The sequence below is a fragment of the Lacticaseibacillus sp. 53-4 genome (assembly GCF_016861805.1).
Lineage (GTDB): Bacteria > Bacillota > Bacilli > Lactobacillales > Lactobacillaceae > Lacticaseibacillus.
The window spans coordinates 1-54,706 of sequence record NZ_BOLT01000005.1; the positions used below are offsets into that span (position 1 = coordinate 1).

Here is a 54,706-nt window from a genome sequence, read left to right on the forward strand (position 1 = left end):
GTATACCTGTATTTTTTTGAGATTTCGAGTAGGTGTATTTGGTGTACTCAAAATCAAGTTCTGTTTCATATAAAAAGTGATGATCGCGGGATCATCACTTTTGGCTTTAAGCGTTTAAAAAGGCGAGGTAGTGCGTGACACATTCGTCTAGAAACTCGATCGTGGCCTGATTGGTCAGCGCCCCGGCCGCATCAAACTGGTCGTGCGCCTTACTCAGCAGGAATTCATTGCCAGGCAGCACCTGGGCGGCCAGCCCGGGCGAGTCCAGGATCTGGCGCAGGTGACCCTGGGCGCGAACGGTACCCATCGGGCCCAGCGCGGAGCCGACGATCATGACTTTTTTGCCAGTCAGCGGATGTTCAACGCGTGAGCACCAGTCTAGGGCGTTTTTCAGCACCGCGGGGATGCTGTGGTTGTGCTCCGGGGTGGCAATGATCACGCCATCTGCGGCCGCGATGGCGTGGCGGAAGTGTTGCACCGCCTCAGTGGGGTGGGTTTCGTCGTCTTGGGAAAACAGTGGCAGTTGGCCGGTTTCCAGCAGCGTCAGGGAGAATTGCGCCGCATACCGGGTCTTCATGAACTGGAGCAGCTGGCGATTGGTCGAGCCCGACCAGTTGTTGCCGAAAATTCCGACAAGGTTTAGCATGTTTGCGCCTCATTTCGAAGTTAATGTCTCCATTATCAAGGCGCAGGCGGATTGTTGCAAGTTTAGGCTTGCGGTAATTCACTGTCAGCAATCTGGGCCAGGGTGTCCTGGGACGGAATGAAGAAGACCTCGCCGGTTTCGGGCGTGGAAAAATCCAGCAGGCGGTCGGATTTTTCGAACATGTTCTGAAGCATGCGCTTGGTGACGGTCCAGTGGCGGGCGTAGCCGATAAAGTAGGTGCCCTTGACGTCCTTTGCGGCGGTGGCGAACGGGACATTCATGCGCACAATTTTATGTTCGACCCCGCCTTCGTTATCCTGCGAGGCGATGTTGTGAGCGTTCGGCAGTTTCTCGTGCTCTTCAAGTTCGATATCGTTGAACTTCTTGCGCCCGATGGCCTGCTCCTGCTGTTCGACCTTGAGTTTCTCCCAGGCGGCCAGGTCGTGGCGGTACTTCTGGGCAAAGGCGTAGGAGCCGTTGATAAAGTCGGAATCTTCATCACCAATCACGGCGTACTCTGGCGTTTGCAGGGCGTTGGGATTTTCGGTGCCGTCGACGAACCCAATGATGGCGCGACCCTCAAAGTAGCGGAAACCGTGGGTCTCATCCAGGGTGGTGACGTTGGCTTCGATGCGCGTCATGATTTCTGACAGCAGTTCGTACGGCACGGCGGAGTTGCGCGCCCGCAGGTGGAAAAACAGGTCGGCTGGGGTCGCGACGGCGGTGTGCTTGGGACCGTGGATCGCTTGGAACTCCTCGAGCTCAGCCGGGCGCTTCGCCGTCGGGAAAAGGTAATCCCAAGCGCTGCGGGAGAAGCCGAACGCAACGGCCAAGCCGGCATCAGGGTAGCGGATGTTCATACTGTTGATAAAAGCCGGCAGGTGCTCGGCAAGATCTTGCACCGCCGCCAGATCGCTGGCCTGGTCCTGACGGTTGAGGTTCATCGTGACAAAAATAATGCTGTCGCCGGCGTCCTTGTAGACGTCTTGAACGCGAGTCAAATCGATTGGCATGGTGATCCCCTCCAAATGAGTATGCTTTCAAAATCCAGAATAGCATAGCGAAGTTGTAAGCGGCACCAATTAAGCATAGAAAATTTTGCACAATCTAAATGAGCAAAAATAAACCAGCCGCCACGGGCTGGTTCAGGGGTTACCGAAACGGATTGTAGAAGCGGCCACCGTTGACTTTGAAGAGCCAGGCACCGACCAAAATGATCGCCGCAGTGCCGGCCAAACTCAGCCAATCCTGCCAAGCGAAGGGGTGGTCCATGTACCAGGTCCGGTGCTTCTTGCGGCCAAACCGGCGCAGCTCCATCGCCTGACTGACGGTATCGATGCGGTCCAGCGAGGAAAAAATCAGCGGCATCAGGATCTGTGCGGACCCCTTCAGGCGCTGGGAGAACTTGGCCTTTTTCGACAGCTCATAGCCGCGGGCCTGCTGGGACAGCGAGATCTGGTGGTAGACGTTTTGAATGTCTGGGATGTAGCGCAGCGCTAAGGCAACCGAGTAGGAGACCTTGTAGGACAGGTGAATTTTATTCAGACTGGCCGCAAACTCCGACGGGTTGGTCGTGATCAGGAAAATCAGCGCCAGCGGCACCGTGACGATGTACTTGCTGAGCAGATTCAGCTCGTAAAACAGCTGCTCCGAAGTCACCGTCAGGTAGCCGCTGCCCAGCAGCAGGTGCCGCGTGCCGTACAGCTGCACGCCGTACTCAGGAGAAAACAAGTACACGGTGATCAGGTTCAGCAGCGAAAAGGCGGTGATGATCTTCACGACTAGGCTGACCTGCGACCACTTGATCTTGGCTTGGTAAAAGAGGATCAGGGACATGACCATGATTGCTACGGTGAAGCGGAGGTCGTAGCTGGCCATCGCGATGATCGAAATGCCGACAAAGGCCAGCATTTTAGTTGCGCCGCTGAGGTGGTGCAGCCAGGTGTCGCCGCCATCAAAACCGAATAAGTTAGACATGACGTTCCTGCCTTTCGTGTGCGATCACGGCGGCGGTGAAGGCGAATGGATCCATGTCCATCCGCTTAGCCAGCGTGTACAGCGAGGTTTCCGCCAGCCGGGCCTGCTTGATGATGGCCGGCTCCGTCAGCACCTTCGCGGGCTCGGCGTCAAGCAAAATGCCGGAGTGGCCAAGTACCACGGTGCGCGTCGCGTATTCAAGCATCAGGTGCATGTCGTGGGTAATCAGCAGCATGGTGATGCCGGAGTCGCGGTTCAGCTTTTCCAAAAAGCGCATCATTGCGGTGTAGTGGCGCCAGTCCTGGCCGGCAGTCGGCTCATCGAGAATCAACAGCTGCGGGGACAGCGTCAGGATGGACGCAATCGTGACCCGCTTTTTTTGCCCAAAACTGAGCGCGGAAATCGGCCAATTGCGGAACGGGTACAGGCCGCAGATCCTGAGCGCGTCTTCGACCTTGGCCTTGATGGTGGCCTCATCGACGCCGCGCAGGCTCAGGCCCAAGGCAACCTCGTCAAAAATTTTGATCTTCGAGATCATCTGGTTGGGGTCCTGCATGATGTAGCCGATCTGGTCAGCGCGCTCCTTGACGGACTGGGTGGCCAGGTCAGTGCCGGCGAAGGTCATTGTGCCAGCGTCCGGCTTGACGAAGCCGGTGATCAGCTGGCTGAGCGTCGTTTTGCCCACACCGTTTTCGCCGACCAGGGCCAGCATGTCGCCGCGGTTAATGGTCAGATCAAAGTGGTCGAACAGCTTGGGTCCTTTGGGATAGCCAAAGGTGAGGTCCTTGATGGTCAGCAGAGGCTTCAGGCCCGCCGGTTTTTGGTGCGCCGGTTCGCCGGTCAGCCAATCACTCAGCTTCTGCTTCAAATTGGGCGCCTCGATGGTGTTCACCGAGGTGATGCCGTTGGTGTCGTTGAAGTCGATGCCCGCCAGATCCAGCGCCTCGAGGTAGAGCGGTTCGCGCAGGCCGATTTCTCGCAGCAGCGGGGTTTTGAGCAGCGCTTCGGGCGTTTCGTTGGCGATGATTCGGCCGTCTTGCATGACGATGACGCGGTCGACCGGTTGCGCGAGGACTTCCTCGAGCCGGTGCTCAATGATCACCACGGTGACGCCTAGGCGGCGGTGGAGGTCGTCGATCAGTTCGATCGATTGCTTGCCAGTGGCCGGATCGAGTGCGGCCAGCGGCTCGTCGAACAGCAGGACATCGCCTTCGTCAACCAGGACGCCAGCCATGGCTGTGCGCTGCTTTTGCCCGCCGGACAGCGCCTGCGGGGACTGGCCGAGCTGGTCTTTAATGCCCAGAGTCGTTGCCCATTGCTTGACGCGGGTCTTCATTTCGGCCTGCGGTGTCGCGTCGTTTTCCATCGCAAAGGCAATGTCCTCGGCCGCGGTCAGGCCGACGAACTGACTGTCCGGATCCTGGAGCACAGTGCCGACGTGCAGAGACAGGTCAAACAGACTTGAGCTTTCGACATCCTGGCCCATCACGGTTACCTTACCGGTGATCTTGCCGGGGATGGCGTGCGGAATCAGGCCGTTGATCAGATTGCCCAGCGTCGACTTACCGGAGCCGCTGGGACCGATGATCAGCACTTTTTCGCCCTGGTTGATGGTTAAGTTGATGTCGTGCAGCGTCGGCTCGGCCTGGCTGTCGTACTGGTAGGTGACGTGATCGAAAATGATCGCAGGTTTGCTCATGGGTATCCTTTCTCACAATAACTGCGGCGCCAAGCGGGTTCGCCTGGCGCCGCAGTGGGTAATTGGCGTAGTTTTTATTGTGTTTAGCTAATCGTTGAAGCGGAGATTAGTCTTCCTTCTTCAAGCTCCCACTACGCGTCCGCGAAGCTGCATACGCCGCCAGCAGAATGGAGCCAATGACCGCGGCAGAAATGATGTTGGACACAGCGGAGATCAGACCCTGGATGTAAACCTTGTTCGCCGGTTCAGAGTAAACCAGCACGTCAAGCGTTGGCGCAATGGCCGCCCACGCGATCAGGTTGGTCAATCCAGACACTACATTGTAACCGATGAGCTTCTTTTTGCCAAAGTCGCCTTTGGACACGTCGAGCCGTTTCCAAAACAACCCAATCACGCCGCCGACCAAGCCCGTGGTGAAGACCCAGGTCCACCACGGGGTGCCGTACTGGGTGAAGTCGTTCAGCGCGTGGCCGAGAAAGCCCATGATGAAGCCGGCAACCGGGCCGAAGAGGACACTCATGAAGCCTAAGAAGCCGTATGAGGTGTCGATGTTCGTGTTCGGGAAACCGGTCGGAATCGAGACCCAGCGCTTGAGAATGAAGATGATCGCCGTGCCGATGCCGATCGCGACCACGGTTCGCACACTGAATAACTCATTAGATGATTGCTTGTTTTTTGCCATAAGGCATTTCCCCCTAAGAAAATAATTAATGTACGCCGGCCCAAACTGGGCGAGCGGGTGAACGGCCAACCCCATCGTCAATCAAAAAACGCCGTCCTAAGCAATTGCTTAGGACGACGCTGCGCGGTACCACCTAAGTTGCCGCACTTGCGACCACTCGAAGCGCTTAAGGCGCGCGGCACCACCTGCTGAGAGCCATTCTTGCAGACTTTTCGATGATCCTTGCACCAATTGGATCACTCTCTTTGCGGAAAGGAGACTGCCTTACTATTTCTCAGTACCGACTGACGATGTCAATAGCTTAGCAGTCTAAGCGAAAAATGTCAAAACAATAAGCGAACAATAAGAACGCTATCATGCGATTAATTCGTTATTCCATGCCAAAGCCGGCCGTTGATAAACCTGCGGCCATTTGGTATGATTGTGCGAACGTATTGCATCTATAGAAGAAAAGCGAGGTAGCGAAGTGCTAACTGTTTCCAACGTCTCGATGACTTTTTCCGATCGGACCCTGTATTCTGACGTTAATTTGAAGTTCACCCCGGGCAACTGTTACGGCATTATTGGGGCCAATGGGGCCGGCAAGTCCACCTTCCTGCGCATACTGGAAGGCCAACTGACGCCGACCACTGGCACCGTGGCGCTGGATCCCAATGAGCGGATGAGTTCGCTGAAGCAGGACCACTTTGCCTTTGATGACCAAACCGTCCTGAACACCGTGCTGCAGGGCTACACGCACTTATATGAAGTGATGACGGAAAAGGATGCGCTATACCAAAAAGCCGACTTCACCGAGGCCGATGGCAACCGCGCCGCTGAGCTCGAAGGCGAGTTCGCCGAGATGGACGGCTGGAACGCCGAATCCGATGCGAGCCAGCTGCTGCAAAGCCTGGGGATCCCAGAGGCGCAGCACCAGACGCTAATGGCCGAGCTGCCGGAAGGCGAAAAAGTCAAGGTGCTGCTGGCGCAGGCCCTGTTCGGCAAGCCAGACGTGCTGCTGTTGGACGAGCCGACCAACGGGCTGGACCCGCAGACCATCGCCTGGCTGGAAGATTTTCTCGCCGACTACCAAAACACGGTCCTGGTCGTCAGCCATGACCGGCATTTTCTCAACGCCGTTTGCACGGAGATGTGTGATGTCGATTTCGGTAAGATCGAGCTGTTTGTTGGGAACTATGACTTCTGGCTGGAAAGTTCCAAACTGGCCCAACAGCTGCGCTCCCAGCAAAACGCCAAGAAGGAAGAACAGATCAAGCAGCTGCAGGACTTCATTGCACGGTTTTCCGCCAACGCCTCTAAGTCCAAGCAGGCGACTTCGCGCAAGAAGCAGCTGGACAAGATCACGCTTGACGACATCAAGCCGTCAAGCCGCAAGTATCCGTACATCAAGTTCACGCCGGAGCGCGAGATCGGCAACGACCTAGTGCGGGTGGAAAATGTGGCCAAAACCATCGACGGCGAGCAGATTCTCAGCAACGTGTCGTTCATTCTGCGGCCTGGCGATAAAACCGCGCTAATCTCGCGCTCCGATGTCACGGCCAGCGTGCTGATGCAGATTCTGGCCGGGACCATGCAGCCGGACACGGGCAGCGTGACCTGGGGCGTGACCACCAGCCGCGCCTCGATGCCGCGCGACCTGAACCCCGAATTCGCCGACGAGCGCCTGGACATTCTCGAATGGCTGCGGCAGTTCGCCAGCAAGGAGGAGTCCGATAACACTTTCCTGCGCGGGTTTCTCGGGCAGATGCTGTTCCGCGGGGATGACGTCCTGAAAAAGACGCCGGTGATGTCCGGGGGCGAAAAAGTCCGCGCCTACTTGGCCAAAATGATGCTGAGTAAGGCGAACGTGCTGCTGTTCGACGATCCAACCAACCATTTGGATCTGGAAAGCATCACTGCGCTGAACGATGCGCTGATCGATTTTCCGGGCTCGTTGGTCTTCACCAGCCACGACCATCAGTTTATCCAGACCATCGCCGACCACATCATCGAGGTCGGCCCGAAAGGCATTGTCGACCGTGCCGACACCAGCTATGACGAATTCATGGCCCACGAAGTTGCGCAGGCGCAAGTCGAAGGTATCTATTAAGCAATCGCGCCGCACCTTTGCCGCCCCTTTCATCAATGGGCGGCGAACGTGCGGCGCGTTTTTATATCAGTTCGAGCAGGTCGCTGGGGGCGGTCAGGCGGTAGGCAATTGGCTCAAACGCTGAGGTCGGTTCAGGCGTGGTCCAGCCCGCCAGGCCGAACGCGACGTCGGCGTCATGCGCCGCCTGCGCGTCGACTACGGTGTCACCGACATATAATAGGTCGTTCAGGTCGGCTGAGAGCCGCTTGGCCGCCAGCACGATTGGGTCGCCTGCGGGCTTGTCCCGCTTGGCCTGCCCGGCGGTGACCCAGGTATCGATGTAGCGGCGGTAGTGGTAGCGGGCGTCATCCAGTGCGAATTCGTGCGCGCTTTTGGCCGTGACAATGCCGAGCTTGGCGCCGGCCTGCCGCAGCTGAGTCAACACCTCGGGAAAGCCTGGAATCCAGCCCGATAAATCGGCAAACTGCATCGAGTCGTTGATCCACTCTTCAATTGCCGCCGCGTTCGCGCTGGGGTCGGTAAAGCCCAGGCGAGTCATGGTATCGACGGACGAGACGCCGTTTGAAAATGTTAGGTCTGCCAGCGCGTAATCTTTGCCGTGGCGCCGCATGGTTTGCTGCAGGCCATGCAGGTACATGTTGGGCGAATCGATCAGGGTGCCATCGATGTCGAAGATGAAAGTTTTCATGTTTTTCCTCCTGGGTCAAGTATACCGAAAAAGCGCTGCCAAGTTCGGGAAAATACGTTGACAGCGGGGCGAACAACTGTTTGAATTGAACTTAGAAATGGGGGCCTTCACATGCGCATTATGCACACTGCCGATTGGCATATTGGGAAGAATCTGGCCGGGTTTGACTTGGCAGAAGATCAGGACGCGGTGTTCGAGAAGCTGGTCGAGACCGCCAAAAAGGAACACGTGGACGCAATCATCATCGCGGGTGATCTGTACGATCGGGCCAATCCGAGTGAGGACTCGGTCGACCGCGTTAACCGCATGCTGTATCGCCTCAACCGTGAGGAAGGCTTTCCCCTCTTGGTCGTCTCAGGCAACCATGATTCTGGCGTCCGGCTGGGCACGGGGCAGCAATGGTATGAGTCCACTAATCTATACATGCGCACTGAACTCAAGGACGCCTTCACCCCCATTGAGCTCGAAGACACCCAGTTTTTCCTGCTGCCTTATTTTGAGCCGTTCGCTGCACGCGACTACTTTAAAGATGACAGCCTGACGAACATCAACAAGGCGATGCCACCGGTCGTTGAAAAAATGCAGAAACAGTTTGCACCGGACAAGCGGCACATTCTGGTCGGGCACTTTTTTGCGGCGGGGAGCAAACACTCGGATTCCGAGACGTTGGTCAACGTCGGGGGCCTGGATGCGGTTGCCGTGTCCGATTTGCAAGCCTTTGATTATGTGGCCCTGGGCCATCTGCACAATCGCCATGCGCTTGATGATCCTAAGGTGCAGTATTCTGGCTCACTTTTGAAATTTTCCGTGTCCGAAGCCGTCCAAGAAAAAGGCGTTTACATCATCGACACGGACACCATGCAGCGCCGGTTTGTCAGCTTGGCACCGCTGCATGACCTGCAGCAGGTGACTGGTAGTTTTGCGCGCTTCGCCGATCCGACTAACTTTTCGGCTGAGGAACTCGACGCCTACACGGCAGTGAAGCTGACTGATGTTGAGGTGATTCCTAATGTCATGGCGAAGCTGCGTCAAGTTTTTCCTCGGCTGATTGAGCTGAAACGGGAGACCCATGTGGATCTCGGTGAGGTTGCCCACACGGACGTGAAGCTGGCGCCGACGAAGCTGCTTGGCGACTTTTTCCAGCAGGTGACCGGCAGTGAGCTGAGCGAGCAACAGATGGAATGGGCCAAAGCCGCGCTGGCGAATGCGGGGGAGGAAAAGAAATGAAGCTGCAGACTTTGCGGATGGAATACTTTGGGCCGTATCGAGACGCGACGGTCGATTTTGACAGCTTTGCCGATACGCCTCTGTTTCTGATCAGCGGCAACACCGGAAGCGGCAAAACGACGATTTTCGACGCCCTGGTCTTTGCGCTGTACGGCGACACGTCTGGCGACCAGCGCAGTGGGGATGAGATGCGCGCCAACTTTGCCACCCCGGCACAAAAAACGCGCGTGACACTGCGTTTTCACCACGGCGACAAGGACTACGAGATTTGGCGCGAGCCGGCGCAGACTTTGGCCAAAAAGCAGGGCGGGGTCACGAACAAACCGATGAACGTGTGCCTCACAGTGTTTAAAGACGGTCAGGAAGCCGGTCAGTGGACCAAAAAGCGGGACATCGCCCCGCGCATCAACGACTTACTGCACCTGGACGCGAATCAGTTTCGGCAGATCATTTTGCTGCCCCAGGGCCAGTTCCGACAGTTTCTCGACGCTAATTCCGATGACAAGGGCAAGCTGCTCGAGCGCCTTTTTCGCACCGACTTGTTCGCGCGCTGGCAGGACGCGATGAACCAGCAGGCCAAGGACGCTTCGGCCAAGGTCAAGCAAGCCGCAGACCGTCTGACCACACTGGCCGGTCAGTTCACGTATGCGGCGGACACAAAGCCCGACGATGGTGCCTCGTTGACCGACCAAATTGCCGCGATGAAGATGACCCTGGCAGCACTGACTGCCCAACAAGAAGACCAGCAGGCGGCACTGAAGCAGGCAACGGCCGAGTACGAGCAGGCCAATACGGCGTACCAAAATGGACAGCAGCTGCAGCAGGCGTTTGAGCAGGCACAAACGGCTCAGGCGGCCCTGGCCCAGCTTGCAGCCGATGCGCCGGCCCGCGCCGAAAAGGCAAAGCTGCTGACTAAGCTCGAGTGGGTCGCCGCCCACACCGGCGATGCGGATCGCCTCACCGCCCAGCAGACCGAGTTAACGCAGCTGGAAGCGGCGCTAGCGCACACTGCAGACGCACTGAAGCAGGCTGAACAGGCGGTGGCTTCGGCTGAGCAAATCAAGCAGGCGCTTGATGCGCAAGCGGACGAGATGGCGGCGGCAAGTAAGCGTGAAACCGAGCTGAGCAGCATCCGGCCGCAACTGGAGCGAGTGGCCGACCTCACGAAGGCGCTAGATAAGGCCAAAGCGCAGCGTGCGCAGGCGCTGGCCCGTCAGCAGACAACGCAGACCGCGGTCGCCGCGGCGAAGGCAGCGCTGGTAGAAAATGCTGAGGCCATCGCCAAGCTGACGCAAGACGATCAGACGGCCGCGCTTCAGACGCAGGCGCAACGACTGGCTTCGCTGAAGCCCGTGCATGACCAGTGGCGCCATGTCGGCAAGGAGTTGAAGGAAGCACAGAACGAGGTGAAGGACGCCCAAGACTGGGTGGCCACCACCACGAGCGCGGCAGAAGCGGCCCAGGCGGCCTACACGCAGCTGCATGACGCGCAGCTGCAATCGCAAATCGCGAGTTTGGCGGCGCAGTTGTCGCCCGGGGCGGCCTGCCCGGTTTGCGGCAGCCTCGACCATCCGCACCCCGCGGCTGCCGCTGCGACGGCAATCGTGAGCGACGACGAAGTGGACGCCGCTGATTACGCCCGGCAAAAGGCGCAATCAGACTTGGCTAAAAGTAAGGCGGATCTCGAGCAGGCGCAAACCAATGTGGCCAAGCTCGTCGATCAGGAGCAGGCGCTGGCAGCCCAACTTTCGTCAGACGATAATCCAGAGCAGGCGTTCCAGCAGCTCGCAGATCAGGTCCAGAACTTGCAGGAAAAAGCCGACGATCAAAAACGGCAGTTAACTCAGCTGCAGCAGCAGGCGGACCAGCTGAAAGCCGATCAGGAAAGTGCCGAGGCAACTCTCAAGCAGGCCGATGATGCCTTTCACCTGGCTGATGCGGCGCTGACTGGTGCCGATTCTGCTTTGAAGACGGCCCAGCAGGCGCTGCCAAAAGACGCCCCGGCGCTATCTGCGCTCACGTCAGAGCAAGCCAGACTGCAAACCAAGCTGAAGACATTTGCGGATGATCAAACCAAAAACGAAACGGCCTTGAGCGCAGCTAACCAGGCAGTGGCGAGCGCCAAGGCGACCCAGGCCGCGCAGGCCAGCCAGCAGGCGCAAACCAAGACCTCTTTGGCGACGGCGCAGGCGGCGTTTGAAGAGGCAGTGGCAGCCAACCTTGATGGCGCCACCCCGGCTGTGTTTGCCGAGCTGCGACACCAGGTCGCTCAAATCACGCCGATCAAGGCGGCTCTGGAGGCGGCCAAGACAGCAACCACGACGCAAAATGCCTTGCTGAAGCAGGCAAAGCAGCAGATTGGGGAGGCCCAAGCCCCTGACCTGACCGCTTTGGGTCAGGCGCGCGACGCCGCCAGTGCGGCGCAGAGCCAGGCTCAAGCGGATCTGGCCACGGCCCAAAGTGCCTTGGACCAGGACCAGCACCTGCTGGCACAAATCGACTCAGCATACACACAAAACCAAGCGGCGCAAACCCAGGCGGACTCGCTGAGCGCCTTAGCTGCGGTCATGAACGGGAACAACGAGCGCAAGTTATCGCTGGAACGGTTTGTCCTGCGGGCGTACCTGCAGGAGGTGCTGACCGAGGCCAACGGGCGGCTGAGCAACCTGACAGACGGGCGGTACCAATTCCAGCTGCACCAAGAGCCTGGCAGCCACCGCAACGATTCCGGCCTTGAGATTGATGTCTTTGACGATCAAGTCGGGGCGACGCGCTCCGTTCACACGCTATCTGGCGGTGAAAGCTTCATTGCGGCACTGAGTCTAGCGCTGGCGCTTGGCGAAGTGATCCAGCACGATGCCGGCGGAGTGTCGATTGACGCGCTGTTTGTGGACGAGGGCTTTGGGTCGCTCGATCAGGCCAGCCTGCACACGGCCATCGAGGCGCTGCGGACCATCGAAGGGAAGGTGCGCATGGTCGGTATCATCAGTCACGTGGCTGAGCTGCGAGCGAGTGTACCCGATCAGCTGCAGGTCAAAGCCTCTGGAACTGGGGAAAGCACGCTGAAGGCGATCCATGCAAGCGACCATTAGCAACTGACGCGTTCGGGTGCTAATTATACCCAAAAGTGGTACACTGAACGTGTTGAGAAGTTAAATTCTCAGCTCTATGCCACTGTAAAAGAGGCGAGAATAATGGCAGGAAAGCTTAGTAAACAGGAGCGCAAAGCGCTGATCGAAGAAGTTGAAAAGAAGCGTGCCGAGCACCCAGTGAAGAAGACTGAGTCAGGGTTTGCCACAATCGACAAAGAAGCCGAGAAGCTCGAGGATGACAAGTAATTTTAAAACTCTTTGTAGTCGCCAGTAATGGCGGCTATTTTTTATGCCTGGCGTGACCTGAGGCTGCCAGATAGTTGACAATGGCAATCAGCTTAATTATAAGTAGGTGTAATGTTTATTATTTGTCCTTTGAACAGGAGATGGAGGAGTTAGGATGAGTAAAACAAAGCATTGGGGAATCGTCGGGGTGGCGCTGTTGAGCCTAATGGTCATGGCAGGGTGCGGGCAGCAGGCCAAAAAGTCGGATGCGACTGAGCCGGCCAAAAGTGCCAAGGTCAAATCCAGCAGCCAGAAAAGTGCGAAGGCCAAGTCGGGCAGTAAGACTAGCGGCAAGGCCAAAGCCGGCAAGCAGAGCAGCAGTGCCAGCAGTAAGGCCTCAGCAAGCAGCTCACAGCCGGCGACGCCTTGGGACGGCACCAAGGATGCGGCGCTGGCCAGCTTTATCGCCTCTTGGGAGAAAACCATGGGTCAGTCTTATACTAAATTCGATGGCATTCATCCGCTGCAAACATCGGTGGGAATCGCGTACCCCACGGCGTTTTCAGAAGAACTCGTTAATGGCACACCAAATCAGCTCGCCTGGCGTCCGGATGGCACCGGCGACAGCAGTTACAACGTGGTCGCGATTTATAACTACAATGGCACTGAGCCGCCACTGCCGAATCGCATCACCTATTTCTTTGCGTTCCACAACGGTCAGCCGGTGGTGCTGGTGGACCAAAGCCGCGATGGTGCGCCTTCTGCCGGCGAAACGCAGAACACCGCACTGCGCACCAACTTTCAGCGCATTGCGACAGGGCAAAGTGCGCAATAGGCGCAATCAGGTACTTCAGGCCAGCGCTTACCGCTGGCCTTTTTGCTGAGCGCGGATTACTGGTGCTAAACAGATTGAATCATTCCTGTCCAATTTGTTGAGCAGTAGGCGTCAGGGGTATAATCGACTCAGTTAAACGGAGGCAGCGATGACAGACGAACAGACGCGACACCAAGAGCTGGTGGCGCGGATCAACCGAATTTTTCTTCGTAATGGCTTGACGGGCCAGTCGATGGCCGCGCTGGCCAAAGCCGTCGGGGTCAGCCGCGGCAAGCTTTATCTCTACTTTTCCAGTCGCGATGCGGTTGTTTCAGCCGTGGTCGATCAGTTCGTGGCGCTGGCCAATGCGCAGGGCCAGGCGCCGGCCGCCGCGTGGACCGTGCAGGCGCTGCCGCATTGGCTGCTGACCGAGCTGATGCTGCTGGGGTCAAATAGCCCGGTATTTTTGGCCGACCTCGCGCACGCCTATCCGGAGCAGCAGCGCCGCGTCGAGGCCGCCTTGCACGCGTGGGAGGAGCGGCTGGCCGCCTACCTGAACGAAGGAATGGCGCGCGGCGTGTTTCACACGATCGATGTCGCCTTGTTTCTGGCGATGATCCGCAAAACGGCGGACGGGCTGAACCGCCCGGCGCAAATCGGGGCCAATGGGGCCAAGCCGGTCCTGAAGCACCTGCTGCGGATTTTGACGCTGGCGCTGCTGGACGAGGCGCCAGCAAAAAAGCTTTTGACCCAAGCGGTCACCCAGCGGGCGGTCACGGCGCTGGCCGGGGAGCTGACCGTGCTTTATCAGCAGTAAAAAAGCCAGCCTTTGGGGGGGGGCTGACTGGTCAGTTATTGCAGTGCGTACTGGCGGATTACTTCGCCCAGGCCGCCTTCATCGTTGGTGCCGGCGATCACCTTGGCGTGGGCCTTGGCCTCGGCGCTGCCGTTGCCCATGGCGACTGGCAGGCCCGCGACGTCGAACATGGCAATGTCGTTGCCTTCATCGCCCACAGCCATGACCTCGGCGAGGCTCAGGTCGAGGACCTGAGCCAAGTCGCGCAGCGCCTGCCCTTTGTTCACCTGCGGGTCCATGACCTCGAGAAAATTGCGACCGGCGCGCACGACGTAGAAGCGCTCACCCAGCGCCTGGCGCACAGCCGGATCGGCCTGGTCCAGGAGCGTCTGCTCGCCGACATAGGCGCCTTTGGCAATGGCAAAATCGGGCGGCAGTTCATCGGGGTCGCGGATCTTCAGCCCGGCCTGGTTTTCGGCCGCCTGCTCGACGATCCACCAGTCAACGTCACGGTCGGCGGTGTAAATCGTGGAGTGCTCGTCCAGCACGTTGGTCGGCAGGTGAAGCTTTTGCCCCAGGGCGGTGATTTCGCGGTAGGCGGCATTGTCGAGCAGGTGCTTGGCAACCACGCGGCCGGTAAGCGACTCGATCACAGCGCCGTTATACGTAATGACGTATTGGTCGTCGCCGGCAAGTTCAAGCTGATCGAGAAACGGCTGCACGCCGGCAAGCGGGCGGCCGGTGCACAGCACCACCTTGATGCCGCGCGCAACCGCGTCTTGGACCGCCGATTTAGTGCTGGGCAGGATCTGGTGGGTCGAGGTCAAAAGTGTGTCGTCGATATCCAGCGCGATCATGCGAATTGTCATAAGCGTTCCCCCGTTTCGTTAGTAGTTTCATTATAGCAAAGCATGAGACCGCTTGCATAAGGGACCGGTACGTTAAACTAGCTTTGAGGTGAATTCATGGCACTGAATTGGTCAGAAGAAAAAATCGCGGCCTTCCGCAAGGCGCTGCTGAACTGGTACGATCAGGAAAAGCGGGACCTGCCATGGCGGCGGGACCACGATCCGTACCACATATTGCTCTCGGAAACGATGCTGCAGCAGACGCAAGTGGCCACGGTGATTCCGTACTACAATCATTTCTTGCAGCTGTTCCCGACCGTCGCAGCCTTGGCACAGGCGCCAGAGGACCAGGTGATGAAGGCCTGGGAGGGCCTGGGTTATTACTCGCGCGCCCGGCGCCTGCAGCAGGCGGCCAAGCAGGTCCTGCAAGAATACGGCGGCGAGTTTCCGCACACTGCCGCCGAGCTCCGGCAGCTGTCAGGCATTGGGCCGTACACGGCTGGCGCCATCGCCAGCATCGCCTTCAACCAGCCCGAGCCGGCGATTGACGGCAACGCGTTTCGCGTCTTTGCCCGGCTGTTCAAGATTGATGCGGACATCGCCAGACCCCAGACCCGTCAGGTGTTTGATCAGCTGATCCGCCAGCTGATCGACCCGCAGCGGCCAGGGGATTTTAACCAGGCCATCATGGACCTGGGCAGCAGCTACATGCGCGCGAAGGATCCGGACCCGGCGCACTCGCCGCTGGCCGCCTTCGACCAGAGCTACCTGAGCGACACTGTCCTGGACTACCCGGTCAAAAGTAAAAAGAAAAAGCCGGTTGTGATCCCTTACTTTGCGCTGGTGATCCACTCGCCGCGAGGGTACCTGCTGGTGCGGCGGCCGCGCACGGGGATGCTGGCAGACCTGTGGATGTTTCCGCTGATCGACCGCAGCGGCCTGGATGCGGCGCTGGCAGTTGATCAGCTGACAGAGGCGGCCGCCCAGTTCGCGGCGCTGTCCGGGGTCGCGCTGAACTTTACCGAGACCGGAGCCAAGCCGGTGCGGCACACATTTACTCACCAGCAGTGGCAGCTGACGCTGGTTGAAGCGGAAAGTCCCACCTTCGACTTGGCGGTGCTGCCGGCCAAATGGGTGAAGGCGGCAGACTTTGAAAAGCTCGCGCTGCCGACCGTGCAGAAAAAGTTAGTGGCGGCGCTGAAAGCAGGAGGTGCCTTGTGAACACATTGATCATTGTTAGCCATCCAACCATTGCGGATTCGCCGACACAGCAGTTTTTAAAGGCTAGTGCGGCCGGCGTCAAAGGGGTCACCTGGCATCACCTGGACGCAATCAGCTCGCTGGATGTTGCCGCCGAGCAGGCGTTGATTCAGGCGGCGGACCGGCTGATTTTCGAGTTTCCGCTGTACTGGTATCAGGCCCCGGCCAGCTTGCACCAGTGGCTTGCGGCCGTATGGACGCGCGGCTTTACGTACGACGAAACCGGCGGCAAGCTCACTGGCAAAACGCTTGGGCTGGTGGTGTCATACAGCCAGCCTAAGCAGGCCTACCAAATTGGCGGCAGTGAGGGAATTTCGATGTCCACCCTGCTAAGCCCGTACCAGGCGCTGGCACGCAAAACTGGGTTGACACTGCTGGCGCCGCTTGAGATCGCCCAGTTCGGTTACCTGACCGAAATTTCGCGGGCGCAGCTTTTCGCCCGTTACCAGCAGTACCTGACGGTGCCGCAACCCGCCCGCTTTGCGGATCAGGCGGCCTGGTTTTTGGCTGAGCTAACGGCCAGGGGGCAAGCAGATTCAACGGTTGCGCTGATGGCGACCACGCTGGCGGACCGGCAAGAGCAGCTGACCAGCTTGCGGCAGACCATCGCCGAGTTGCGCGAAGGGGAGGCGGACTGATGGACGAAACCACAAAATGGCTGCTCGAGCAAGCCAAGCACCAGGCAGAACAGGCTAAAAATTACGAAGACCGGGCCTTTTTCACGGCGCTTGAGACGTTTATCCAGGAGCAGGCCACCCGCTTGGCTCAGGCCCAAGGCGAGGTCGACGGGCGCTTTTGGGACCACCGGCGCTGGTAAATCCAACCTAGGGCTGATGGGCCAAGGACTTCAAGGTGTTAGGCTTGAGTTAAAGAGAGGTTGATGGCGATGCGAAATACCGTTGAAAAATTGACGCGTTACGCCTGGCTGAGAGCGTTGATCTTGGCCCTGGTCGGCGTCTGGTTCCTGCTGGCGCCGACTTCGGTGTACCACGTGGTGAAGTATGTGCTGTTAGGCGGCATGTTGCTGCTCGCCCTTGGCGCCTTCATCGATGCGGTGCGCGCCCAGCGAGGGACGCTGGAAAGTCAAAGTGCGCTGTGGCGCGGCGGCGGTTTGCTGATCGGCGCGATGGTCGTGGCCGTCCTGCTGCGGCCGGCACTGTCGCTGCTGCCGATTGTCATTGGCCTAATGCTGGTGGTGTACGGGATCTCGCGGATCATCACAGCGCGTGATCGCCAGGTTTACGTGAATGTTTCGCCGTTTCCGACGATCCTTTACGGGCTGATCGTGGCCATCTGCGGGTTTGTGCTGCTGTTCAACCCGTTTCGGTCAATCATGGCGCTGCTGCAAGTCGTTGGCGCGATGCTCATTGTGATGGGCATTCTGGAACTGGTCGACGCGTTGCGTGGCCGCCGTCACTAACTCACGCTGGCCTACGCAAAAAGCCGCCCCGAAAAATTTTCGGGGCGGCTTTTTCTACTGTCTAACTTAAGGCGCCGGGATCGGATCACTTTCAAGCCAGCTCCAGGTGTAGTGGATCGAGCCGTCGCTAAACTGAATCGAATAGGCGCTGGCCTGGCGATTGGAGCCGGCGGCAGCTTGAGCAGCCTTCATTGCGGTTTCTGCCTCATGCATGGTGTCGAACAGGCCACCGATGCCGATCAGAGCGCGGTCGGCGTCACTGACCGAAGCGTCTGGTGCTTGCTGTTGGCTTGAGGCCGAATCAGCCTCGGGCCTGGTGGGCGCCTTCGAAGGCTGCTCCTCGGCTGGGGTCTTCGCAGGTTGGGCTGAACCCTTGGCTGCCGGGGCAGCTTTGGTTGTCTGACCATTTTCGGCTTGCTTGGCCGGTGCGGCAGGCGCTGCCTGCTCTGGGACCTGGGGCTCGGCCGCGTTAGCGTCTGGCGGGTTGGGTGCGACTTTTTCCTCCTGTTTCAGACTTTCGGCGATTGGGGTGTAGGTCTGCTTAAAGGCTGCCACCGGCACCTCCGCGATTGCCGCCTCTGCCGCCGCGACCGTTTGCGCGGTGGCGGGCCGGCGTTGGGCAGCGCGCAACTTAGCCAGGGCCGCGGTTTGAAGCGAGACCAGTGTCACCGGAGTTTTCGCGGCGGCTGCGTACTTTATATTGGCCGCCTCAAGCGTTCGGAAGGCCCGCTCCAGCGTGGTGCTGTCGTACTTCTGGTCGGTGATGACCTGGGTGGGGCCGAGCACCGCCGAAGCCTCGGAGCGGATGGCGACGTAGAGCTTGGCGTCTTTCAGCTGCTGGGCGGCTGCCCTTAAAATGACCTTCTGGTGCGCACTCAGCGCGGTGTGGTGGCGTTCGGCCTGCTGGTAGGCGTAATTCGCCTGATTCAAGTAGGCGCTGGCCAAATTGCTTTTGGGGTCGGCAATGAAGGCGGGCTTGTGCAGCGCCTGCGTCGCCTCGGTCACACGCTGCACTGAACGGGCGGCCGCATCGGTTTGGCTGAGCTGATGGTGAACGACTAGACCAATGCCCGCCGCAAGCGCGACACTGATCGTGATCAACAGGGCAACTGGTCGTTTCATAGGAATTTCCCCTTTCCCAAAAATGGTGATGATTGATTGTACTATATCACGTTTTTGAAGGCGGTTTAACCTTTAAGGGACCCAGGTGACAGCATTGTTAGCAGGGGACTCAAAAGGCCCGCTCGCACGCGCCTTCGGTGAGTGGGCCTCTTTAAGTTCAGGTTAGGCCTGAGGATCTGTTTTCGGCTGGACCAATGGGTTGGCCCAGTGGTTGATTGGCCCAAACTTATGGCCGACCGGGATCTCATGCGCGATGGCCGTGTCGACAAAATGTTTGGCGAGCCGGATGGCGTCCTCAAGGTCGGTGCCCTTGCCCAGTTCGGCGGTGATGACGGCGCTGAGGGTGTCGCCGGTGCCGTTCTTGCGCTCGGTGTCGTAGTACGGTCCGGTCAGCCAGAAGCGCTTGCCGGAATCCAGCAGCACATAGTCACTGACTTCGGTTTGGGTGGCGGAATCGTGGCGGCCTTTGAGCATCACGTTTTTGGCGCCCATGTTATGAATCGCTTCAGCAGCCTTGATAATCGCGTCCTTGTCCGTCAGCTTCATGCCGGTCAGGTGCTCGGCCTCATAGAAGTTGGGCGTGATGACATCCGCCATCGGGATCAGTACCGTCTTGAGGGTCTCGAAGGCCTCGGTTTCCAGCAGCATGTTGCCGTGCTTGGTGGAGATCACAGGATCCAGGACGAGCGGGCCAAAGTCGTACTTCTGCAGGTTGGCCGCGACGTTCTTGATGACCGCCGCGTCTGCCAGCATGCCGGTTTTCGCAGCGCGGATCTTTAAGTCTTCGCCGAGCGCCTTGAACTGGCTGTCGATGAACGACAGCGGCATCACCTGACTATCGTGAATACCGTAGGAGTTGCCTGCGACTGCAGCAGTCAAAATCAATGTGCCATAGGTGCCGCGCATGAAAAAGCTGTGCAGATCGGCCTGTGCCCCGGCACTGCCATCGCTGTCGACCCCCGCGATGGTCGCTACTTGTGGTAATTCGTTTGCCATATTCTCGCCCCTTCAGATCAGTATCGGACTTAATTGTACAAGGTTATCCAAAATAAGCAAACGAAAAGCGCCCGTTAAGGCGCTTTGTTTCGGCTTTTAGTTGAATGCCCGCCGCTGAGGCAGCACCGCCTTGAGCCACTGGCCGAAGAACGGATACTGATGGTTCAGCTCCATCACGTGGACGGTCGGTTCCGGGTAGTGCAGGACAATGCGGTTGTTTTCCGTGTCCAGCTTGATGTTGAGCACGTTGTGGTTCGGCAGGTCGAGGGCGTAGGCACCGCGGCCGGCCTGGCGCATCAAAATCGCGTTGTTGGACGCAATCACGAACAATTCGTCCAGCGCCGGGGAGTTCTCCGCCGCCCGCACGTTCACTTGCAGGCGCAGGTGCGCACCGACCAGCTCGTTCGGGATGGTGGTGGAGGCCCAGGTCAAGGTGTCGTCAGCAATGTCGTCGGCGCCCAGGTCCTTCCAGTCGTGGCCGTTGTCGTCCAGCACCTGGTAGCTGACCACACTGCCGTGATCTAGGGGCACGGCGACTTTAATGTTGCCGGAAGATTTAATTTCCACAGTGGTCGACAGCGGTTTGGAGTTGTCGAACTTGGTGGCAAAACTCAGCCCGTCGACTGGCTGCAGGACGGTTTCGTCAATGGTGGCGAAGCTGAAATCTGCGGTGTATAGCACTTTGATCATGGCCGCCAGCGCCTGCAGCTCGCCGTCTGTGTACCCCAGGTCAGGGTCTTTAGCGGTGATTTGAAGCAGGGTCGGCAGGTTCTTGGCGACCAAGCGGCCGTTCGGGGTCAGCGCGCCGTCGATGGCCATAAGCTCGGTGTTTTTGTCCGGGCTGGCCAGATAGATCGTGATGGTGCTGTGATCGCCGTCGCCTACTTGCGGCTCAAACCAGAGGCGCTCGGCAAAGGTGTTGTCGATTTGCTTGCTGGTGCGCAGGGCTTCGAGCAGCTTGTCAGCCATCAGCGCGGTGTAGCTGAGGGTCTCGGCCTGGATGGCAGGCAGGTTGCCTTGCCACAGCGGATCGTTGCGCAGAAAGGCCATGCGCTTGCTGTAGGCGATGGTGATCGCGTCGCGGGCTTGTCGCGCGTTCAAGTCACTCGTGGCGATTTTGGTGATCTCTTGATCTTTAAAATTAAGCATTAGCCTGTTCCTCCTTCAGCGCCAGTGCCTGCATGAAGTCATCCTGCAGGCTGCCCAGAATATTTTCAAACTGGTCAACGGAGCTGTAATTGGAAGTGACCGCTTGGTACTCGTAACGCGTGATTGCGGCGCCCACCTGGAGCTGGCGCTTCTGCGCATCGAAGGCTTCATCGGCGCTGGCCTTGGCGGAGTCAAAGCGGGCCCTGAGCTTACTCTGATCTGGCCCGGCCGGCTTGTGCGCCGGCGCACTGCCTTGGTCTTGGTCGGGATCCACGAAGCTCTTCAAAAAGCCGCGGACCCGCGAGCCAGTAGCCTCGGGCTGCGCGGTGTTGTCGGCAGCCGCGTCCGCTTCGGCGTCTTCCAGCTGACGGTGCAGCCGGTCGACTTCCTGGTAAGTATCCTTGCGCATGGCTTCGAGCTGGTGATCCAGAAAATGGTCCGGATCCTTGGCAAAGGCACGCAGCTGCGGCAGGATGGCGCGCTCGGCGTCAGTGCGCTGTACAATGTTGCGGGCGAAGACATCAATGCTGCCGAACTGGCGGCGGTGGTACCAGTCGCCGAAGAAGACCTCACCCTGATCGGACACCTCAAAAAACGGAATGTGCTCGCGCAAAAAGGCGATGAAGTCCTGCTGCAAAAAGTCGTGCAATTCGTGCACCGCGGACTTGTCATAAGCCAGGATGTAGCCCGGCGTTTCCGCCAATGTCAGACGCAGCGTCTCGGCGGTCTTATCGATTCCCTGATACAGATGATAGGTCGACCGATCGGCCCACGCCTGCGCGAATGTATTAAAAAAGTTATTTTGATAATTAAGGCTCGATTCTACTGTCATAGCATTTCCTCTCGCTTCTTAGCTGATACGTTCAGTTTACCGCAACCGTGAGGTCGGTGAAACCGGTGTTATCAAAAGTTTCCTTATAGAACGCAGAAATATGACCGTTGAAAATGAGAATGTGCCCATTTAGGCGGACAAAGCGCCAGCGCCCGGATAAAATAAATAGCAGACTGACTTTAGGAGGAAGGGCGCATGGCGAAGAAAACACTCACACTCAAGTGGCTTTTTCTGGGGTCTTTGATCACCAACACGGGGATTTCATTCATTTGGCCGCTGACGACAATCTACATGCACGAATACCTCGGCGAGTCGCTGACCGTTTCAGGCATCGTGTTGTTTTTCAATTCCGTGGCGATGATGCTGGGCAACCTGATCGGCGGCCGCCTGTTTGACCGCTGGTCACCGTACCGCACCATTTTGACCGGGATCGCCCTGGACGTGGGCACGTCACTTGCGCTGATTTTCTGGCACGGCTGGCCGGCCTATCCGCTGCTTTTGGTCGTCATGGGCTTTGGCTCAGGCCTGGTCAACACGGCGATCAACTCGTTTGCCACGCTTTCGACCAGCCGGCGCGCGAGTTATGTGTTTAATGTCCTGTACTTTATGCAAAATCTGGGCCTAGTGATTGGCACGCTGATCGTCGGGTACGTGCTGCCGCTGGGCATCGCCTGGATCTTCGCGCTGGCGTTCGTCATGTTTCTCATGTTCTTCGGGGTGGCGCTGGTGCACTTCAACGTGACGCCGCGGCCGAGCACCGAACGGGTCAAAGCCGCGAAGGCCGCGCGGCGGAATCCACACCTGATCAACATCATGCTGCTGCTTGCGACATTATTTTTGACCTGGGTCGCGTACGAGCAGTGGCAGAGCAACATTTCGACCTTCATGCTGAGCCTGGGCATGAACGTGCGCAATTACTCGTTTTTGTGGACCTTCAACGCCGTGCTGATCGTGCTCGGCCAGCCGATCTTGACCCTGTTTGACGATTGGCTCACGGCTCACTTGCGGCTGCGTCTCGGCGTCGGTTTTGCGCTGTTTGGCACCGCCTTTTTGCTGCTGATTCCGGCTCGTTCGTACTGGATGTTCGTGCTGGCGATGGGGGTGCTCACTCTGGGTGAGATTCTCGCGCTGCCCTCGGTGGCGACCTACGTGGACATGTACACCGACCTGACCGAAAAAGGCCGCTTTCAGGGCTACGTTCAAATGTTTGCGTCTGCGGGTCGGGCGGTTGGACCGCTCGCCGGGGCGCTGGTGATCGAGGCGGTGGGCTACCATCCGCTGTTTCTTGCGTTGGCGATTATTCTGTACGTGTCGATCGCGATTTTCTCGTGGCGAGCGGCCGCCGTTAGATAACTAATGCAATTCATAATTAATATTGTAAATGTTCATATTTTCTTCACAACTTATGGATATTATAAGAACATAGAAATGGCGCAAGCCTTTCTACCCCAACCCAATTTTCATTTTTACTCCTCCAAAGTAAAAATCGCCAAGTGGTCCCCCAAACCGCTTGGCCAACTCCTCAGGCCGCTGCCCAGCGGCCTTTTTTGATGCAAGGTGCACAGACTTGGCGTACTCAGGCTGATGATTAGCCTAGGCCGCGGCTTTGCCTGTGTAACAGGCGAAGTCGTTGCCGTAGCTAATCATTCGGCCGTTGCCAAGTCCGAGCCCAGTTAAGTAGGATGCGAAGGGTTCGCGCACTTAGGGGGACAGGTAGCTTAGGCGCGTGGGCGTTGTTGACTCGCAGCCCAGTTAGGCAAGGTGCCGAGGAACAACGATTCTAGATTCTATTCTCACCCACCCTTCGCCCAAAATCTTCTTTACAGCCGCGACGGGTATGCTACAATTAGTCTTGTGTTTTGGGTCCGTAGCTCAGTTGGGAGAGCGCTGCCTTCGCATGGCAGAGGTCGTGAGTTCGAATCTCATCGGATCCAGAGTGAAGATTGCTGCGCCTCTTCGGAGGCACAGCAATCTTTTTTTGCTTTGACCATCCCGCAGAAATTGTAAAAACCCGATACGAGACGCTTGCCAGCGCTACCATTTTTCGATAATCTATTACTTAGAAGGGGTCCTTAGCTCAGCTGGGAGAGTGCCTGCATGGCATGCAGGAGGTCGCGTGTTCAAGTCACGTAGGATCCAGAAGTCAAAAAAAGGCGTCGGTGCAATCAGCATAGTTGCTGAGGGCATCGGCTTTTTTTTTGCCGAACTTTTACGTGGCGTACTCAAAAAGCCGGCACGCGGCCGGCTCAACTGAGGTCATTTCTTGATAAATGTGACATATGCCCAGTACAGCCCGGCCACAATAGCCAGGAACAAGACAATCTTGATGATCAGACTGATGATGCCAGCCACGAGCGGCAACAGTATCAGTCCTAAGATGATGATCACGGCGATGACACCGATTTGTTTCCATTGCGCAGTTTCCATAGTGAGCCTCCATAAGATGATACTTTCAGTATAGCAAAGGCCGGGGACAACAGCGCGTTTCCAGGCGAAAATCCGTCTGAAGACTGAGGTGCCGGGCCTAGGTTTTCACGAAACCAGACGGTTCAAATTAAATCGTTCGCTATACAATATCTAGTGTTTTTGGCCAATTTGGACAGACTTTTTGCCATATATAGTGCCCATATAATCCGGAACGTGATAGAATGTTTCTATGATGTTCGAGTCTGAACAAAGGAACGGAGAGGGTATCCATGATCGATTTAAAAGTAAAAATCAACGTAAAAAAACGCGACGGGCGGATTGTCGACTTTGACCAAAGCAAGATCACGGCCGCGATCACGAAGGCGGCTAAGGCGGTGAACGGCGAACTCGCGCCGACCGACTACACGTTGATCGAATCGATCTCGGATGCCGCGGTTGCCACAATCACCGAGCGCTTCAGCAAGGACGTACGCATTCCCGAGGTGCAAAGCATCGTGGAGCAGGCGCTGCTTGACGCGCACCAGTACGACTGGGGTGAAGCCTACACGAAATACCGCGTGAAGCGCGATATTGAGCGGTCGAAGAAGGCCGACGTCAACTACAACGTCCAGAAGCTGCTGGACCGCGACTCGACTGTTGTGCACGAAAACGCCAATAAGGACTCGCGCGTCTTTTCGACCCAGCGGGACCTGACCGCCGGCGCCGTGGCCAAGGCCATCGGGCTGAAAATGCTGCCACCGGCCGTGGCAAATGCCCACCTGCGCGGCGATATTCACTGGCACGACCTCGACTACACGCCTTACATGGCCGAGACCAACTGCTGCCTGATCGACTTTAAGGAAATGCTCAATCACGGCTTTTGCATCGGCAACGCCGAAGTGGAGCCGGCTCACAGCATTCAGGTCGCCGTCACCCAGATGACGCAGATCATCGCGAACGTCGCGTCCAGCCAGTACGGCGGCTGCTCGTCGGACCGCACCGATGAAGTGCTCGCGCCGTTTGCGCAGAAGAATTACGAAAAGCACCTGCAGGAAGCCAAGGAGCTGCCGATCGATGCCGAAACAGCCGAGGCATACGCCAAGCGCCGCACCAAGAAGGATATTTACGACGCGCTGCAGACGCTCGAGTACCAGGTCAACACCTTGTACTCAACGCAGGGCCAGACGCCTTTTGTGACGGTCGGCTTCGGTCTGGGCACGAACTGGCTGGAACGCGAGATCCAAAAGGACATTCTCAAGATTCGCATTGATGGACTAGGCAAGGAGAAGCGCACCGCGATTTTTCCAAAGCTGGTCTTCACCATCAAAAAAGGGCTGAACCTGCACCCCGGCGATCCGAACTACGACATCAAGGAGCTGGCCGTCGAGTGCGCCACCAAGCGCATGTACCCGGACATTCTGTCGTACGACATGATTAAAAAGCTGACCGGTTCCTTCAAGGCGCCGATGGGCTGCCGGTCGTTTTTGCAGGGCTGGACGGATCCGGACACCGGCGAGGAAGTCAACGCCGGCCGCATGAACCTGGGTGTCATTACCGTCAACCTGCCGCGCATCGCGATGGAAAGCAAGGGCGACAAGGACAAGTTCTGGAAGATTCTCGAGCAGCGGCTCGACATCTGCAAGCAGGGCCTGGTGTACAAGGTCGAACGCGCCAAGCAGGCGACGCCGGAATCCGCGCCGATTCTGTACAAGTACGGCGCGTTCGGCAAGCGTCTGAATGATGACCAAAGCGTCGATGAGCTCTTCAAGAACTCGCGCGCCACGGTTTCGCTGGGCTACATCGGCTTGTACGAGGTCGGCACCGTCTTTTACGGCTCGGCCTGGGAGAAGAACCCGGAGGCCAAGGCCTTTTCCATCGACGTGGTCAAGGATCTGTACGAGCACTGCAAGCAGTGGGAGAAGCAGTACGGCTATCACTTCTCCGTTTACGGCACGCCGTCCGAAAGCTTGACCGACACCTTCTGCCGGCTGGATAAGAAGCGCTTCGGCGTGGTTAAAGACATCACGGACAAGGATTACTACACGAACTCCTTTCATTACGATGTCCGTAAGGCACCGACCCCGTTTGAAAAGCTCGACTTCGAAAAGGACTACCCGAAGTACTGCTCCGGCGGTTTCATTCACTACTGCGAGTACCCGAACCTGAAGCAAAACCCGAAGGCCCTGGAAGCCGTCTGGGACTATGCGTACGACAAGATCGGGTACCTGGGCACCAACACCCCGATTGACCAGTGCTTCGAGTGCGGGTTCAAGGGTGAGTTCAAGGCGACCGAAAAAGGCTACGAATGCCCGCAGTGCGGCAATCACAACCCGGACACCTGCGATGTCGTCAAGCGGCTGTGCGGCTACCTCGGCAACCCGAACAAGCGACCAATGGTTCACGGCCGTCAGGAAGAAATCCTGCACCGCAAGAAGCACATGGTCATCGGCAACGATGACCTGGCAGGTCAGGCCTAACTGTTGCCAACCAAAATGCCCCATTCGCTTTGGCGAGTGGGGTTTTCTGGTACCTGGTGCGGTCAGGATTCGCCGGGCGGTGGCCATTAAAAGAATCTGATTAGAAGCACTCGATTACCAAAAGTAAGTCGTGTATAATTGGTGGTGCTGATTTTCAGAAACGGAGGAAATTTCATGAAAAAATGGTTAATCGCGTTGGCTAGTCTGCTGATGGTGGGCGTGCTCGCCGCATGCGGCAACAGTCAAAGCAGCAGTAGCAAGGCGAACGATAACACTGTCAAGCTGGTGACGCCGAAGACCTTGACCATTGGCCTGGAAGGCACTTACCAGCCGTATAGCTACCATGAAAATGGCAAGCTGACCGGGTTTGAAGTTGAGCTGGGCAAGCAAATTGCCAAGGAGCTCAACTTAAAGCCGAAGTTTGTGGAGACCAAGTGGGACTCGCTGATTGCCGGCCTCAACGTCAACAAGTACGACCTGATCTTGAACAACGTGGCCAAGACCCCTGAGCGCGCCGCCAAGTATCGCTTCACGGTGCCATATACCTCAGGCAAGTCCGAGCTGGCGGTCAAAAAGGGCAACACGACCATTAAATCAATCAAGGACATCAAGGGCAAGAAAATGGCCCAAAGTGTCACCTCGAACAACGCGGCAAACGTGAAGAAGCTCGGCGGGGTGATTGTCCCAGTTGACGGCTTCGCCCAGTCGGTTACGCTGATCGAACAGGGCCGGGCGGATGGCACGGTCAATGACACCGCGTCCTTCCACTCCTACCTCAAGCAGCAGCCGAATGCGGATATTAAGCTGATTCCGGTCGGCAATGCGATTAAGGCCACGCCGGCGCGCGGCCTGCTGCGCAAAGACGAAGGCCCACTGCAAAAGCAGGTCACCAAGGCGATTGAAAAGCTGCGCAAGAACGGCCAGCTCGGTAAGCTCTCGAAGAAATACTTCGGCAGCGACATCACGAAATAATCGAGCGACGGTGAGAGAAGGAGGGATTTGATGAGTGCCTGGCAAATTGTGCTGAAGTCACTGCCGGAATTGCTGGTGGCGATGCTCAAGTACACCATTCCAATTACGTTGATTTCGTTTGCGTTAGGGCTGATTTTGGCGGTGCTGGTCGCCCTTGTCCGGATCTCGCCGTCGCATCAGCCGGTCATGCGGGGGCTGAAAGGCCTGACCTGGTTTTACGTCTGGATCTTTCGCGGCACGCCGCTGTTGGTGCAGCTGTTTCTGATTTTCTTCGGCCTGCCGTACCTGAAGATGAACGGTCATGCCATCATCGAGCTGAACGCCTGGACGGCCGGCATCCTGACCTTTTCGCTGAACACCGGCGCGTACGCGTCGGAAACCATTCGCGCGGCGATTTTGTCGGTACCGAAGACGCAGTGGGACGCGGCCAAGGCGCTGGGAATGAAAAAGTCGCTGATCCTGCGACTGGTCATCTTCCCGCAGGCGCTGCGCATCGCGCTGCCGCCGCTGTCCAACAGTTTCATCAGCTTGATCAAGGACACGAGCTTGGCCAGCGGCATCACGATCATCGAGATGTTTCAGGTCAGCCAGCAATTCGCGGCGCTTTACTACAACCCGCTGGTGTCCTACAGCCTAGTCGCTTTCCTGTATCTGATGCTGACGACGGTTTTGACCGGCGTCCAGAGCTGGCTGGAAAAGCGCACCAGCCGTTACCTGCTCAGCGAAGGGCAATAAGTGATGGCAATCAAAATGGCTCAGAGCGTCCCGCGACGCTCTGAGCCATTTTTTTGGCTTAATCGTGAGTGTCTTCCGGCACCTGATTTTCTGGCCGGTCCAGCAGGTGCTGCCGGCTGATGACGGTGGTGACGACCAGGGTCAGCAGCAGCAGGCCGCTGCCGGCGATGCCAAACAGCAAAGGCGCCGCGAAGTGATCAAACAGGGCCCCGAACACCAGCGTGCCGATTGGCGCAAGCAGCGTCGAAATCGTGAGGTCGAGGGAAAAGACGCGGCCTTGCAGATTCTGCGGAATAATCCGTTGCTTGAACGTGTTTGCAGGGGTGTTGATCAGTACCATCAGGACGCCGTTGAGCATGCTTTGCAGCCAGAAAAAGGCGGTGCTGAGCCAGCTGGGCCAGGAGAACAAGGCCGGCAGTCCGGTAGTCGTGAACATGGCGCCCAGCAGGAACAGGTTAAAGTAGGAAAAACGGATGGGGTGAGTGCGGATGGTGATGGCCGCCAGCAGAATGCCGCCGCTGAACATGCCCACGGCAAAGCCGGAATCCACCAGCCCGTATTGCTGGTTGGAAAGCTTCAGCGTCTGAATGAGCAGATACGGCAGGCCAACATTCATGGCCGCAAACAAGAAGTTGACCGCGGCTGAGGAAATCATGACGGTCAGAATCAGCTTCTGGCTTTTGACATAGGCGAACCCGGTCTTAAAGTTGTTCAGGACGGACTCGCGCGGCTGCGGTGTGGTGAGCGGGGGGACCAGGCGGAATTTCAGCAGCAGGATCGCGACCAGCGCGGTCAGTTCGAACAGTACCTCGATGTAGGCGAAGGTGTCGATAGCCACCAGCGTGTAGAGCCACGCGCCGATCAGCGGCGCCAGGAAGGCGGCCAGGCTGGTGATGGACTGATTCAGCGAGTTGACCCGCTGCAGCTCGCTGCCCTCAAACAGCTGTACCAGGCTGGCGGTCAGCGTGGTGCTGAGGAAATTGTCAGTCACCTGCAGCACGATGATCAATGCAATCAGTTCCGCGTAGTACTGCGCGGGCCAGAGCTTAAAGACGACCCCAAAAGCCACCAGCGCGGCACTAGTGACCACCTGCGCGCTCAGCATGATGCGCCGGTGGCTCATGGTGTCCACGACATAGCCGACAAACGGCGTCAGCAGCAGCGACACCACCGGTCCGGTGACAAGCGTGACGCCCATGCTGAGGGCGGAGCCGGTGCGGTGCAGAATGTACAGGCCGATGGCAAAAGACAGCATGCTTGACCCGAACGTGCCGGCGAATTTTAAGACCAGCGTTTTAATGGTTTGAGGGGTTAAATTCTTCAAAAAGATTCCTGACTTTCGTGGGCGATTTTGCTTGGCGCTGGCTTCAGTTGGCAGCTGCTGGCACCTGGTTCTCGGGCTTGTCATACAGATGGCTGCGTCTGATCAGACCAGTCACAATCAGCGTGAAAATAATCAGGACGATGCCAGTGACGCCAAACAGCAGCGGGGCGGCGAGGTGATCAAACAGCACCCCGAACATTAACGTGCCCAGCGGGGCCAGCATCTGGGAAATCGTGCCGTCGAGCGAGAACACGCGGCCCTGCAGGTGATGCGGGATCACTTGCTGCATGAAGGTGTTGATCGGCGTGTTGATTAGCACGATCAAGACCCCGTTGACGATGTTTTGAATCCAGAAGTAGCCGGTGCTTAAAAGCCCCGTCCAGCGTAGCACGGCAGGCAGACCGGTGAAGGTGAAGAGAATCGCCAGCAGAATGATGTTAAAGAACGAGAATTTGATCGGGTGGCTGCGCATTTTCAGCATCGACAGCAAGATGCCGCCGCCAAACATGCCAATGGCAAAGCCAGAGTCGACGAAGCCGTACTGGTTATTGGTCATTTTCATGGTTTGGATCAGCAGGTACGGCAGGCCGACGTTCACGGCGGCGAACAGGAAATTCAGAAAGGCCGAGGACACGGTCAGGATGAAGATCAGCTGCTGACTTTTCAGGTAGGCAAAGCCGGTTTTGAAATTCTGCCAGACGGATTCTTGCACTTCCGCCGCCTGGGCTGGCGTTTGGGCCGCGAAGGGCTGAAACTTCAGCAGGAAAATGGCGACCAACGCGGTCAGCTCGAACAGCACTTCAATAAAGGCAAAGGTGTCGATCGACACCAGCGTGTACAGCATGGCCCCCATCAGCGGTGCCAGGAACAAGGCGAGGCTGGCGATGGATTGGTTCAGGGAGTTGACCCGCTGCAGCTCATCGGGCGCAAACAGTTGGACCAGACTGGCCGTCAGGGTCGTGCTGAGAAAATTGTCGGTTACCTGCAGCGCGATGATGAGGGCAATCATTTCTGGGTAATACTGCGCTGGCCAGAGCCGAAAGCCGAAGCCGAACAGCACCAGTGCGATGCTGGTGGTGACCTGCGCGGTGATCATAATGCGGCGGTGGTTCATGGTGTCGACCACGTACCCGACAAACGGGGTCAAAATCAAAGAGACGATGGGGCCGGTGATCATGGTGACGCCCATGCTGAGCGCAGAGCCGGTGCGGTGGAGAATGTACAGGCCAATGGCAAACGAGAGCATGCTTGACCCGAAGGTGCCGGCGAATTTCAGCACCAGCATCTTGATGGTTTGAGGCGTAAGATTTTTCATAGCGAGCTCCTAGATGTAGTGGATCGTGACGTCGCCCATTTTAAAATCGCCGGCGAGGACCACGAGCGGACCGGTCTTGGTCGGGGTCTCGCCTTTTTCGTTGAAGTCGACCGCGAAGTTGCCCAGGTTCGGCTGGACGTTCCAGTCGCGCGGGATGTATAGGCTGATGTCGCCCATCTGACCGAGCACCTCAATCAAGGCCGGTTCGTTGATGATGGTTGCCTTGTCAAAAAAGACCTTGACGTCGCCCAGATTGGTGCGGATCACCGCGTGGCGGAAGTCGCCTTGCTGGACGTAGCGGGTGGCGCTGCCGAGTTTCACGTTGACGGTGACGTCGGCGGATTCACTGCTTGGGACGTAGCTTGGCGCTTGCTTGGCCTCTTTTTGCAGCTGCCGCAGCTCGCTGATCGTGTAATGCTTGTCATTAATGGTGACGACGCTGAAGTGGTGTTTTTTCAGCGGCTTGAACAGCAAGGTCAGGCCAATCGAAAGCAGCAGGGCCGCACCGAGAACTGTCCACGGCACGAGTTGCTGGATGCCTAGCGGTTTGGCGAAGAGCATCGCTAGAAACGCGAGGCTGAACGAGAGCCCTGCGAACGACAGGCTGGCCAGGCTCTTGATGGCGGCGGCCACCAGGATCAGCACCAGGACCAGCGTCCAAAAGCGCAGGTGATAGGTGAAGAGGCCGAGCTGGCTCAGCACTAAGATGCCGGCGCAGACGACGAAGAACAACCCCCAGAACCAGTGACCCCATTTAACTTGTTTGGTTTCCATTACAAACCCCTCATTTCGTTTAGCCGCTCGACCAGCGCCTTGTAATAGCGCCGCGACGCGTAGACCTGTTTGTGACTGTTTTGAAATTCCACTAGGCAATCCGACAGCGAGCGGTTGATCGCCGCAACTTGGTTTAAGTTGATGATCACCGACTTGGCCACCTGCATGAAACTGCCGGGCAGCGACCCGGCCAGCTCGTACAGCTTTTGCTTGCTGGTAAAAATGTCGTCTTTAGTGTGAACCTGGAGTGTGCGATCCTGCGTTTCGATGAACAGGATCGTCGGCAGCGGCAGGAAGCGCTCCAGCGTGTCCTGAAACACAGGCAGGGTGGGGGCAGTGGGTGTGGCCAGGGCGTCTTTCACCGCGGCGGCCGTCTCCTGATCCTTGGCCCGAATGACCAGTTCCGGTTCTTTCAGGTCCGGATCAGTTTCAACCCTGATTTTCATTGCCCCACCTCCTCGCTTGGTACTTCATTATTAGACCATTAAAATTCGCTGAGTGAAATACCTGGTGCGTATCCGGTCAAAAAAACCGCGTGACTGGTTCGACACGCGGGAGCGGGATAATAGGGTTTATAAGAATATCGGGTGCTGTAGACAGGCTGTATGGCAACCTGGCTGTGAGTAGCGAGCTCTATGTGGCACGGCATTTTGGCCCGCTCTCTAGCCAGGCTACGTTGCGGTCTGTCGTCGAGTAGCGCGCTCTAAGCGGGGCGGTGTTTTAGTGCGCTCTCTAGCCAGGCTGCGTTGCAGCCTGCCGTCGAGTGGCAGTCTCTAAGCGCTAAAGCGCTAAGAGACTGCGCAAAAAAGGCCATCACTGGGTGGGTGATGGCCAAGGAGTAAGGATTGGCGAAACGGCTGGGCGGCCGTCTCGCGATTTTTACTTTGGAGGAGTAAAAATGAAAAAGTTGGGTATGGGTATGGAAATGAGTGGGTGGCTCATTTCTATACAGGTTAATTTAGTCCCATAATGTGAAGAAATTGTGACGTTCACGGCCCTAATCAAAAAAATTTTGCTGCGCCAAGCACAATCAATTGCCCTTTTCAAAATCAGGGCTTAGGCTAAGCCTGGAGGTGCATGAAATGGAGCTAACTTTTGACGACGCGGCGGCAACGAAGATCCAGCCGCACCTGGGACCAGACAAGAAATTGCTATTAACGTTTGAGGATGGAGTCGGCCAGTACTCGCAGCACGCCATGATCCACATGATGATTCAATTCACGCTGAATGTGGTGGCTCAAACCGCGCCCACCGACGGGTACAACGTTGTGGTCGACTCGAACCTGGGGCCGATCCTGATCAAGGACTACTCGGCCGAAGACCTGGATGAACACCTGACCGTCCACCTGAACCAGACGTTGAACACGATGCAGCTCAGCGGGGATGGAGGCGTCATCGACAGCGACATGGGGTTCTTGGATTTTACTGAAAAGAAATAGGCCAACACGACTTTCTCTTGAATTAAGTGCGGCTTGGGTTAAAATTTAACCTGGCAACTGAATTCGGGAGGTTAAATTTTGAATTACACGTTTGAATCGGCACTGACGATCCATGAAATCAAGGCGCTTTACGGCGCGGTCCACATGACGCATTACCTCAATGACCCAGCGGAAACGGCGCGCGGCATTGCCAATTCGACGCTACTCACAGCGCGCGACGGCGACAAGCTGGTCGGCGTGATTCGCGGCGTGTCGGACATGCACACCATTGTCTTTGTGCAGGATCTGATCGTGCTGCCTGAGTATCAGCATCAGGGCATTGGCACCGAGCTGCTGGACCAATTCGACGAGTACTTCAAGCAGGTCGACCGCATTGTGATCGTCACGACCAATGAAGCCATGGCGGCTTTTTATGAACACGCCGGCTTTAAGCGCGGCAGCGATACGAAGGTGGCCACGTTTGTGCGGCCGCGCAAGCTGCTGGAGCCGAAGTTCTAGTCCGAGCAGGGAGGCAGACATGGAGCCAACAGAAAACGTCTCAAGAGAGCAAAAAGCCGAAGGGGCCAACCTGCTGCTGGAGCAGGGCTACATCACCGAGCGCGACGAGCCGGCCATGATGGACGAGAAGTGGTGCGATGAGTACCTAGCCCAAGTCAACGACGAGCTGCGCCTGCGCACGCTGACCCCGCGCGGCACCTTGAAGCTGTTCCACTACTACATGGGCCCTGGGTCGATCATTTTTGATCCCAAGCGCTTCTCCGAGGCGCAGGCTAAGGCCGTGCTCCAAAAGGCGCTGGGCTTTGCCAAATAGGCTCAATCGACAAAACAAGGTGAAGACGCCATGAAACGTCTTCACCTTGTTTTCATTTACCCTTCAAAAGGTCCATCAAGGACGATCTTGCCAGTTTGGTGACCGGCCATCAAGGTGGCCAGGCCAGCCTTGATGTTGGCAATGGTGATGCGATCGTAGCGGGTCGTGACGCTGGGATCGAGCAACCCGACTGACGCCAGCGTGGCCAACTGAGAGAGAATGTGGCCCTGGCTAGCCATGTCATGGTGGTAATCGCTTTTCGCGAACATGAACTCAAAGTCGAGGCTTGCCGCTTTGCCCTTGAGCGCGGTGACCTCCAGCGGTCCCTGCGGCGTCGCGAGCGCGCCGACGTGGCCAAACGGGGCGACCAGTTGCGCTGCCAGTCCCAGGTAAGGCTCGGTCGCGTATAAAATGGCGACGGCATCGACGATCGGATAGCCTGCCTGGTGGACGGCGCCGATCAAGTCGTCGTGGTAGTCCAGCGGGACGGCCGTGCCGTGTTGCGTCAGCCAGTCAAAATGCCGCGGACTGGCAGTGGCGAGCACGGTCATGCCGGTCCAGTGCGCCAGCTGGCTGAGCATCGAGCCCACACCGCCTGCGCCGTTGATGATCAGCAGGGTCTTGCCGCGGTTGGCGTCTGCGGCCGGGGTGAAGTGCATTTTTTCAAACAGCAGCTCCCAGGCGGTCAAGCCGACCAGCGGCAGCGCGGCCGCCTCGCCGGCCGTCAAATTGGCTGGCGCCGCGGCAATCAGGTCGGCGGATACGGCCTGGAACTGCTGGAAGCTGCCGGGGCGCTTGGTGGTGCCGGCGTACATGACGCGCTCGCCTGGCTTAAACCGGGTGACGCGGCTGCCGACTGCGGCGATCGTGCCGCACGCGTCGTAGCCGAGGATGCGCGGCTGCGTCTGCTTGGCCAGGGCTGCGCGCTGCTTTTCATCGACCGGGTTGAGGGCGATGGCTCGAACCTGGACGACCACATCATTTGCCCCGGCACTGGGCCGCTTCAGGTCGATCGGCACCAGGCTGGTGGGATCATCAAGGGCCAGGCCGTCATAGGCGGCAAAGCCAAGGTTTTCGAACATAGAATACGACTCCCTTCGAATGTGCTATATTAATTGTAGCTGTTTTTGACTTGCTTGATGAACTTACTGAAAGAAGGCCGCGTATGCGCAGCAATAAAAAGGGGTCGCGGACCCAGCTTTGGATCAACCTGCTCTTATTTGTGTTTGGCTGCTTGTTCAGCTGGTTTGCGTGGTACGTGACGCAGCCGCAGACGCCGATCGCGATGACCGCCGCGCTCAGCTTCGGCTTCGGCACGGTGATTCTCCTGGGGCTTTTGGCCTACTTTGATTCTGCCGCCCACACGCGCGTGACCCGGTTCTTCATCGACTTCCTGTTCGGTCTGGCCATCGTGGCGCTGCTGTACGTGTACCTGATTGGGCTGCTGCTGATGTGGCAGGTGATCGGCGCGACCGTGCTGCTGGTGGCGGCATTGGCCGGGCTGTTTGCCTTTCGCCAGCCGAATCGCCCAATCGACCGCGGCCCGATGCCGCCGGATTACTTCGGCGAGCAGGCGCACGATCATGACCCGGATGCCGGCAAGTAAGCCGGCTGGGCAAATTAAAACCGCTTGACCTGTCTGTGACGGGCCAAGCGGTTTTGCATTTCAATGAAAAAATTACTGGACCTGCTGCACGCGGATCTCGACGTTTTGCGGCACCCGCGGGCGCAGCACTTGGATCAGCGACTGCAGATCGCTGCGGAAGGTCAGGCGCACGAAGCGGCGGGCGGACAGGCCAAACACAGCCACGACCATGGCCTGGCCATTGGGCAGCTGCAGTGGGGTCAAGGTGACACCGACCAGGCGCGTGTAAGGGATGACCCGTGAGAACAGGCCCACGTTGATCAGGCGCGTTGGCGTCAGGCCGGTGCTGCCTGTCATCACGGTCAGAGTCAGGAAGGCCGCCATGAAGACGACATAGTACATGTTGCCGACGCCGGTGCTGACGAACCAGAAGCCAAAGAAGACGGCCATGACCAACTGAAAGGTCGAATACGCGCCGCGCACGTCGATTTTACTCTGCCAGAACAGGTAATACGCGCCCAGTCCGATCAGTGCGGCATCTAAAAGTATCAGAAAAGTGTTCATTTTGAGTTATCTGCTTTCTCCTGCGAGGTGAGTTGCAGGGTCTTGTCGGGAACATCGCTGGGGTAGAGCCCGGAGACTTGCTGGTACCATCTGAACAGGCGCACCACCACGATCTTGATCACCGCAAAGCCGGGGATTCCCAAGATCACACCCACCAGTCCGAACATGGACCCTGCTGTCAGCAGGACCACGACAATGGTGATCGGGTGCATCTCTAGTTTACTCCCCATGACAAACGGGGAGATCAATTGCGTCTCGAGCAGCCACTCGATGAAGAAGACGACGATTACCGCGATGAACATCTTCGGCCCCTGAATGGCGCCCATGATCAGCGCTGGCACCATCGCGAGCGCGGAACCAAAGTAGGGGATCAGGTTCAACGGTGCCGCCAGCATCCCAAAGATCAGGCCGTAGCGCAGGCCGATGATCGAATAGCCGACCATGAAAATGATCCCGACGGCGATGGCGACGGTCAGCTGGCCTTGCACGTACGAGCCGACCTTGACGTTCATCTCGTGCAGCATGTCGCCAAAGCTCTTGCGCTGCTTGGTTGGGACCAGGTGCAGGATCATTGGCGTGAACTTGTTGCCCTCTTTGAGCATGAAGAACAAAATGATCGGCGCGGTCGCCACGGTAACCACCACGGTGCCGACAGTGGAGATGATCGAGGACAAGGACGACAGCGTCCCCGACAAGATGGTCGAGCCGCGCTTGGAGACCCAAGTTTGGATCTCGCCGGCGAACTGACTCAGCTGCTTGTCGCTGAAAATGTTCTGCTGGTTATTCAGGTCGGTGATCCACCGGACGAACTCGTCCCAGTAAGTCGGAGTCGCATTAATGAAGCTGCGCAGCTGGCTTTCGATGGGCGGCACAACGCGAGTGATGGCTAGGACGATCAGCCCAATCACGAGGAGGAAGACCAACGCGATGGCCAGCAGTCGGTTGAGGCCGCGCTGATGCAGCCAGTTGACGACGGGGTTGAGCATGTAGAACAGGATTCCGGCGAGGATGAACGGCGGGGCGACGATGCTCAGAAAACTGACCACAGGCTGAAACACCCAGGCAATTTTGGTGAAAATAAAAATCGCGAGCAACGCGAGCACCAGATCGACCAGGATCACGGCAAACTTGTTGTTTAAAAACCGCTGGTAAAACTGTGAGCGTTTCGTTTGCATGCGCGCACCCCTTTGAGTTTGTTGACTACTTCTATGATACCTAAATGAGGGGGTGAAAGCGAATCCGGCGCAAGGCTGATTTGTTTGTGAATTGTAAAGAATAAATGCCAAGTGCCGGCCGAATTGCCCCGAATGTAAATTGATTATATACAGAACCTTTACAAAAGCAAGATTTCGGGTATAATCAGAACTATCAAAATTACGAGAGGGGGGCGTCCAATGAGTATGAAAGTCATGAAGTGGAGTCTGCGCGCATTGATCGCAGTGACCGTGGTCCTGCTAGTCATCAATACCGTGCTCGGAATCGGGCTGATCGCAGTCGACATGTTGTTCGGCGGCGTCTACCTGATGCAGCGCAATAAGTGCGACCGCCGGCAGCTGCACCGGCTGGACCTGATGCATCGCTTCTAGGGTTCACATGAGACCGCTTGGGCGGTCTTTTTTGATGCTTTCCTAAGCTGCGGTCCTTTTGCTTGCAAACAAGCGTTCCCGCTGGTATGATAAAGAAAACTAGAGAGCGGAGGCGGACGGCCATGCCATCCCAAGCAAGTCAGAAACGTTGGAAGCAGATCCTACACACGATTCATGATTCAATTCAAACCAATGGGTTTCCACCAACCGTGCGGGAAATCGGCAAAAACGTGGGCCTCAGTTCCAGCTCCACGGTCGCCGCGTACCTCGACCGGCTCCTGGCGGAAGGCTACATTGCCAAGGACCCGGCCAAGCCGCGCACGCTGATGCTGACCAAAGCCGGCTTGTCATACATCGGGATTGCCGAAGAAGGCATCCCAATCGTCGGTACGGTTGCCGCCGGGGTGCCGATCACCGCGATTGAGAACATCGATGGCTATTTTCCGATTCCAGATGATCTGGAGTACATTGCAGATGACCTGTTTATCCTGGAAGTTTCCGGTTCGTCCATGATCAAGATCGGCATTCTGGATGGCGACAAGCTGATCATCAAGAAGCAGGAAACCGCCGAGAACGGTCAGATTGTGGTCGCCATGACCCAGGACGACGAGGCGACGGTCAAGCGCTTCTACCGCGAAAACGGCGGTGTGCGGCTGCACCCGGAAAATGATTCCATGTCGGACATGTACTTCGACGACGTCTCCATTCTGGGTGTGGTCGTTGGCCTGTACCGCAGCGAAGTTAAATAAGCACAAACGTCAAAAGGCTGAGCCATCAAGCGGGTTTAGCTCAAAGCACAAGCGCCCCTGCGCCACGATTTGTTTTTAAAATCGCGGTGCAGGGGCGTTTGTGCGCTTGGACGTTGCTTTATGGAACGCGACTAAGCAATTTTGGCTTACTTTCTCTTTAATGTTTAATGGTGCTGAGGTCGTCGTTTTTGACCTGCCGAAACAGGGGCCCGTCCGGCAGTTGTTTGATCTTGGTCGCACTGAGCTTCTGGAAGACCCATGTGCTGCTTTGCGCATTCGGCTGCGCGCGGCCGGTGAAAGTGTATGTGTGCTTGCACAGGACCAGCCTGGCGGCAAACACCCCGGCACTGGCCGTCGCATAACCGGCCTGAGCCTGCGAATAGCGCTGGACGTCCACAAAGTAGCCATCAGTTGAGGCGGTGATCTGCAGGACTTCACTCGCATCCGCAGTGTTGACCCAGTAGTGGCCGATCAGATCATCCATGCCGGCCTTGGTGTTGGGCCGTTTTTTCGGTGCCGCCTGTTTGCTGATTTTGACGCTGCTGCTCGAGCTGGTTTGCGGCGCTTTTTTTTGACTGCCGCAGCCGGCGAGGACCAGCACCAGCGCAGCGCTAAGCAGAATTTTCTTCAATGTATTTACCTCACAGATGTTGCACTAAGGTCATGACGATTGGGATCACCACGATGGCAAACAGGGTGGTTGCGGAGACGGTGATCGCGGCGTTTTTCGAATCGGCGCCGTACAGCTTGGCGACGACCGGGGCGTTAGTCATGACCGGCATGCAGGACTGCAGGATGAAGACTTGCTTCATGAGCAGCGGGACCGGGGCGAAGGCGACCAGCGCGTACATCACCAGCGGCGCAAAGACGAAGCGCCCAGAGAACACGCCGAGCAGTTCGCGGTCGAAGCGGATGTTTTTGATGCCGGCCTGGTACATCGCGATGCCGATGAAGAACATGGAGCCCGGGATGGTCAGGTCACCAACGTAGCCTAAAGTGGCCGAGAGAAAGCTCGGCAGCTGCACATGCAGCAGGACGAGCACGACGCCGACCATGAAGCCCAAAAGCGGCGGCGAGAAAATTTTCCCCAGCGTCTGCTTGAGGTCAAAGTGGGCGGCGTGCGGGCCGTCGCGCTGGATCAAGTAAACCCCGATCGTCCAGAAAATGGTGGTGTTGGCCATGTAGTAAACCAGCACATACGGCACGCTTTTCGGCCCAAACAGCGCCAGGTTGACCGGCAGGCCGATAAACACCGTGTTGGAGTTAAAAAACATGGACTTGAACAGGCCGCGGCGCTTGGGGTCAACGCGAATCACGCGCGCCACCACAAAGGACAGGGCAAACAGGACGGCCATCGACAGCACTGGAAAGCGCAGGTCCGGCAGCAGTGCCGCCAGCTCCCTTGCGGAAAAGCGCGAGCAGATGGTTTCGATCATGTAGGCGGGCAGGGCGACCTGGGTGACGACCTTGGCGATCACACGGCTGGAGCGGTCGTTGAACCACCCCAGGGCGGTCAGCCCGTAGCCGATGGCGACCAGGATCAAGATCTCGGAGACCCCGCCTAAACTTGAGAGAAAACTAGTCAAAAAATTACTCCTCACATGCGGCAAACACCTTGCCGCTGGTTTTTCGCTGCGAGACTAAACGGTCAGCAGCGTTTGGATCAGGACGTCGAAAGCTTCGACCGGCCACGCCGGCGCGGCAAAATTCATGACACTGGGGACCAAAGCGACGGTGGGGCCATCGTACTTCGCCAAGAAGCGGTCGTAGTAGCCGGCGCCAAAGCCGATGCGGGCGCCGGTGGCCGGTACGAAGGCGACCCCGGGCACGATCACCAGGTCGGGGTGCTGATCGACTGCGGCCTCAACGTAAGGGGGCTCGGGGATGCCGAACTTGCTGGTGACGCGATTGGCGCTGCCTGGGTCTTTCAAAAAGGCCATTTGGCGGTGCGGCATCACGCGCGGCAGCAGCACCGTTTTGCCGGCCTGCTGCGCCGCTTCGATAATGCCGCCGGTGGTCACTTCGATCGGGCCGCTGACGGTGGTGGCGATAGTGCGGGCGGATTGCCACTGCGGCAGCGCCAGCAGCTGGTCGATCAGGCCGGCACTTTCGGCCTGCGTTTGCTTGGCCGCAGCGTTGAGCCGCTTGAGCTGGGCCTTGCGGAATTCGGGTTTGGTTTGCACTAGCCGATTTTCTCCTTCAGGTAGTCTGCGAGCACCGTGGCATTGTTGTCAGCTTCATCCTTGGCCCCGAAGAGCAGGAGCACTTTGTCGGTGTCGAGCTGGCGAATTTTTTGCAGAAAATCCGGGGTTTCCGGATTGGCGTCGAGCTCGGCAATGTAGCGGCGATTGAATTCCTCGGCTTTTGCCGGGTCGTGGCCGTACCACTTGCGCAGTTCGGTTGATGGGGCAATTTGCTTGGCCCAGTCGTCGAGCCGAGCGTTGATCTTGCTGACGCCGCGTGGCCAGACCCGGTCGACCAAAAGCCGGTACCCCTCCGGCTGCTCATGGGCGTAAATCCTAACGGGAATGAACTCCATCGTGAAGACTCCTTTCTGAAACTACCAATACCCAAATTAAAGGCTTATTCAAGGCGCGGGTCAAGGCAGTTGGGACTGCCTTGAAGTGCTAAACTTAAAACCATCAAGTTCAGGAGGTGTGAGATGCATCTATTAACCACACTTGGCGTGAAAGGGAACAGTCCAGCCGCCGCCCCGCAGTGGCTGTCCGTTCAGGAGGCCACCCAGGAAGAATGCCACGACCTGGCCGCGCAGTATCACATCCCCATCGACTACATGACCCCGGTGTTCAACGCCCACGAGAATCCGCGCGTGGAAGGCATGGACGATAAAAGCGGGGCCGGCCTGATCCTGGTGCGCTGCCCGTACCAGACCATCAGCAAAAATGGGGAGCGGACCTACGCGACCAGTCCGCTGGCAATCATCATTCAGGATGACCTGGTGACGACGGTCAGCCCGCGCAAGCTGACCATTCACAACCGCTGCCTGCAAGCCAGTGCGACCACGGCAGACCCAATCGTCTATTCGCTGAGTGTGCTGAATCTGGTGTTTGCCCAATTTCTCAATGACACGGACCAGCTGGCGTCGCAGACCCAAAGCATGGAAATTCGGGTCGGCAACGCGTCACACAACACGCTGCTGTATGAAATCATGGCCGTGGAAAAAAGCCTGGTCTTTTTCACCTCGGCCTTAACGGACTCCCAGAATATCTGGCCGCAGCTTCAGGCGTCGGCGTATTTTGCCAGTGACCCGGCTCACCGCCGCAAGCTGGTGATCGCCGAGCGCACCGCGCACCAGGCCTACACGCTGGCCCAATCCAACTCGGCGATCCTCGACCAGTATAATGCCACGGTGTCCTCGGTGGTGTCGAATAACCTTAACCTGATCATGAAGGTGCTGACGTCGGTGTCCATCATCATGACGATCCCGAGCATCGTCGGCAGTCTGTGGGGCATGAACACCCGCGTGCCGTGGCAGCAAAGCATCTGGGGGTTTTGGGCCCTGATTTTTGCCACCATTGTCCTGTGTGTGGCCACAGCATACTGGCTGCACAAGAAGGACTACTTCTAAAGCGTCGGACGTGCAAAGCGCGAGGGCACCTCTCTACAATTAAAGGGGAGGTGTCTTATGCAAAAAGACTACGCGATCAAACAGTCTCAAACCACCAGCGCCACGGAAACCAGCGGGGCGTGCTGGCACTGTGTCTTTGACCCAAGCGAGGCTGAGCTGCAGGCCTTAAAGGCGCAATACGAGTTGCCGGACGGCTACGTGGAAGCGGCGCTTGACGACCACGAGGACGCGCGCAGTGAAGCGTTGCGCGAAGGCGCTGACGCCCCTGGCTTCATCCTGGTGCGCGAACCTTATGCCTACCAGGGCGATACGGGCCATCGCACGTACGCAACCATGCCGATCGCCTTGATTTTGCTGGCCGATGAGCTGGTCACGATCAGCCGCGACAAGCCGCGGCTCATGGATGCATACTTGCAGGCGCTGGACCAGGTCGAAACCGCCGACAGCTTGGCCTTGCGCATTGTCGACCGGGTACTGGACTGCTACACCAAGGACATTGACGATATGGCCGACAGCACGCACAAGATGGAAAAGCAGGTCAAGAATTCGGCCAAGAACACACTGATTTGTGAAGTGATGAGTCTGGAAAAAGGGCTGGTGTACTTCAACGCTGCGCTGACTCGCACCAAGACCCTGGTGGCGGACATCCGCGATAGCGACCGTTATTTTCTGGCGGCCAGTGATGCCCGTGTCTTGTTTCTGCTGGACGTGAAGGTGCGCCAGATCCTGACGACGGTGGCAAGCACTGAGGAAATTTTGGATCAGTACAACAGCGCGATTTCCTCGGTGGTCGGCAACAACTTGAACCTGATCATGAAAATGCTGACGTCGGTGTCGATCCTGCTGGCGATTCCGCCCATCATTTCCGGCATTTTTGGCCAAAACACCTGGATCCCCTGGAAGGGTCAGCCGGTGTATGGGTTCTGGCTGACGCTGGCGCTGGCGGCGGGCATCAGCGGCGCCGTGGCCTGGTGGCTGCACCGCAAAGATTACTTCTGAGCGGCGTTGGTCATTTTCAGCGGGTCGACCCACGCGTCAAACTGTTCGGCTGTCACTGCACCTGAGGCGAGCGCTGCCTCGCGCAGCGACTGGCCGTTTTTTTGTGCCGTTTGAGCTAGCTTAGCCGCTTGCGCGTAGCCGATGTGCGGCGAAAGAGCCGTGACCAGCATCAGGGAGCGGTCGACCAATTCTTGCATGCGGGCCTGATTGACGCTGAGGCCTTGCAGTAGCAGCTGGTCGAACTGAGTCATGCCGCCGGCTAGCAGCGTGCAGCTTTCCAGCACGGTGGCGCCGATCACCGGCTTGTACACGTTCAGCTCAAAATTGCCCTGACTTTCGGCGATGGCGATGGTCGTGTCATTACCCATGACTTTCGCGGCGATCATGGTCAACGCTTCCGCCTGCGTCGGATTGACCTTGCCCGGCATGATCGAGCTGCCGGGTTCGTTGGCTGGGATGGTCAGCTCACCGTAGCCGCCGCGTGGGCCGGATGCCAAAAAGCGGATGTCGTTGGCGATTTTCATGAGGTCGGCGGCCAGCGTCTTCAAGGCGCCGTGAACGGCAGTCAGTTCGCTGTGAAAGGCCAGCCCGTGGAACTTGTTGGGCATTTCGGTGAAGGGCAGGCCAGTTAGCGTCGCAATTTGGGCAACCATGGCGGCCGTCTGCTCTGGGGTGGTGTTCAGGCCGGTGCCGACGGCGGTGCCCCCTAAAGCGAGCGTCAACAGCGGTGCCTGCAGCGCTTGCAAGGTGGCCGCGTCTTGTTCAAGGGTGGTACGCCAGCCGGAGACCTCCTGGCCGAAGGTGAGTGGGGTGGCGTCTTGCAAGTGGGTGCGGCCCAGCTTCACGACCTGGGCGTAAGCGGCCTCCTTTGCCTGCAGGGTCTGGATCATGGCCGCGGCCGCCTCAGCAACTTTGGTCACGGCCGGGTAAACGGCCATGTGAAGTGCAGTGGGGAAGGTGTCGTTGGAACTTTGACCGCGGTTGACGTCGTCGTTGGGCAGCACCGGCCGGCCCAGCGCGACGCTGGCCAGGTGAGCCAGCACCTCATTGACGTTCATGTTGGTTTGCGTGCCGCTGCCGGTTTGGTAGACGTGCAGCGGAAAGTCGGCCATCAGCTGGTCATCTGGCAAGGCCTGCAGCTGAGCGGCGGCGTCAATGATGGCCTGCCCGACCGCCTGGTTCATGCCTGCCTTCATGTTCACCGCAGCGGCAGCGGACTTAATGGTCAGCAGCGCCCGGATGATTGCCGCCGGCATCAGCGGGCCGGTTTTAAAGTTGTGGCGGGAGCGCTCGGTTTGCGGGCCCCAGGCCGCACCATCCGGAATTTCAACTTTGCCCAAGGCGTCTTTTTCAATGCGCATTATTGCTCTCCTTCTTTTAATAATAATTGCAGCAGTTGATCGGTGGCCGGCGTTTGCCGCAGTGTGCGGCTGGTGACCAGCGCGATGTCAAAGGTCGGCTGGCCGGGATCGGTCAGGGGGATGGTCACCAGGTGATCGGCCGGTTGGACCGCGATTTGCGCCAGCAAGGCGATGCCGACGTTGGCCTGCACCATGTGCTTGAGCAGCGCCACGTCCTGCGTGCGGTACACCACGCTGGGCTGAATGCCGGCGGTGTGGGTGAACCATTCGAAGGCTTTGGTGTGGACAAAGCCTTCCGCCAGGGTCACGAACGGTTCGTTTTTGAGTGCCGCAAAGGCCAACTGCTTGCGCGCAGCCAGCGGATGTTCTGGCGATACCACCACCGTGAACGGCACGCGCCGCAGCGGCTGCACAGTCAGCGCCGGTGCGTTCAAAGGACCGGTCGATCCCAGCAAGGCGCCGTCGAGGTGGCCGGCGCGCAGGTCGGCCAGCAGATTCTGCGAGCCGGCTTCAACGGTTTGCAGCTGGTCGATCAGTCCCGCCTGCATCAGTGCCGGTGCGAGCGTCGGAAAATAGAAGTTGCCGATGATCGGCGGCAGACCAAAGCGAATCTTGCCGCTGCGCGCGCGCGCCAGCTCTGCCTCAGCAGCGGTCAGCTCCGCGGTGATCACCCGGACGTGGGCAGCGAGCGTTTCGCCGGCCGGTGTGACGGTGATGCGGGCGTGGCTTTGGTCGCGGTCGATCAGCTGGATGCCGAAGTGCGTCTCCAGGCGTTTCAGCGCCATCGTGATGGTCGGCTGGGTAACACCAAACTGGGCGGCCACCTGAGAGAAGTTTTTGATTTTGGTCAAGGCCTCAAAGTATTCTAAGTCGCGCGTGTTCATGGCTTGCCTCCCTTGCTCATATAAAGAAAGATTAACACAAAAGTCGGCGGTCGGAATGCCGATTAAGTGAAAAGAGAATGATAAGCGCCCTTGGCTGCGTAGGCGGCGAATAATTATTTAATTTATTTTTCGCCGTGAAAGTGAGGCTCGGTTCGACCACCTGCAAAGCGGTGGTCAGCCTGCTCATATAAGTAAAGCGTATTAAATTGCCCGCGTTTGACTATATTTTTGTATGCCGCGTAAAGTGACCTCTGTAATCAAATAGGAGGACACATCACATGAAATACACACCAGAGCAATTACTTCACGATCCATTTTTAAACAAGGGCACCGCTTTTACCGCTGAGGAGCGCGCCAAGTACGGTCTGAACGGGCTGCTGCCAAGTGCTATCCAAACCTTGGATCAGCAGGTGACCCAGGCCTATGCCCAGCTTCAAAGCAAGCCGACCGACTTCGCCAAGCGCCAGTTTTTGATGCAGCTGTTCAACGTCAACCATGTGCTGTTCTACAAGCTGTTCTCCGAGCACATTGTGGAATTCATGCCGATCGTTTACGACCCAACCATCGCCGACTTCATTGAAAACTACTCCGCAATTTTCGTTGAGCCGCAGAACGCGACCTACCTGAGCATTGACGCGCAGGATGACATGGAAGCCGCGTTGCGCCACAGCGCCAACGGCCGCGACATTCGCCTGATCGTCGTGACTGACGGCGAAGGCATCCTGGGCATCGGCGACTGGGGCACGCAGGGCGTCGACATCGCGGTCGGCAAGCTGATGGTGTACACCGGCGCTGCTGGCATCGACCCAAGTCAGGTGCTGCCGGTTGTCCTGGACGCCGGGACTACCCGCAAAGAACTGCTGGATGACGACCTTTACGTCGGCGTACGGCACGAGCGTGTTTACGGCGAACACTATCACGCCTTCGTTGACAAGTTCGTGGCGACGGCCGAGAAGCTGTTCCCACACCTGTACCTGCACTTTGAAGACTTCGGCCGCGCTAACGCCGCCGACATTCTCAATCAGTACAAGGACCAAATCACGACCTTTAACGACGACATTCAAGGTACCGGGATCATCGTGCTGGCCGGGCTGTTTGGGGCCATGAACATCTCCAAGCAAAAGCTGACCGACCAGGTGTACATGAGCTTTGGGGCCGGCACTGCCGGCGCGGGCATCACCCAGCGCGTGTACGACGAGTTCCTGCAGCAGGGCATGGCGCCGGCCGAGGCCAAGAAGCACTTCTACTTGGTCGACAAGCAGGGTCTGCTCTTTGACGATGACGAGACGCTGACCCCGGCGCAGAAGCCATTTGCTCGCAGCCGCAGTGAATTTGCGAACGCTGATGACCTGACGACGCTGGAAGCTGCCGTTAAGGCCGTGCACCCGACCGTTTTGGTCGGCACCTCCACGCAGCCTGGCAGCTTCACCCAGCCAATCGTTGCCGAAATGGCCGCGCACACCGACCGGCCGATCATCTTCCCACTGTCCAACCCGACCAAGCTGGCCGAGGCCAAAGCCGAGGATCTGATCAAGTGGACCGACGGCCGCGCCTTAGTTGCCACCGGGATCCCGGCTGCTGATGTCGTGTACAACGGCGTCACTTATGCCATCGGCCAGGCCAACAACGCCCTGGTATACCCAGGCCTTGGTCTGGGCACGATCGCCGCAACCAGCAAGCTGCTGTCTGACGCGATGATCTCTGCCGCTGCCCACAGCCTGGGTGGTCTGGTCGACCCTGACAAGGCCGGCGCTGCCGTGCTGCCGCCAGTTTCCAAGCTGGATCAGTTCAGCAAGACGGTCGCAATCGCAGTGGCGACTCAGGCGGTCAAAGATGGCTTGAACGAAGAACCAATCCCTGACGTCAAACAGGCGGTCGCTGACATGCAGTGGACCCCTGAATACCGCGACCTCACCGATGTAGAAGTGGAGGACTAATTGTGACTGCCTTATACACGAGTATCGAAAGTGTTTTAACCATTGTTTTGATGATCGCGCTGGGCTACATTCTCCAGCACAACGGCTGGTTTGATGAAAAATTCGGCCAGACCATCTCTAACCTGCTGATGAAGGTCGCGCTGCCGGCGTCTATTTTCATCCAGGTCCTGCAGCGGCTGACCCGCAGCAAGCTTATCAGCCTGTCCTCAGGGCTGGTGTACGGCTTTGGCGCCGTCGCGCTGGGCTACATCGTGGCCTTCATTCTGGTCAAGCTGCTCAAGGTGCGCCCGGGCCGGCGCGGGACGTTCATCAACATGTTCGTCAACGCCAACACCATTTTCATCGGTCTGCCGCTCAACATGGCGCTGTTCGGTGACAAGGCGACTGCGTACTTCCTGATGTACTACGTGGTCAACACGGTGTCCACCTGGACGCTTGGCGCGTTTTTGATGAGCTGGGACGACCCGACCAAGATCAACGGCGAGGTCGGCACCAAGGCCAGCTTCAACTGGAAAAAGCTGCTGCCAGCACCTTTGGTTGGCTTCCTGGTCGCGCTGGTCTTCCTGCTGCTCAACATTCCGTTCGTGAATGTGGGCTGGCTGAGCTTCGTCGTCAACGCGATGACGTATGTCGGCAGCCTCGTGACCCCGCTGTCTCTGATTTACATCGGGATCATCCTGGCCAAGGCTGGGTTCAAGACCATCAAGTTCGACCGCGACTCGGTCGTTGCACTGCTCGGCCGCTTCGTGGTCGCACCGCTGCTGATTTTCGCGCTGATCACCATTGGGCTGAGGGCCGGCTTCCATGTACCAAGCCTTGAAGCGAAGACGCTGATTGTTCAGGCTTCCGCACCTGGCCTTGCCGTGCTGCCAATTTTGGCCACGGAAGGGCACGGCGACGTCGAATACGCGACCAACGTGGTCACACTGTCGACGGTGCTGTTCGTCATCGTGGTGCCGATCATCATGCTGCTGATCCAGGGGATGTAAGTGGCACGTTCAACTAAATCGTTCAACGAAGGCGCACTCAGGCAACTGAGGGCGTCTTTTTTATCCGGTGATCGTCAGTTGCCTCTTGAATGGGCTTTCACAATGCCGGCCTTGGGTGTACCCTAGACATTAACAAACTTATGTGGCCAGTTGGCGATTCGTCAACAATTGCCAGTGAACACGAGAAAGGAGTGTTGCGCCGATGGATCTGGGCAGTCTGCATCTTTTCATCTTATCTGATCTGCATCTGGGGAGTACTCGCCACACCACGGCGGCCTTCCACCATGCGCTGGTCAACATGCACCGCCTCGACCCGCACGCGGCCGTGGTGATCGCGGGCGATGTCACGGACTGGGGCGACCCAGCGCAGTTTCAGGACGCCTGGTCCTCTTTGGAAAAGGTGCCGGCCGACCAGCTGATCGTCTGCCTGGGCAATCACGATGTGCGCGGGCCGCATGAGCTGGACTTCGACAACGATCAGGAAAGCGATCCGCAATACTTTCGCACGGTCACGATGCCCGAGTATCAGGCCCACTACCTGAGCCGCGTGCCTGGCGCAACGCCCTGGCAGCCTTACTTCACGGTGGACCTGGGCGATTACCACTTCATCGTCATGAACTCGGAAAAAGGGCTGAAGGACGGCGCCTACATCTCGGCCCAGCAGGTGGCCTGGCTTGATGCGGAGCTGCAGGCCGGCGAGGACGGTGGCCAAAAGAATCTGGTGCTGGTCCATCAGCCGCTGCGCGATACGCACTGGCGCAGTAATTTTGGCGGTGGCTTTGGCATTCAGGACGCCGTTGTCAAAGATGTGCTGCGCCGGCACCCGAATACTTTCATTTTGTCCGGGCATATTCACAACGGCTTTGGCGTGGCCGAGGCCATCCCGCGCGATTTTGGGACGTGCATTGACTTGCCCGCGTTTGCCCTCAGCGAGAACGGCTACGATGGCGCGGGGCTGGCGTATTACTGCACCTTCAGCGCCCGGACGATGAAGTTTGCGGCCTGGGACCTGGCCATTAATCGGCCGCTGCCGCAGTACGACCTGAACCTGAACACCACGACGCTGGCGGCGGCGTTGCCCAGCATTGAAAAACGCGACCCAATGGCGGCCGCACGGGCGCTGCAGCTGCTTCACCGCAATTATGCGACGGCCACCTTTGATGATCCGCGCACCGATTCGACGCCTGACGTGCCGGCGGCACAACTCTTTGGCCCGCAGGTGCAGGCCCAGGTGGCCGAGCTGATCGGCAGCGCCCGGCCGCGGCGGGCACTTTGCCCGCCACTTGATCTCAAGCCTTACCACGCCTACTTTGCGCGGCGCGATGACGCCATCGAGACGCTGAGCCGGCTGAGTGACAACCTGCTTCATGGGCAGGCGGCGGACGCGGCGGTTGAGGCCCGGCTGACCCGCCAGTTTGTCCAGGCGCGCGTGGCGGCGGTGATGCCGCAGATGATCAGGTTCAGTGATGCGGCGCTCGCCGCCTTAGTCGACGAGGCGCAGCGGCTGTTGGTCGGCGTGTTTCCGCGCGTTGACCGCAGCAATCTGGAAGCGGCCATCGCGGCCCACAGCCAGGATGAGGCGCCGGCAAGTCGTTTGCTCGTGGCTCAGGCGCGTTACCTGTTGAAGGACCGAGCGGCCACTCAGCCGGCGGTTGATCGCATGGTCGCGCAGTTGAATGCGTTACAGGGGATATAAAAAGCTGCTGTGCAAATGCGTTGCACAGCAGCTTTTTGGATGGGTTAGTGCTTGGCGTGAGTTTCCAGGTAGGCCAGGGCACTGTCGTAGTCAGGTTCATTCGTTTGTTCGGTGATCAGCTCACGGTAGACGATTTTGCCGTCCGGGTCAGTGATCCAGACGCTGCGGGCGTCCGTGTTGTTGGCTGCCAGGTAAAGCCCCATGGCCTTGCCAAAGCTGGCATCGGCGTCGGACAGCAGGCGCATGTTTTTCACGCCTTCATTGGCGCACCAGTGCTTTTGCTGGTCCAAGGTGTTGGTGGAGATGGTGTAAAAGTTGATCCCGTCGAACCGGTCGGCGGCTTGGTTAAAGTTTTTGGTGGAAATGCTGCAGACGCGCGTGTCAATGTCTGGCACCACCGAGATCAGGCTGTAGCGGCCCTTTAGGTGGGACTGGTCAAACGGCGTCTGGTCGGCAGTGGTCACGTTAAATGCAGGCAGTTCGTGGCCAATCAATGGCGGCTGGCCGTTAGTCTCTTGTGCTTCGCCATGACGAGTGATTTGCATGATGTAGCCTCCTTTTGCAATCTACGTTCAGTGTAGCATATCCCTCGCGGTTTGGCAGGCCTTGCCACTGGCCGCTGGGCAAGGCGTCTTGCTACAATTATCCTGTACCAGTGGGTAATCTGATAAGGAGGGGGCATCATGGGCCAAACTGTCGTTATCTATTCATCGCAGACTGGATTCACACAGGGTTACGCGCTGTGGATCGCGCGAGTGCTGCATTGTGAAGTGTTAGATGTGGCGTTTGTCACGCCAGACGACTTGATCCACACGCGCCTGGTGATTTACGGCCGCACGCCACCAAGCGCGGCGGCGTGACCGGCTTTCGGCCCTTCTATCAGCAGTACCAGTTGGCGCTGCCGCATCAGCTGATCGTATTTGGCACGGGCCTACTGCCGCCTGAGCAAATCGATTTGCAGGCGCTGCGCCAGCACACGTTTCGCACCTGCCGCACGCAGCCGCAGCTCTTTTACTTTGACGGCGAAATGGATCCGGCCAGCATGCCGCTGCGGATCAAGCTGCCGTACTACTCGCAAAAACGCAAGCTCAAGGCCAAGCCGCCAGCCGGGGGCATGGCCGTGGTTCGACCGCTGCTGGACGAGGTGGCCAGACTGGAGGCAAGCGGTGTGATTTGAGGCAGCTCACTAATTGGTGGGGCACGCGGGAAGAATCCGGCAGAACCGGAAAAAGTTTGGTACACTTAAACAAACAATATCCGGAGGCAATTCATGACAATTGATAACAACCAACTAGTGACTCGCTACTACAACCTGAAGGCAAAAAACGCCGATTTGTTCAAGGCCGTCACCGATTATGTGGACGCGCAGGTCGCAGCCCTTTACGCTCAGTTGAATGACCATTTCGTCGACACCATCACCATCGACTTGGACGAGCTGATGACCATCGCTGCCAAAACGGCGCCGCACCTGGATCCCGCAGAGCTGGAAATCGCCGTGACCAACAATGTGCACAAGCACCTGGATGCCCTGGGGTTGTTCGTGGTGCCGCAGCCGTACACCGACGCCAACACCGTGGTCGCCAAGCTCAACTTTTTCAACCACAGCCGCTACTTTTAAACGGCGCGCCGCTGCCTGGACTCCAGGCGGCGGCTTTTTGCGGCCAAAATTAATGTGACGCCGGCCCCTATTGTTCCCGCCATAACGCCTGGATATGGTACAAATAAGGGGAAGGGAGTGGTCCAGATGACAAAAGACCGAATCTTAGTGGCGTTTGATGGCTCTGCCGCCGGCGCTGCGGCGCTGGAAAAGGCGGTGGCGATCACCGAGATGGACGACGCCAGCATCGACCTGCTGTACGTGATTGATACCCGCAGCTATCAGGTCGGCTTTGCCCAGCAACCGGACGTGGACGGCACGATTTTGTACAACGCCGAAACGCGGGCGGAAATCGAGCTGGAAGAGCAGGCCAAGCCGCTGCGGGCGCGGGGCATTGAAGTGCGCACCCACCTGCGCTTCGGCAATCCGCGCACCGTGGTCGCGCTTGACGCGCCCAAGGATTATGACAGCAGTTTGATCATCCTCGGCCGCTCCAGCAAGCGGCTGACGTCGCGCATGTTTATCGGGTCGGTGGCCAGCTTCGTCACCGAAAACGCGCCGTGCGACGTGCTGATCGTGGCAAATCCCAATGCTTAGGATAAACCAAAGGCCGGTGCAATTTTGCACCGGCCTTTTGCGTGCTAGAAGCGCCAGTTGATTTTAGACAAGATACGCCGCCCGAGAAATTCCTGAAGCAGCAGGTAGACCGGCACGCTGGACGCCAGCAGCGGCAGGTAAAACAGCGCCCGGCCCCAGTCCCACAGGTTCGCCAGCGCGAATACGCGATTGACCACAAAGAAGGTCAGGAAGAACATGATGGCGACCAGCAGGACCATGGCCGCCTTGTACCGGTTGAACGGCCGCGAGACCAGCAGCACCACGTGGTATTCGATGACGCCGATCATGAAGACGACCAGTGTCGAGGTCAGGGCAAACGACCAGTTGAACACATACTCGAACCGCGTCAGCAGCAACGTGTAAATCACGATGGCCAAGGCGGCGGGCGCGGCGATTATCATAACTTTTTGCAGAAAACGGCCAGTCACGCGGGTGAAGTTGGGCTCAAGCGTCAGGAAGAACGACGGAATGGCCACGCAGATCGCTGACACCGGCGTCAGGTTGATCGGCGTGATGGGGTAATCCAGCGGCAGGAAGACAAAAATCGCGGTGAGGATGACCGAAAAAATCGTTTTAATCAGGTACATCGACGCCACACGCTCAATGTTGTTGATGACGCGGCGGCCTTCATTCAGTACCCCAGTCATCGCGTCAAAGTTCGAATCCAGCAGCGTGAAGTCGGCAATCGACTTGGCGGCCTCGGCGCCGCTCGCCATCGCAATCGCACAGTCGGACTGGCGCAGCGCCGGGACGTCATTGACGCCGTCGCCGGTCATCGCGACCGTGTGGCCATTTTGTTGAAGTGCCGCAATCAGTTGCTTCTTCTGTGGCGGGGTGACGCGGCCAAAGACGGTGTAGCGCTCGGCCAAGGCGTTAAAGTCGGCGTCATCGGCCACGGTGCTCATGTCGATGGCCTGGTCGGCATGCGGCAGCGCCGCCTGCTGCGCCACATTGGCGACGGTCAGGGGATTGTCACCGGAAATCACCTTCAACGTCACGTCCTGTGTGCCGAAGAAGGCCAGGGTTTCGGCTGCCGCGGGGCGGACCTCATCGGCGATGGTGATAAAGCCTAGCAGGCGCACGGCTTGCAGCGGGGTGGTCAGGCCGCGGTCCGTGGCCGCCACGGCCAGGACGCGGAAACCGGCCCGGGTCGCTTGCTGGATCCGCTGCCGGCTGGTTTCTGGGAGGCTGGCGCCAAAAATAAATTCCGGCGCGCCCATCAGCAGGCTATGACCGTCGGCGAACGTGGCCCCGGACCACTTGCGCGCCGACGAAAACGGCACCGTGCTGAGAGTGGTCACACTAGGTGTTTGCGGCCAGGCTTGCTTGATGGCCAGCGCCGTTTCGTTGTCATCGTTCAACGCGTAGGTCACGGCTACGGCGGCCTGGCTGACGGTGTCCTCGGTTTCACCCCGCTCGGGGTAAACTCCAGCCACGCGCAACTGGCCGGACGTGATGGTACCGGTTTTGTCCAGACACAAGACGTCGACGCGGGCCAGCGCCTCAATGGCGGGCAGGGCGCTGACCAGCACGCGCTTGCGGCCTAGGTTCATGGCCGAAACCGCCAGCGCCACGTTCGTCAGCAGCACCAGGCCCTCGGGAATCATGCCGATCATCGCCGCGGCGGTGGACAGGATCGCCCGGTTGTAATTGCCGCGGCGGATCATAGCGACGGTGAAATACACGACGCCCAGCGGAATCAGCACGTAGGTCAGAATCTGGATGATGCGGTTGATGGTTGCGAGCAGTTGGCTTTGGGGATGACGGGCGGCCTTGGCAGAATCGGTGATCTTTGCGGCAAAAGTATCGGCGCCGACTGCAGTGGCCTGCATCAATAGCTGGCCGGCAACGATGAAGCTGCCGGACATCAAGGCGTCGCCGGGATGTTTAGCGATTGCGTTGGCCTCGCCGGTCAAGGGACTTTCATCGACCTCGGCGCCGGCGGTTTGCCGGATCGTGCCGTCGACGGGAATCTGGTCGCCGCGGTGCAGCTGAATCAGGTCGCCCAGGACAATTTTCTCTTGCGGCACCGCGGTCAGTTGCCCATCGCGCATGACCTGTGCCGGGGTTTCAGCCAGAATCGTCATTTTGTCGAGCTGCCGCTTGGCACGCAGCTCCTGGAAGGTGCCGATGGCGGTGTTGATGATCGCCACAAACAAAAAGAGCAGGTTGGCGTAGCTGCCAGTGGTGGCAATCAGCACACCCAGGGCCAAGTTGACGAAGTTGAACAGCGTCAGCGTGTTGCTTTTGATAATGGCGCTGGGCGAGCGAGTCAAGCTGACGGGTTTCGTGTTGTGCTCGCCGGCGGCCATTTTTTTGGTCACTTGCTGGCTGGTCAACCCGGTGAGGGGTGTTTGCTCAAAAGCCATTGCGCCACTTCCTTCCTTTTTCTCTATTTTAACGAATTGGCACGCGGCGGACGCGCAATGACCCTTGCTTAAGATATTTTTATCGCGCGGCAAAAGGTGCATAATTGATGCAATAGGAGTTGATAACGATGAAAACAGCACCAAATGGGACCCATTTTGTCACCCTGGCCAACGGCTATCACCTGTGGACTCAGACCCGTGGGCAAGGGAAGATTCAGTTGATGACGCTGCACGGCGGCCCCGGCGGCACCAACGAAGTGTTTGAAAACTTCGCCGAGCAACTTGCTCCGTACGGCGTACAGGTCACGCGCTACGACCAGCTGGGCTCGTGGTACTCGGATCAGCCGGACTGGGACGACCCGGCCATT

56 protein-coding genes, 2 tRNA genes and 1 pseudogene (1 of these 59 cut by a window edge) are annotated in these 54,706 nt (G+C 58.0%); 32 read left to right on the forward strand and 27 right to left on the reverse strand.

Going from position 1 to position 54,706, the window contains the following annotated elements:
* Positions 1-106: 106 nt before the first annotated feature.
* The 5 genes from JUF21_RS03085 to JUF21_RS03105 form a co-directional block, all read right to left on the reverse strand.
* Positions 107-646, reverse strand: a complete 540-nt coding sequence (locus JUF21_RS03085; protein ID WP_203663065.1) for an NADPH-dependent FMN reductase — start codon at positions 644-646, stop codon at positions 107-109.
* Between the two features lie 62 nt (positions 647-708).
* A complete protein-coding gene (locus JUF21_RS03090) occupies positions 709-1,659 on the reverse strand; it encodes a Dyp-type peroxidase (protein ID WP_203624556.1) in 951 nt (316 codons plus the stop codon).
* A 139-nt stretch (positions 1,660-1,798) separates the two neighbouring features.
* Complete coding sequence (locus JUF21_RS03095; protein WP_203663067.1) at positions 1,799-2,623, reverse strand: energy-coupling factor transporter transmembrane protein EcfT; 825 nt, start codon at positions 2,621-2,623, stop codon at positions 1,799-1,801.
* A complete protein-coding gene (locus tag JUF21_RS03100) occupies positions 2,616-4,322 on the reverse strand; it encodes an ABC transporter ATP-binding protein (RefSeq protein ID WP_203624554.1) in 1,707 nt (568 codons plus the stop codon). The genes JUF21_RS03095 and JUF21_RS03100 overlap by 8 nt, the downstream gene beginning before the upstream one ends.
* Positions 4,323-4,428: 106 nt before the next feature.
* Entirely contained in the window at positions 4,429-5,004 is a 576-nt protein-coding gene (locus JUF21_RS03105; protein WP_203624553.1) for an ECF-type riboflavin transporter substrate-binding protein, read from the reverse strand.
* A gap of 466 nt (positions 5,005-5,470) precedes the next feature.
* Between JUF21_RS03105 and JUF21_RS03110 the strand changes: the two genes are divergently transcribed.
* Positions 5,471-7,093: an ABC-F family ATP-binding cassette domain-containing protein gene (locus JUF21_RS03110; protein WP_164506260.1), complete on the forward strand. Its 1,623-nt coding sequence runs from the start codon at positions 5,471-5,473 to the stop codon at positions 7,091-7,093.
* A gap of 61 nt (positions 7,094-7,154) precedes the next feature.
* On the opposite strand, the gene JUF21_RS03115 is transcribed toward JUF21_RS03110, so the two are convergent.
* A complete protein-coding gene (locus tag JUF21_RS03115) occupies positions 7,155-7,781 on the reverse strand; it encodes an HAD family hydrolase (protein ID WP_203624552.1) in 627 nt (208 codons plus the stop codon).
* A 111-nt stretch (positions 7,782-7,892) separates the two neighbouring features.
* Here JUF21_RS03115 and JUF21_RS03120 point away from each other — a divergent pair, with 111 nt between their 5' ends.
* From JUF21_RS03120 to JUF21_RS03140, 5 genes are all read left to right on the forward strand, one after another.
* On the forward strand, positions 7,893-9,008 hold the full coding sequence (locus JUF21_RS03120) for an exonuclease SbcCD subunit D (protein WP_203624551.1): 1,116 nt from the start codon (positions 7,893-7,895) through the stop codon (positions 9,006-9,008).
* Positions 9,005-12,100: an AAA family ATPase gene (locus JUF21_RS03125; RefSeq protein WP_203624550.1), complete on the forward strand. Its 3,096-nt coding sequence runs from the start codon at positions 9,005-9,007 to the stop codon at positions 12,098-12,100. The genes JUF21_RS03120 and JUF21_RS03125 overlap by 4 nt, the downstream gene beginning before the upstream one ends.
* Positions 12,101-12,202: 102 nt before the next feature.
* On the forward strand, positions 12,203-12,346 hold the full coding sequence (locus tag JUF21_RS03130) for a hypothetical protein (protein WP_164506258.1): 144 nt from the start codon (positions 12,203-12,205) through the stop codon (positions 12,344-12,346).
* 154 nt (positions 12,347-12,500) lie between these two features.
* Complete coding sequence (locus tag JUF21_RS03135; RefSeq protein ID WP_203663069.1) at positions 12,501-13,160, forward strand: DUF4767 domain-containing protein; 660 nt, start codon at positions 12,501-12,503, stop codon at positions 13,158-13,160.
* Between the two features lie 148 nt (positions 13,161-13,308).
* Complete coding sequence (locus JUF21_RS03140) at positions 13,309-13,956, forward strand: TetR/AcrR family transcriptional regulator (RefSeq protein WP_125757967.1); 648 nt, start codon at positions 13,309-13,311, stop codon at positions 13,954-13,956.
* A 35-nt stretch (positions 13,957-13,991) separates the two neighbouring features.
* On the opposite strand, the gene JUF21_RS03145 is transcribed toward JUF21_RS03140, so the two are convergent.
* Complete coding sequence (locus JUF21_RS03145) at positions 13,992-14,804, reverse strand: Cof-type HAD-IIB family hydrolase (protein WP_203624549.1); 813 nt, start codon at positions 14,802-14,804, stop codon at positions 13,992-13,994.
* A gap of 96 nt (positions 14,805-14,900) precedes the next feature.
* Here JUF21_RS03145 and mutY point away from each other — a divergent pair, with 96 nt between their 5' ends.
* The 4 genes from mutY to JUF21_RS03165 all read left to right on the forward strand — a co-directional run bounded on the left by mutY (position 14,901) and on the right by JUF21_RS03165 (position 17,463).
* The gene (gene mutY / locus JUF21_RS03150; protein ID WP_203624548.1) at positions 14,901-16,004 is read left to right on the forward strand and encodes an A/G-specific adenine glycosylase; all 1,104 of its coding nucleotides are present in this window, start codon (positions 14,901-14,903) and stop codon (positions 16,002-16,004) included.
* Positions 16,001-16,681 carry an NAD(P)H-dependent oxidoreductase gene (locus JUF21_RS03155; protein WP_203624547.1) on the forward strand — a complete coding sequence of 227 codons (681 nt, stop codon included), beginning with the start codon at positions 16,001-16,003 and terminating at the stop codon, positions 16,679-16,681. Before mutY ends, JUF21_RS03155 begins: the two co-directional genes overlap by 4 nt.
* On the forward strand, positions 16,681-16,860 hold the full coding sequence (locus tag JUF21_RS03160) for a hypothetical protein (protein ID WP_203624546.1): 180 nt from the start codon (positions 16,681-16,683) through the stop codon (positions 16,858-16,860). The genes JUF21_RS03155 and JUF21_RS03160 overlap by 1 nt, the downstream gene beginning before the upstream one ends.
* 63 nt (positions 16,861-16,923) lie before the next feature.
* Positions 16,924-17,463 carry a DUF308 domain-containing protein gene (locus tag JUF21_RS03165; protein ID WP_125757957.1) on the forward strand — a complete coding sequence of 180 codons (540 nt, stop codon included), beginning with the start codon at positions 16,924-16,926 and terminating at the stop codon, positions 17,461-17,463.
* Between the two features lie 66 nt (positions 17,464-17,529).
* Here JUF21_RS03165 and JUF21_RS03170 read toward each other — a convergent pair whose 3' ends face one another.
* The 4 genes from JUF21_RS03170 to JUF21_RS03185 form a co-directional block, all read right to left on the reverse strand.
* Complete coding sequence (locus JUF21_RS03170; protein ID WP_203663071.1) at positions 17,530-18,585, reverse strand: hypothetical protein; 1,056 nt, start codon at positions 18,583-18,585, stop codon at positions 17,530-17,532.
* 162 nt (positions 18,586-18,747) lie between these two features.
* Positions 18,748-19,581 (reverse strand): bifunctional hydroxymethylpyrimidine kinase/phosphomethylpyrimidine kinase, encoded by an 834-nt coding sequence (thiD, locus tag JUF21_RS03175; RefSeq protein WP_203663073.1) that lies wholly within the window; start codon positions 19,579-19,581, stop codon positions 18,748-18,750.
* A 96-nt stretch (positions 19,582-19,677) separates the two neighbouring features.
* On the reverse strand, positions 19,678-20,730 hold the full coding sequence (locus tag JUF21_RS03180; RefSeq protein ID WP_203624543.1) for a hypothetical protein: 1,053 nt from the start codon (positions 20,728-20,730) through the stop codon (positions 19,678-19,680).
* Positions 20,723-21,562, reverse strand: coding sequence for an SbcC family exonuclease (locus tag JUF21_RS03185; RefSeq protein ID WP_203663075.1), 840 nt, complete (start codon positions 21,560-21,562; stop codon positions 20,723-20,725). The genes JUF21_RS03180 and JUF21_RS03185 overlap by 8 nt, the downstream gene beginning before the upstream one ends.
* 195 nt (positions 21,563-21,757) lie before the next feature.
* On the opposite strand from JUF21_RS03185, the gene JUF21_RS03190 reads away from it, so the two are divergent.
* The 3 genes from JUF21_RS03190 (at position 21,758) to JUF21_RS03200 (ending at position 23,701) form a co-directional block, all read left to right on the forward strand.
* On the forward strand, positions 21,758-22,915 hold the full coding sequence (locus JUF21_RS03190; RefSeq protein ID WP_203624541.1) for an MFS transporter: 1,158 nt from the start codon (positions 21,758-21,760) through the stop codon (positions 22,913-22,915).
* Between the two features lie 508 nt (positions 22,916-23,423).
* Positions 23,424-23,496 (forward strand) — tRNA-Ala (locus JUF21_RS03195).
* Positions 23,497-23,628: 132 nt separating this feature from the next.
* Positions 23,629-23,701: transfer RNA gene (locus JUF21_RS03200), tRNA-Ala, on the forward strand.
* A 117-nt stretch (positions 23,702-23,818) separates the two neighbouring features.
* Here the strand turns inward: JUF21_RS03200 and JUF21_RS03205 are convergent.
* The gene (locus tag JUF21_RS03205) at positions 23,819-23,989 is read right to left on the reverse strand and encodes a hypothetical protein (protein ID WP_164506279.1); all 171 of its coding nucleotides are present in this window, start codon (positions 23,987-23,989) and stop codon (positions 23,819-23,821) included.
* A gap of 269 nt (positions 23,990-24,258) precedes the next feature.
* Between JUF21_RS03205 and nrdD the strand changes: the two genes are divergently transcribed.
* The 3 genes from nrdD (at position 24,259) to JUF21_RS03220 (ending at position 28,152) form a co-directional block, all read left to right on the forward strand.
* Positions 24,259-26,445 (forward strand): anaerobic ribonucleoside-triphosphate reductase, encoded by a 2,187-nt coding sequence (gene nrdD, locus JUF21_RS03210; RefSeq protein WP_125758340.1) that lies wholly within the window; start codon positions 24,259-24,261, stop codon positions 26,443-26,445.
* 174 nt (positions 26,446-26,619) lie between these two features.
* Positions 26,620-27,417, forward strand: a complete 798-nt coding sequence (locus tag JUF21_RS03215; RefSeq protein ID WP_203624540.1) for a transporter substrate-binding domain-containing protein — start codon at positions 26,620-26,622, stop codon at positions 27,415-27,417.
* A 30-nt stretch (positions 27,418-27,447) separates the two neighbouring features.
* Positions 27,448-28,152, forward strand: coding sequence for an amino acid ABC transporter permease (locus JUF21_RS03220; protein WP_203624539.1), 705 nt, complete (start codon positions 27,448-27,450; stop codon positions 28,150-28,152).
* Positions 28,153-28,210: 58 nt separating this feature from the next.
* On the opposite strand, the gene JUF21_RS03225 is transcribed toward JUF21_RS03220, so the two are convergent.
* The 4 genes from JUF21_RS03225 to JUF21_RS03240 are packed head-to-tail and all read right to left on the reverse strand — an operon-like array spanning position 28,211 to position 32,011.
* On the reverse strand, positions 28,211-29,476 hold the full coding sequence (locus JUF21_RS03225) for an MFS transporter (protein WP_203663077.1): 1,266 nt from the start codon (positions 29,474-29,476) through the stop codon (positions 28,211-28,213).
* 43 nt (positions 29,477-29,519) lie between these two features.
* A complete protein-coding gene (locus tag JUF21_RS03230; protein WP_203663079.1) occupies positions 29,520-30,791 on the reverse strand; it encodes an MFS transporter in 1,272 nt (423 codons plus the stop codon).
* Positions 30,792-30,800: 9 nt separating this feature from the next.
* On the reverse strand, positions 30,801-31,565 hold the full coding sequence (locus JUF21_RS03235; RefSeq protein ID WP_203624536.1) for a hypothetical protein: 765 nt from the start codon (positions 31,563-31,565) through the stop codon (positions 30,801-30,803).
* On the reverse strand, positions 31,565-32,011 hold the full coding sequence (locus JUF21_RS03240; RefSeq protein ID WP_203624535.1) for a LytTR family DNA-binding domain-containing protein: 447 nt from the start codon (positions 32,009-32,011) through the stop codon (positions 31,565-31,567). The genes JUF21_RS03235 and JUF21_RS03240 overlap by 1 nt, the downstream gene beginning before the upstream one ends.
* 636 nt (positions 32,012-32,647) lie before the next feature.
* Between JUF21_RS03240 and JUF21_RS03245 the strand changes: the two genes are divergently transcribed.
* The 3 genes from JUF21_RS03245 to JUF21_RS03255 all read left to right on the forward strand — a co-directional run bounded on the left by JUF21_RS03245 (position 32,648) and on the right by JUF21_RS03255 (position 33,815).
* Positions 32,648-33,004: an iron-sulfur cluster biosynthesis family protein gene (locus JUF21_RS03245; protein ID WP_203624534.1), complete on the forward strand. Its 357-nt coding sequence runs from the start codon at positions 32,648-32,650 to the stop codon at positions 33,002-33,004.
* 78 nt (positions 33,005-33,082) lie between these two features.
* On the forward strand, positions 33,083-33,502 hold the full coding sequence (locus JUF21_RS03250; protein WP_125756135.1) for a GNAT family N-acetyltransferase: 420 nt from the start codon (positions 33,083-33,085) through the stop codon (positions 33,500-33,502).
* A gap of 19 nt (positions 33,503-33,521) precedes the next feature.
* On the forward strand, positions 33,522-33,815 hold the full coding sequence (locus JUF21_RS03255; protein ID WP_125756133.1) for a hypothetical protein: 294 nt from the start codon (positions 33,522-33,524) through the stop codon (positions 33,813-33,815).
* Positions 33,816-33,871: 56 nt separating this feature from the next.
* Here the strand turns inward: JUF21_RS03255 and JUF21_RS03260 are convergent, their stop codons facing one another.
* On the reverse strand, positions 33,872-34,897 hold the full coding sequence (locus JUF21_RS03260; RefSeq protein ID WP_203624533.1) for a zinc-binding alcohol dehydrogenase family protein: 1,026 nt from the start codon (positions 34,895-34,897) through the stop codon (positions 33,872-33,874).
* Between the two features lie 83 nt (positions 34,898-34,980).
* Between JUF21_RS03260 and JUF21_RS03265 the strand changes: the two genes are divergently transcribed.
* Positions 34,981-35,421, forward strand: a complete 441-nt coding sequence (locus JUF21_RS03265) for a hypothetical protein (RefSeq protein ID WP_125756129.1) — start codon at positions 34,981-34,983, stop codon at positions 35,419-35,421.
* 72 nt (positions 35,422-35,493) lie between these two features.
* Here JUF21_RS03265 and JUF21_RS03270 read toward each other — a convergent pair whose 3' ends face one another.
* Both JUF21_RS03270 and JUF21_RS03275 read right to left on the reverse strand, forming a co-directional pair.
* Positions 35,494-35,964, reverse strand: a complete 471-nt coding sequence (locus tag JUF21_RS03270; protein WP_125756127.1) for a hypothetical protein — start codon at positions 35,962-35,964, stop codon at positions 35,494-35,496.
* Positions 35,961-37,139 carry an AI-2E family transporter gene (locus tag JUF21_RS03275; RefSeq protein WP_203623558.1) on the reverse strand — a complete coding sequence of 393 codons (1,179 nt, stop codon included), beginning with the start codon at positions 37,137-37,139 and terminating at the stop codon, positions 35,961-35,963. Before JUF21_RS03275 ends, JUF21_RS03270 begins: the two co-directional genes overlap by 4 nt.
* Positions 37,140-37,358: 219 nt before the next feature.
* Here JUF21_RS03275 and JUF21_RS03280 point away from each other — a divergent pair, with 219 nt between their 5' ends.
* Complete coding sequence (locus JUF21_RS03280) at positions 37,359-37,550, forward strand: hypothetical protein (protein WP_203623557.1); 192 nt, start codon at positions 37,359-37,361, stop codon at positions 37,548-37,550.
* Between the two features lie 122 nt (positions 37,551-37,672).
* On the forward strand, positions 37,673-38,299 hold the full coding sequence (lexA, locus tag JUF21_RS03285) for a transcriptional repressor LexA (RefSeq protein ID WP_203623556.1): 627 nt from the start codon (positions 37,673-37,675) through the stop codon (positions 38,297-38,299).
* 157 nt (positions 38,300-38,456) lie between these two features.
* Here lexA and JUF21_RS03290 read toward each other — a convergent pair whose 3' ends face one another.
* Genes JUF21_RS03290 through JUF21_RS03305 form a run of 4 tightly spaced genes read right to left on the reverse strand, consistent with a single transcriptional unit; the run spans position 38,457 to position 40,838 of the window.
* Positions 38,457-38,930 (reverse strand): hypothetical protein, encoded by a 474-nt coding sequence (locus JUF21_RS03290; RefSeq protein ID WP_203663081.1) that lies wholly within the window; start codon positions 38,928-38,930, stop codon positions 38,457-38,459.
* Positions 38,931-38,940: 10 nt separating this feature from the next.
* Complete coding sequence (locus JUF21_RS03295; RefSeq protein ID WP_203663083.1) at positions 38,941-39,885, reverse strand: AEC family transporter; 945 nt, start codon at positions 39,883-39,885, stop codon at positions 38,941-38,943.
* A gap of 54 nt (positions 39,886-39,939) precedes the next feature.
* Positions 39,940-40,482 carry a 5-formyltetrahydrofolate cyclo-ligase gene (locus JUF21_RS03300; protein WP_203623554.1) on the reverse strand — a complete coding sequence of 181 codons (543 nt, stop codon included), beginning with the start codon at positions 40,480-40,482 and terminating at the stop codon, positions 39,940-39,942.
* Positions 40,482-40,838 carry a DUF488 domain-containing protein gene (locus JUF21_RS03305; protein ID WP_203623553.1) on the reverse strand — a complete coding sequence of 119 codons (357 nt, stop codon included), beginning with the start codon at positions 40,836-40,838 and terminating at the stop codon, positions 40,482-40,484. Before JUF21_RS03305 ends, JUF21_RS03300 begins: the two co-directional genes overlap by 1 nt.
* A 123-nt stretch (positions 40,839-40,961) precedes the next feature.
* On the opposite strand from JUF21_RS03305, the gene JUF21_RS03310 reads away from it, so the two are divergent.
* Entirely contained in the window at positions 40,962-41,888 is a 927-nt protein-coding gene (locus JUF21_RS03310) for a magnesium transporter CorA family protein (RefSeq protein ID WP_203623552.1), read from the forward strand.
* Between the two features lie 57 nt (positions 41,889-41,945).
* A complete protein-coding gene (locus JUF21_RS03315; RefSeq protein WP_203663085.1) occupies positions 41,946-42,887 on the forward strand; it encodes a magnesium transporter CorA family protein in 942 nt (313 codons plus the stop codon).
* On the opposite strand, the gene JUF21_RS03320 is transcribed toward JUF21_RS03315, so the two are convergent.
* Positions 42,878-44,248 carry a class II fumarate hydratase gene (locus JUF21_RS03320; RefSeq protein ID WP_203663087.1) on the reverse strand — a complete coding sequence of 457 codons (1,371 nt, stop codon included), beginning with the start codon at positions 44,246-44,248 and terminating at the stop codon, positions 42,878-42,880. The two genes, JUF21_RS03315 and JUF21_RS03320, sit on opposite strands and share 10 nt — an antisense overlap.
* On the reverse strand, positions 44,248-45,132 hold the full coding sequence (locus JUF21_RS03325) for a LysR family transcriptional regulator (RefSeq protein ID WP_203623549.1): 885 nt from the start codon (positions 45,130-45,132) through the stop codon (positions 44,248-44,250). Before JUF21_RS03325 ends, JUF21_RS03320 begins: the two co-directional genes overlap by 1 nt.
* A 275-nt stretch (positions 45,133-45,407) precedes the next feature.
* Here JUF21_RS03325 and JUF21_RS03330 point away from each other — a divergent pair.
* From JUF21_RS03330 to JUF21_RS03340, 3 genes and pseudogenes are all read left to right on the forward strand, one after another.
* A pseudogene (locus JUF21_RS03330) lies at positions 45,408-47,069 on the forward strand (malolactic enzyme); the annotation flags it as partial.
* Between the two features lie 2 nt (positions 47,070-47,071).
* Complete coding sequence (locus JUF21_RS03335; protein WP_125756102.1) at positions 47,072-48,058, forward strand: AEC family transporter; 987 nt, start codon at positions 47,072-47,074, stop codon at positions 48,056-48,058.
* A 202-nt stretch (positions 48,059-48,260) separates the two neighbouring features.
* On the forward strand, positions 48,261-49,754 hold the full coding sequence (locus JUF21_RS03340; RefSeq protein WP_203623548.1) for a metallophosphoesterase: 1,494 nt from the start codon (positions 48,261-48,263) through the stop codon (positions 49,752-49,754).
* A gap of 44 nt (positions 49,755-49,798) precedes the next feature.
* On the opposite strand, the gene JUF21_RS03345 is transcribed toward JUF21_RS03340, so the two are convergent.
* Positions 49,799-50,299 (reverse strand): peroxiredoxin, encoded by a 501-nt coding sequence (locus tag JUF21_RS03345; RefSeq protein WP_203623547.1) that lies wholly within the window; start codon positions 50,297-50,299, stop codon positions 49,799-49,801.
* 138 nt (positions 50,300-50,437) lie between these two features.
* Here JUF21_RS03345 and JUF21_RS03350 point away from each other — a divergent pair, with 138 nt between their 5' ends.
* The 4 genes from JUF21_RS03350 (at position 50,438) to JUF21_RS03365 (ending at position 51,948) form a co-directional block, all read left to right on the forward strand.
* Entirely contained in the window at positions 50,438-50,614 is a 177-nt protein-coding gene (locus tag JUF21_RS03350; protein WP_203663089.1) for a hypothetical protein, read from the forward strand.
* A complete protein-coding gene (locus JUF21_RS03355) occupies positions 50,611-50,931 on the forward strand; it encodes a hypothetical protein (RefSeq protein WP_203663091.1) in 321 nt (106 codons plus the stop codon). The genes JUF21_RS03350 and JUF21_RS03355 overlap by 4 nt, the downstream gene beginning before the upstream one ends.
* A gap of 93 nt (positions 50,932-51,024) precedes the next feature.
* On the forward strand, positions 51,025-51,372 hold the full coding sequence (locus JUF21_RS03360; RefSeq protein WP_203623545.1) for a hypothetical protein: 348 nt from the start codon (positions 51,025-51,027) through the stop codon (positions 51,370-51,372).
* Between the two features lie 126 nt (positions 51,373-51,498).
* Complete coding sequence (locus JUF21_RS03365) at positions 51,499-51,948, forward strand: universal stress protein (RefSeq protein ID WP_203623544.1); 450 nt, start codon at positions 51,499-51,501, stop codon at positions 51,946-51,948.
* Positions 51,949-51,992: 44 nt separating this feature from the next.
* Here the strand turns inward: JUF21_RS03365 and JUF21_RS03370 are convergent, their stop codons facing one another.
* Positions 51,993-54,338: a cation-translocating P-type ATPase gene (locus JUF21_RS03370; protein ID WP_203623543.1), complete on the reverse strand. Its 2,346-nt coding sequence runs from the start codon at positions 54,336-54,338 to the stop codon at positions 51,993-51,995.
* A 128-nt stretch (positions 54,339-54,466) separates the two neighbouring features.
* On the opposite strand from JUF21_RS03370, the gene JUF21_RS03375 reads away from it, so the two are divergent.
* Positions 54,467-54,706, forward strand: partial view of a proline iminopeptidase-family hydrolase gene (locus tag JUF21_RS03375; RefSeq protein WP_125756088.1) — the 5' portion only. Its footprint extends 660 nt past the window's final position; the window shows 240 of its 900 coding nt (coding positions 1-240); its start codon is at positions 54,467-54,469; its stop codon lies beyond the right edge, outside the window.

Excerpts from the sequence above, each read along its gene's own strand:
- JUF21_RS03085 (WP_203663065.1), bottom strand. The coding sequence starts at position 646 with ATGCTAAACCTTGTCGGAATTTTCGGCAACAACTGGTCGGGCTCGACC.
- JUF21_RS03090 (WP_203624556.1), bottom strand. The coding sequence starts at position 1,659 with ATGCCAATCGATTTGACTCGCGTTCAAGACGTCTACAAGGACGCCGGC.
- JUF21_RS03095 (WP_203663067.1), bottom strand. The coding sequence starts at position 2,623 with ATGTCTAACTTATTCGGTTTTGATGGCGGCGACACCTGGCTGCACCAC.
- JUF21_RS03100 (WP_203624554.1), bottom strand. The coding sequence starts at position 4,322 with ATGAGCAAACCTGCGATCATTTTCGATCACGTCACCTACCAGTACGAC.
- JUF21_RS03105 (WP_203624553.1), bottom strand. The coding sequence starts at position 5,004 with ATGGCAAAAAACAAGCAATCATCTAATGAGTTATTCAGTGTGCGAACC.
- JUF21_RS03115 (WP_203624552.1), bottom strand. The coding sequence starts at position 7,781 with ATGAAAACTTTCATCTTCGACATCGATGGCACCCTGATCGATTCGCCC.
- JUF21_RS03120 (WP_203624551.1), top strand. The coding sequence starts at position 7,893 with ATGCGCATTATGCACACTGCCGATTGGCATATTGGGAAGAATCTGGCC.
- JUF21_RS03125 (WP_203624550.1), top strand. The coding sequence starts at position 9,005 with ATGAAGCTGCAGACTTTGCGGATGGAATACTTTGGGCCGTATCGAGAC.
- JUF21_RS03130 (WP_164506258.1), top strand. The coding sequence starts at position 12,203 with ATGGCAGGAAAGCTTAGTAAACAGGAGCGCAAAGCGCTGATCGAAGAA.
- JUF21_RS03135 (WP_203663069.1), top strand. The coding sequence starts at position 12,501 with ATGAGTAAAACAAAGCATTGGGGAATCGTCGGGGTGGCGCTGTTGAGC.
- JUF21_RS03140 (WP_125757967.1), top strand. The coding sequence starts at position 13,309 with ATGACAGACGAACAGACGCGACACCAAGAGCTGGTGGCGCGGATCAAC.
- JUF21_RS03145 (WP_203624549.1), bottom strand. The coding sequence starts at position 14,804 with ATGACAATTCGCATGATCGCGCTGGATATCGACGACACACTTTTGACC.
- mutY (WP_203624548.1), top strand. The coding sequence starts at position 14,901 with ATGGCACTGAATTGGTCAGAAGAAAAAATCGCGGCCTTCCGCAAGGCG.
- JUF21_RS03160 (WP_203624546.1), top strand. The coding sequence starts at position 16,681 with ATGGACGAAACCACAAAATGGCTGCTCGAGCAAGCCAAGCACCAGGCA.
- JUF21_RS03165 (WP_125757957.1), top strand. The coding sequence starts at position 16,924 with ATGGCGATGCGAAATACCGTTGAAAAATTGACGCGTTACGCCTGGCTG.
- JUF21_RS03170 (WP_203663071.1), bottom strand. The coding sequence starts at position 18,585 with ATGAAACGACCAGTTGCCCTGTTGATCACGATCAGTGTCGCGCTTGCG.
- thiD (WP_203663073.1), bottom strand. The coding sequence starts at position 19,581 with ATGGCAAACGAATTACCACAAGTAGCGACCATCGCGGGGGTCGACAGC.
- JUF21_RS03180 (WP_203624543.1), bottom strand. The coding sequence starts at position 20,730 with ATGCTTAATTTTAAAGATCAAGAGATCACCAAAATCGCCACGAGTGAC.
- JUF21_RS03185 (WP_203663075.1), bottom strand. The coding sequence starts at position 21,562 with ATGACAGTAGAATCGAGCCTTAATTATCAAAATAACTTTTTTAATACA.
- JUF21_RS03190 (WP_203624541.1), top strand. The coding sequence starts at position 21,758 with ATGGCGAAGAAAACACTCACACTCAAGTGGCTTTTTCTGGGGTCTTTG.
- JUF21_RS03205 (WP_164506279.1), bottom strand. The coding sequence starts at position 23,989 with ATGGAAACTGCGCAATGGAAACAAATCGGTGTCATCGCCGTGATCATC.
- nrdD (WP_125758340.1), top strand. The coding sequence starts at position 24,259 with ATGATCGATTTAAAAGTAAAAATCAACGTAAAAAAACGCGACGGGCGG.
- JUF21_RS03215 (WP_203624540.1), top strand. The coding sequence starts at position 26,620 with ATGAAAAAATGGTTAATCGCGTTGGCTAGTCTGCTGATGGTGGGCGTG.
- JUF21_RS03220 (WP_203624539.1), top strand. The coding sequence starts at position 27,448 with ATGAGTGCCTGGCAAATTGTGCTGAAGTCACTGCCGGAATTGCTGGTG.
- JUF21_RS03230 (WP_203663079.1), bottom strand. The coding sequence starts at position 30,791 with ATGAAAAATCTTACGCCTCAAACCATCAAGATGCTGGTGCTGAAATTC.
- JUF21_RS03235 (WP_203624536.1), bottom strand. The coding sequence starts at position 31,565 with ATGGAAACCAAACAAGTTAAATGGGGTCACTGGTTCTGGGGGTTGTTC.
- JUF21_RS03240 (WP_203624535.1), bottom strand. The coding sequence starts at position 32,011 with ATGAAAATCAGGGTTGAAACTGATCCGGACCTGAAAGAACCGGAACTG.
- JUF21_RS03245 (WP_203624534.1), top strand. The coding sequence starts at position 32,648 with ATGGAGCTAACTTTTGACGACGCGGCGGCAACGAAGATCCAGCCGCAC.
- JUF21_RS03255 (WP_125756133.1), top strand. The coding sequence starts at position 33,522 with ATGGAGCCAACAGAAAACGTCTCAAGAGAGCAAAAAGCCGAAGGGGCC.
- JUF21_RS03260 (WP_203624533.1), bottom strand. The coding sequence starts at position 34,897 with ATGTTCGAAAACCTTGGCTTTGCCGCCTATGACGGCCTGGCCCTTGAT.
- JUF21_RS03265 (WP_125756129.1), top strand. The coding sequence starts at position 34,981 with ATGCGCAGCAATAAAAAGGGGTCGCGGACCCAGCTTTGGATCAACCTG.
- JUF21_RS03270 (WP_125756127.1), bottom strand. The coding sequence starts at position 35,964 with ATGAACACTTTTCTGATACTTTTAGATGCCGCACTGATCGGACTGGGC.
- JUF21_RS03275 (WP_203623558.1), bottom strand. The coding sequence starts at position 37,139 with ATGCAAACGAAACGCTCACAGTTTTACCAGCGGTTTTTAAACAACAAG.
- JUF21_RS03280 (WP_203623557.1), top strand. The coding sequence starts at position 37,359 with ATGAGTATGAAAGTCATGAAGTGGAGTCTGCGCGCATTGATCGCAGTG.
- lexA (WP_203623556.1), top strand. The coding sequence starts at position 37,673 with ATGCCATCCCAAGCAAGTCAGAAACGTTGGAAGCAGATCCTACACACG.
- JUF21_RS03305 (WP_203623553.1), bottom strand. The coding sequence starts at position 40,838 with ATGGAGTTCATTCCCGTTAGGATTTACGCCCATGAGCAGCCGGAGGGG.
- JUF21_RS03310 (WP_203623552.1), top strand. The coding sequence starts at position 40,962 with ATGCATCTATTAACCACACTTGGCGTGAAAGGGAACAGTCCAGCCGCC.
- JUF21_RS03315 (WP_203663085.1), top strand. The coding sequence starts at position 41,946 with ATGCAAAAAGACTACGCGATCAAACAGTCTCAAACCACCAGCGCCACG.
- JUF21_RS03320 (WP_203663087.1), bottom strand. The coding sequence starts at position 44,248 with ATGCGCATTGAAAAAGACGCCTTGGGCAAAGTTGAAATTCCGGATGGT.
- JUF21_RS03325 (WP_203623549.1), bottom strand. The coding sequence starts at position 45,132 with ATGAACACGCGCGACTTAGAATACTTTGAGGCCTTGACCAAAATCAAA.
- JUF21_RS03340 (WP_203623548.1), top strand. The coding sequence starts at position 48,261 with ATGGATCTGGGCAGTCTGCATCTTTTCATCTTATCTGATCTGCATCTG.
- JUF21_RS03345 (WP_203623547.1), bottom strand. The coding sequence starts at position 50,299 with ATGCAAATCACTCGTCATGGCGAAGCACAAGAGACTAACGGCCAGCCG.
- JUF21_RS03350 (WP_203663089.1), top strand. The coding sequence starts at position 50,438 with ATGGGCCAAACTGTCGTTATCTATTCATCGCAGACTGGATTCACACAG.
- JUF21_RS03360 (WP_203623545.1), top strand. The coding sequence starts at position 51,025 with ATGACAATTGATAACAACCAACTAGTGACTCGCTACTACAACCTGAAG.
- JUF21_RS03365 (WP_203623544.1), top strand. The coding sequence starts at position 51,499 with ATGACAAAAGACCGAATCTTAGTGGCGTTTGATGGCTCTGCCGCCGGC.
- JUF21_RS03370 (WP_203623543.1), bottom strand. The coding sequence starts at position 54,338 with ATGGCTTTTGAGCAAACACCCCTCACCGGGTTGACCAGCCAGCAAGTG.